Below are 56597 nucleotides of genomic sequence, written 5' to 3'. Positions count from 1 at the left end.
CCCTGGCAGTCGACATCGGCCAGCGGCTCGACCGTCGAGCTTGCCTGCCGCCAGTCATACACGATTCTGACCACCGACGGTTTCTGGAACGAAAGCACCAGCAACGTCGGCCTCTCTTCCGACCCTTACACGGCCAATGTCGACGGTACGCCGGGCACGTCGACGACCACGACATCAACCAGCACATACACGGCGACCCTGAGCTGTCCCACCGGCTACACGCCGCAGACCAGCGGCAGCCACAAGGGACAGTGCAAAAAGGGCAGCAGCTACTACAACAACGGCACGTACAGCTGCGACTCCGGCGGCACGCTGAGCGGATCGACCTGCACGGTCACCACGACCACCACGACATCCACGCCCTCCGTCACTCATACCGGCAGCAACGGACAGAGCTACGTTTATTCGGCGACGGCCCCCTATTCCGACGACAACAGCACGACGCTCGCCGACGTCGCCATGTATTACTGGCTGAGCGACCTGCGCACCAACCTCGACAACGAAGTGCCGACGAGCACCGAAGATCCGGCCTTCTGGCAGCACATGTCGACCTTCACGCTGGGTCTCGGCTTTTCTCCGACGGGCATCACGCCGAGCGGCACGACGGTCGACCAGATATTCAACTGGGCCAATGGTGGTGCTGCGATCTCCGGCTTCAGCTGGCCCCAGCCAAGTTCGGACAGCATCTACAACATCACCGACATGGCCCACGCCGCCGTCAACGGTCATGGCGGCTTCTACTCGGCAACCAGTCCGGACGCGTTTGCCAGCGCATTGACCGACGCACTGAAGCGGGTCAACGAACGCATTGGTTCGGGTGCGAGCCTTGCGGCCAACAGCACCAAGCTCGAAACCGGAACGGTGACGTATCAGGCAACCTACTACACCGGCAAATGGAAAGGTGATCTCAAGGCGTTCACGGTCAATCCGAGTACGGGCGCGATCTCTCCGACTCCGAGCTGGACGGCATCGACCGTGCTGCCGAGTGCCTCCAGCCGCGTGATCAAGACCTACAATCCAAGCGCGGCCTCCGGCTCCCAGTTCGTCGATTTCACCGCGGGCGCCACCACAACCACTGCGCCTCCCAATCTGTCGAGCACGCAGAAGACCGCTCTGGGCGCTTCGGCGGCTGAACAGAACGCCGTGATCGCCTATCTGCGCGGCGACGCCAGCAATGAAGAGAAAAACGGCGGCACCTACCGCAACCGCGATACCGCGCTCGGCGACATCGTCGATTCACAGCCGGTCTATGTCGGCGCGCCGGACGCCAACGCGTTCTTCGGAAAAACTTTCTCGGGGTCTTCGAGTTACACCACTTTTGCTGCGAACAAGCTCAATCGCAGCCCGCGCATCTACGTCGCAGCCAATGACGGCATGCTGCACTCGTTCAACGCCAGCACCGGTGCCGAGGTCTTCGCCTATCTGCCGAACGCCGTGATCCTGGCCGGCATCAAGGACCTCAGCGATACGAACTACGGCGGCACCAGCCTTCCGCACAAGTACTTCAACGACGGCGAACTGACTGTCGCCGACGTCTATTACTCGTCGGCCTGGCATACCGTGCTGGTCGGCACCAGCGGTCGCGGAACAGCGAAGGCCATATATGCGTTCGACATCACCGATCCGGCAACACCGGCTTTTCTGTGGGAGCGCTCGGCAGGTGACGGCCTGACCAACAGCAACTACATCGGCCAGATTGTCGGCAAGCCGGTCATCGCACAAACCGCCGATGGTAGCTGGTCGGTACTGCTCGGCAACGGCTACAACAGCACGTCCGACACAGCGGCGCTGCTGCAGTTTGCCATCACGACCGGCTCCCTTACGGTGCGCACGACCAGCGCCACCACCGGCAATGGCCTAGCCGGTCCCGCGGTGTGGATGAACGACGCCACGAACGGCATCAGCACCAATGCCTACGCCGGCGATCTGACCGGAACGGTCTGGTCATTCGCACTCAGCGGCACGACCGGATCGACGCTGTTCAATGCGGTCGACAGCACCGGCGCCGCGCAGCCGATCACAGCCGGCATCCTTGCCGGCAAGGATCCGGACACCGGCGCACTGTGGCTGTTCTTCGGCACCGGCAAGTACCTTACCCAGACCAATCTCGCCGATCTGAGCGTGCAGACCTGGTACGGGATCATTGCGCAGGCGGGTCCGAGTCAACCAACCAATCTCGTGACACATCTCAGCAGCGGACGCAGCTATCTACGGCAACGTTCCGTGGTCGCCGAAGTCGCATCCAGTGACACATCGTTGGGAGCTCGCGCGATTTCCGCTGCCACGGCCGGCGACATGGCGAACAAGTCCGGCTGGTATGTCGATCTGGTGCCGCCGAGCGGGACCGGCAAGGGTGAACGCATGGTGACGCCAAACCAGTTCCAGGGCAGCCTGCTGATCGGCACTTCGCGCGTTCCTGAATCCTCCGATCCGTGCAATCCGTCGGGCAGCGGCTGGATCATGGCGGTCAATCCGTTTACCGGCACGGCGAACTCGACGTTTTTCGACATCAACGGCGACGGTCTCTTCGACAAGGACAGCGACGGCAATTCCAACAACAGCGACAAGATCACCGACTCCAGCGGCAACGTCTATGTCGTTGCGGGTGTCGGCTTCAGCTCCGTACCGAACAACCCGATCTTCGTTGGCAACACCATGCTGATCAGCTTCGACAATGCGTCGACTGGCGACGTCGGCACCAAAGGCAGCGTCGGCACACTGGAACGCCTGTCGTGGCGCGAATTGCTGGGACAGTGAAGTGACGGAAAAGCAAAACATGAACAGGCCAAAGAGGCATCGGGCACGCAGCAAATCGCGGGCGGGATTCACCCTGATCGAACTGGTCGTTGTCGTGGCGATCGTCGGCATTCTGGCCGCGATCGCCTATCCCTCATACGTCAAGTCGATCACGCGCACCCAGCGTCGCGCGGGAGAAGCCTGTCTGTCCAACTACGCCACCTACATGGAACGGCTCTACACGACCACCTTGCGCTACGACAAGGACGCGAGCGGCAACAATTTCAACAGTGCGGCGCTGCAGGCCCTCAACATGGACTGTGCCTCGGCGCAGAACACCGGAAAGAACTACAGCTACGTGTTCGAGTCGGTGACCCAATCCACCTACATGCTGAAAGCTGCGCCGATCGATGCGCAGCAGACGCGCGACGCCGAGTGTGGAACGCTGAAACTGGATCAGACCGGCCAACGCTACGTCACCGGAACCGGAACGGTCAGCGACTGCTGGTAGACGCAGCCGAGGGGCGCTTCAGATCGCCCGACAACCATCAGGAAAATCACGTGACTCCGGTTCGATTCGGCCACTGCCGATCAGCACGAGATCCGTCGCTTCGTCCTGCATCGGCTTGCTCGCGCAGATTCGCAATCGGCCGGCCGCAAAAGCACCTGACGGCGTCTGCGCCGCGCCGCTGGGCTCGAAGATCACCGCGTGCCGGAACGGGCCGTTGCCGCTGATCCCGACCCGCACCGATGACGACAGACTGTCGACCGTTTTCACGAATTCTCCGGCGTCGACCTGACCGTCGTGATCGGCGTCGACGAAGACCATCCATTCGTGCAAGCGCCAGTCGCCATGGCAGCCTTCGCTCGGATTGCCCGCACAGAACGTGACAGGTGTGTTGCGGCTGATCGCCGTCTCACGCGCAGTAACGAGCGCCGCCAGCAGGCGATTCGCCGTCACGGCCCGGCGGTTCTGCGCCATGACATGATCAAACGTCGGCACCGCGATGCTCAAGGTGATCGACGCGATCACGACACCGATGACCAGTTCGATCAGCGTCAATCCGCGCTGTGCGGATCTTTGCTGTCGCAGGCGTCCATTGCACATGGCAGGTTCTCCGGTCGACGACGGCGATCGGCCGATGAGCGAATGCAACCCCCGATTCCGGCCATCACCGTCATGCCGCGAACACCGCGGCACTCGCAATGGCAACGATGCTAGTCAGTGACCAGCACGCAAAACGTCGACTGGTTCGCATTTCGTCGCCGCTCTTGCGATGAGAACGGAATTGGCCGGCTCAGAATGTGAGGTAGTCGACGATTCGAGCCGCACTGGCCGGTGCCAGCGTGATGCCGATACGGAAGTGGCCCGTTGCAACAAAGAGGCCGCGGCAGTCGGCCGATGGTCCCAGAATCGGCTTTTCGTCCTTGCAGTGCGGTCGCAAGCCGGCCCAGTGCGCCAGCAGCGGCAGCGCTTCAAGCGCCGGCCAGAGACGCAGTGCGCGCTCGCGCAGCAGCACCCTGACCTCGGGTGTCGGCACACAATCGAAGCCACAATCTTCCAGCGTGCTGCCGACAAGGATGCAGCCATCGCGCCGCGGAATCAGATAGACGTCATCGCCGATGCGCGGGCGTGGCAGCGTGCCCGGTTCGGCCGCCAGCAACAGCATCTGGCCCTTGATCGGCGAGATGCCGCTGACTCCCAATCGTGACGACCATGCCCCCGCCGCCAGCACCGCACGTTCGCAGCCGATGTTGCCGCGTGCGGTACGAACACCGCGCAGAACGTTGTCGCTGATCAGCCAGCCGGCGACCGCGGTTTGCTCCAGCACGGTTACACGCCGCCGACGCAGCGTCTCCGCCAGGGCTTTCATCAGGCGCGGATTGCGCACTTGCGCCATCTGCGGGTATTCGATGTGCGTGCCGTCGGCCTTGTGGTAGTCGCCGCCGCAGACCCAGTATTCCGGATCGATGCCGGACTCGCGCTGCAGGCGCTCGCACCATTCGGGATACAGCGCGAGACTTTCTTCGAGCAGCGGACGGATGGCATCCGGACACTGATCGGGGGGCAGAGGACTGAGCAGGCCACCACCGGCCCAGGAGGCGCCACGGCCGAGATCGCCCTTCTCGACAATGCAGACCCGAAGGCCGGGCTCGCGCGTCAAGGCTTCGGCGCAGGCCATGCCGATGACGCCCCCGCCGACGATGACGACGTCGAAGCGTTCGCCGCCGACCGCCTTGCCCGGACTCACGAAGCCTGCGGCGTCGGTCCGGTCGCGCGGCGCAGCGCGGGCGGCAGTGAGAACACCACGTGCTCTTCGCGACCGGCCAGTTCCTGCACGTCGAGACCACCGTGCAGCTTGAGCTTGGTGATCACCTCGCGAACCAGCACTTCAGGCGCGGAGGCGCCGGCGGTCACGCCGACGCGATGCTTGCCATCCAGCCACTCGGGCTGGATGTCCTGCGCGCCGTCGATCAGATGCGCCGGCGTGCCGCGGCTCTGCGCCAATTCGCGCAGGCGATTGGAGTTGGAACTGTTGCGCGAGCCGACGACCAGCAGCACATCGCAGCGCGACGCCAGGTCCTTGACCGCGTCCTGGCGGTTCTGGGTGGCGTAGCAGATGTCGTCCTTGCGCGGGCCATGCACCTGCGGAAAGCGCGCGCGCAAGGCGTCGATGATCTTCGAGGTGTCGTCCATCGACAGCGTCGTCTGCGTGACGAAGGCGATGCGCTCGGGCTGGCGGATCGGCAGGCGCGCAACATCATCCGGCGTCTCGACCAGATGGATGGCACCGCCGTATGTCGCATCGAACTGCCCCATCGTGCCTTCGACTTCCGGATGTCCGGCATGGCCGATCAGCACCACCTCACGCCCCTCGCGCGAATAGCGTTTGACCTCGATGTGCACTTTGGTCACCAGCGGACAGGTGGCATCGAAGATCGTCAGATTGCGCTGCTTGGCCGCCTCGCGCACCGCCTGCGAGACACCGTGCGCCGAGAAAATGCAGGTCGCTCCCTGCGGCACTTCGTCGACTTCCTCGACGAACACGGCACCCTTGGCGCGCAGGTTCTCGACGACGAAGCGATTGTGGACGACCTCGTGACGCACATAGATCGGCGCGCCGAGCACTTCGAGCGCCCGTTCGACGATCTCGATCGCACGATCGACGCCGGCACAGAAACCGCGCGGATTGGCGAGCAGGATATCCATCACCCGGCGGCCTTCACCGAACGACGGCTGCGCAGGGTGTCGATCAGCATGTCGAGAATCAGCAGCGCCGCGCCGCAGCTGATCGCCGAATCGGCAATGTTGAAGGCTGCAAAGTGCCAGCTGCCGACGTAGAAGTCGACGAAGTCGACGACATAGCCGCGCGTCACGCGATCGATCACATTGCCGAGCGCGCCACCCATGATCAGCGACAGCGCGACGGCAACCAGATGCTGATCGCGCGGATGACGACGCAGCCACAGCAGGATGCCGATGCTGACGCCGACACCGAGCAGCACGAACAGCACCGGCGAGGCGTCCGACATCATCGAGAACGCCGCCCCGGTGTTCTTCATGTAGACGATGTTCAGGTGCGGAATCACCGGCACCACGTCGTACCAGTTGAGGTTGCGCACGATCAGCTGCTTGGCGATCTGATCGACCAGAATGACCAGAGCGCTCGCCCACAGCCAGTAAACGTTCTTGTACTGAAAAGACATCGCTAAACCTAGAGTCCTGTCGCTCGCGACCAGAGTACCGCAGTCCAGCCCCAGAGGAGATTGCCGGCCCAGATCACGACCGGCGTCAGCAGGCCAAGTTCCATGCCCAGCCAGCCCTGCCCGGCACGGAACGGAAAAATCCACAACAGCAGGAACAGCGTCGGCGCCAGACTGATGACGATGCCGCGCAGCAAGGGCTGACGTGTGGTCGGCAACAGCAGTTGCAAGCCCCAGAGTCCGCCGACGACCAGCCTCGGACACAGCCAGTACAGCGACAACACCGGAGCGATCGCGACATGCAGTTGCGCCAGCACACCGAAGCGCGCGGCCGCCCACAAGGCCACGGACGAGATCAGTGCCGCAACCAGACCGGCCATGTACGCCAGCGACAGCGCCCGCAGGTTCATACGTACCGCCGCAGCTCGCCGTCGCCGTCGAGGTTGCTGATGCAGCGATCGCAGAGCGTTGGATGCGCGGCGTGCTGACCGACATCGGCGCGCTGGTGCCAGCAACGCTCGCACTTCGGATCGCCGGACGCGGACGCCAGGCTGTAAATGCGCTCGCCGCCGTCCAGTGCGGTCTCGACTGCCTGCGCCGGCTTCTCTGCCAACGGCAGCACGGCAGCGCCGGAGGTGATGAACCAGAAACGCAATTCGCCGCCCAGATCGGCAAACATGTTCGCGACCGGACCGTCGGCATACAGCGTCACTTTCGCGTTCAGTCCGGAGCCGATCTGCGCTGCCACACGCAATTCCTCCAGCTGCTTCTTGACCTGCTCGCGCACCGCCTTCAGTGCCTGCCAATCGATCGTGGTCGCCGGCACGGCCGGAAACGCGTACCAGGGCTGCGCGAACACCGTGACGCTGCGATCGCCGGGCAACATCCGCCAGATCTCGTCGGCGGTGTACGACAGGATCGGTGCGATCCAGCGTACCAGCGCCTCGGCAATGTGCAGCAACGCGGTCTGCGCTGAGCGCCGCGCCAGCGACGCTTTCGGCAGCGTGTAAAGACGATCCTTGAGGATGTCGAGATACAGGCCGCCGAGATCGGTGACGCAGTAGTTGTGCAGCTTGTGATAGACCAGATGGAACTCGCGACGACCGTAGGCAGCCTTCAGTTCGTCCTGCAGGGCAACCGCCTGCGCAATCGCCCAGGCGTCCACGGCGACCAACTGATCCGGTGCAACCAGATCCGTTGACGGATCGAAGTCCTTGAAACTGCCGAGCAGGTAGCGCGCGGTATTGCGGATGCGGCGATACGCGTCGGCCATGCGCGCCAGCAGCTTGTCCGAGATCGCGATCTCGCCCGAGTAATCGCTGGCGGCGACCCACAGGCGCAGCACATCGGCGCCCAAAGTCCTGGTGACCTGCTGCGGCGCGACGACATTGCCGAGCGACTTCGACATCTTGCGGCCCTGCTCGTCGACCGTGAAGCCGTGCGTCAGCACCTGCTTGTACGGCGAACGGCCACGCATCGCCACCGAGGTCAGCAGCGACGACTGGAACCAGCCGCGATGCTGATCCGAGCCTTCCAGATAGATGTCAGCCTGCGGTGCCAGCCCGTTCGCATCGAGTTGCTCCGGCAGCATCGACTTGAACACGCACTGGTGCGCCACGCCGGAGTCGAACCAGACGTCGAGCGTGTCCGTGCCCTTCTCGTAGATCGTGTCGTCGATGCCCCAGTCGCCTGGCGTCGACCCGAACCAGGCTTCCAGGCCATCGGCCTCGACCCGGTCGGCGACACGCCTCAGCAAGGACGCGGTATCCGGGTGCAGTTCCTGTTTCTCGCGATCGGTGAACACCGCGAGCGGCACGCCCCAGTAGCGCTGCCGAGAGATGCACCAGTCCGGGCGGCCTGCCACCATTTCACGGATGCGGTTCTCGCCCCAGTCCGGAATCCAGTCGGTCGCCGCGATCGCCTGCAAGGCATCGCTGCGCAGGCCCTGCTTGTCCATGGCAACGAACCACTGCGGCGTGGCGCGGAAGATCAGCGGTGTCTTGTGGCGCCAGCAATGCGGATAGCTGTGCGTGATCGTCGCCAGATGCACGAGCGCACCGGAGGCCTGCAGCGCTTCGATGATCGGGCCTTCCGCCTTGCGCACATGCTGACCGGCGACCAGCGGCGCACCGGCAAGGAAGACGCCGTTCGACGCGACCGGGTTGTCGACCGCGAGCTGGTAGCGCTTGCCGACCGCATAGTCCTCGACGCCGTGCGCCGGTGCGGTGTGAACCAGACCGGTGCCGGCCTCCAGCGTGACGTGCTCGCCGAGGATCAGCGGCACGACGCGCTCGGCGAACGGATGCCGGGCCTTTGCACCTTCCAGCGCCTCGCCCTTGTTGGTCGCCAGCACCGTTGCCTGATCCTGCCAGCGCTTCGCCGTCGCTTCGACCAGTTCGGCGGCAATGACGACACGGCCGGCCTTCACGAAGTCGACGAGCGCGTAGTCGAGCTCCATGTTGGCGGCAATCGCCTGATTCGCCGGCAGCGTCCACGGCGTCGTCGTCCAGATCACGAAAGCGGCGCCGCTCGCGTCGGCGATGCCGAAGCGGCGCGCCAGATCGGCCGGATCGGCCGCAGCGAACTTCACGTCGACCGCACTCGACTGCTTGTCCTGATATTCGACTTCGGCCTCGGCCAGCGAGGAGCCGCAATCCAGGCACCAGTGCACCGGCTTGAAGCCGCGCACGACGTGGCCGTTGTCGATGATCTGCGCGAGCACGCGCAGCTGCTCGGCCTCATAGGCCGGGCGCATCGTCAGATACGGGCGGTCCCAGTCGGCCAGCACGCCGAGCCGCTTGAAGTCGTCGCGCTGACGTTCGACCTGCTCGCCGGCATATTCGCGGCACTTCTCGCGGAAGGTCTTAGCGTCGATCCTGCCTTCTTCCCCGGAACCGACCTTGCCGACCTTCTTCTCGACCTGCAGCTCGATCGGCAGGCCATGGCAATCCCAGCCCGGCACGAAGCCGGCGTCGAAACCGTCGAGGCGCGCGGCCTTGACGATCATGTCCTTCAGCACCTTGTTGACGGCATGGCCGATATGGATGTCGCCGTTGGCATACGGCGGTCCGTCGACGAACCAGAACTTCGGGCGACCCGCGGTCGCCTGCTGAATCTGTCCGTACAGGTCTTCGGCCAGCCAGCGGGCGAGCGTTTCCGGCTCGCGCTTGGCGAGATTGGCCTGCATCGGAAATGCGGTTTCCGGCAGGTTGATCGTCTGCTTGTAATCGTGCTTTTCGGTCACGGTCGGGGGCGCATGGCGCAGTCGGCGGCCGGCACACGGCGCCGGCAAGGAAGCGGAGGGAGTTCAGGGTTTCGGCAAGCTTTCAATTATCGGCCGCGACGCCCAAAAAGGCCATTGCGTCGGCCTTGTCACGCTGCATCTGCAGCTTCAGCGCGTCCAGCGAATCGAAGCGTTCCTCGGCTCTGAGGTAGTGCCGGAATTCGATGCCGAGGTTCCTGCCGTAGAGATCGCCGGGCGGATCGAAGAAATGCGTTTCCAGCAGACAGCGCGTAATGCCCAGCGTCGGTCGCACGCCGATCGCGGCAACCGCCGGCCACTCGCGCGGATTGCCTTCGATGCGGGCCGTCACCGCATAGACGCCAAGACGCAAGGCCGGCGGCCGACGCAGATTGATGTTGGCCGTCGGCATGTCGAGCGTGCGGCCAAGCTGCAGGCCACGGCGCACTCCGCCCAGCAGACGATACGGCCGCCCCAGCAACTGCGCGGCATGTTTCAGATCCGGCACGGCCAGGGCCTCGCGCAGCGCCGTCGAGCTGCAACGCAGTTCGCCGAGGCGGACGCTGGCGACCGTGTCGGCGACAAAACCGAAACGCTCGGCCTGGGCACGCAACAGCGCCATGTCGCCGCTGCGCCGCGCTCCGAAACTGAAATCGTCGCCGACCACGATGGCCCTGGCCTGCAGTCGCGCGTGCACCACCGATTCGATGAACTCCAGGCCACCGAGCCGACAGAACGGCGGCCCGAAACGCTGGATCACCACCGCGTCGACACCGGCGTCGGCGAAGTCCTGCAGCTTGGTGCGCAGGTTGCTGATCCGCGGCGGCGCCACGTCCGGCGTGAAGTATTCGCGCGGCGTCGGCTCGAAACACATGACCACCAGCGGCACGCGCAGCTGGCCTGCCCATTCACGCGTGCGGGCGATCAAGGCCTGATGTCCGCGATGCATGCCGTCGAAATTGCCGATCGTCAGCGCACAACCGCGCCAGTCCGACGGCAGGTTGCGCAGGCCGCGGATGAATCGCATGGCTCAGGACCGCCGAAAATGCCGGGGGCGCAGGCCGCAAGCGCCCAGCACGGCGAAGTACACGACGATGCCGGCGGCGATCACCAGCAGCGCGCGCAGCGCACGTGAGATCGAGCCGATCGCCATCCAGTCGGCGAGCGGACCGGTGCCGATCACGACCACCGCGCCGAGCGCAAGATTGGCAAGCAACAACTGCAGAGCGAACCGGCCCCAGCCCTCGCGAGGCGCGTAGACGCCCTCGCGCTTGAGCTGGCGCAGCAGCAGCGAGGCATTTACCCACGCGGTCAGCGACGTCGACGCGGCGAGCCCGACATGCGCCGCGGCGATGTGGAAATGCAGGGCGAGCGCGAACAACACCAGGCTCGCAGCCATGCCGACGCACAGGCCGGTGATCGCGAAGCGCATGGGCAGCCGCGTTTCCTGACGCGCGTAGAAACCAGGCGTCAGTACCTTGATCAGCGAAAAGCCGATGAAGCCGAGGCCGTAGGCCCACAGCGCATAGGTCGTCATCCAGACATCGTCGCCGCCAAAGCGACCATGACCATACACCGTGGCGACCAGCGGACCCGCGAACAGGATCATGCCAACCGCCGCGGGCAGGCCCATGACCAGCATCAGGCGCAGCGCCCAGTCCAGGGTCGCCGAGAAATTCGCGGTCGATCTGGTCGCGTGCTGCGCAGACAAGGTTGGCAGGATCGCGGTGCCGATCGCGATGCTGAAGATGCCGAGCGGGAACTCCATCAGGCGATTCGCATAGTAGAGCCAGCTGACCGGGCCGTTGCCGAGGTGGGTCGAAAGGTTCGAGTTCAGCAGCAGGCTGACCTGCGCGATCGACGAGCCCAGCATCACCGGCAGCATCAGGCCCACAATGCGCCGCACGCGCGTGTCGTGCCAACCCCAGCGCGGCAGCGGCAGCAGGCGAAGTTTCATCATCGACGGCAGCTGAAACAGGAACTGCAGGATGCCGGCTGCGAACACCGCCCAGGCAAGCGCATGCACGGAGCCGGAATCGACGAAAGCCGAGGCGATCAGGCAGACATTGAGGATGACCGGCGTGAACGCGGGAATCGCGAAATTGCCGTAGGCATTGAGCACGCCGCCGGCCATCGAGGTCAGCGAGATGAACATCAGGTACGGAAAGGTCCAGCGCAGCAGGCCGGCGCTGAGCGCCGCCTTCTCCGGATCGGCATGGAAGCCGGACGCGAACGCCCAGACCAGCAGCGGCGCACAGACGCAGCCGATCACGGTGATGACCGACAGCACGCCGCCGAGCGTGCCCATCGTCACCGCGACCAGGTCGCGGGCCGAATCATGAGTCTCGGTGGTCTTGGTTTCGGTAAAGACCGGCACGAAGGCCTGCGAGAACGCGCCTTCGGCGAACATGCGCCGTCCGAAATTCGGGATCATCAGCGCGACCAGAAACGCGTCCATGCCGGCGCCGGCGCCGAAAGCCGCGGCCAGCATGATCTCGCGCACGAAGCCGAGCAGGCGCGACAGCAGGGTCATCACGGCGACCACGCCGGAGGCACGAAACAGGGATTTCGACATAGCCGCGAAGTTTAGCGGCTAAAGCCCCGTTCCGGCGCGCGAAACGTGTGGTTTTTCAGGCGCTTCTCGGCAAAAGACAATGCGCGATTCTATTGACAGCAACAGGCCGCTTGCCCATACTCCGCGACCTTTCGAATCAGCCTCACGTTTTTCAGGAGTTTCACCTTGGCCAACATTGCCAGCGCGAAGAAGCGCGCCCGTCAGTCCGAGAAGCGCCGCGTCCGCAACGTCGCGCAGCGCTCGATGATCCGTACCTTCATCAAGAAGGTCGTCAAGGCCATCGATGCCAAGGACAAGAGCGCCGCACAGACGGCGTACGCGGAAATGGTGCCGGTCGTCGATCGTTACGCGACCAAGGGCCAGATCCACAAGAACAAGGCCGCGCGCCACAAGTCGCGCCTCGCCGCCAAGATCCAGGCCCTGGCCTGATCGGTTCTCCGGTTTGACGAAAAGCCCCTGCCTGCAGGGGCTTTTTTGTTGGCCGTCGTCCGGGTGGCGCGAACGCCGCCTCAGTTCCAGTAGCAACGCAGGGCTGGCGGGGCCTGCCCGGCGCTGGCGCGCGAGACATCGGGCGGCAAGGCACTCGCGCTGAAGGTGTGCCAATAGAGCATGGGTGCTCGCCGGCCAGGCCGCAGCAGATCGGCGTACAAGCAGGCCAAGGCCTTGCCGCTGTACGCGCTGTCGGCGCGGGCACCACTCGCCGTGACGAAACGATCGATCGCGTCATCGACCGCCGGCGTGGCCCGCGCGTACTCGCCGCCGAAGAACTCGCTGCGGATCGTCACGCCTGCGAGCAGACGTTCCGGCTCGGCGACGACCACGCCGTACCGCTTCAGCAGCGTGACGAGGCGGGACAGCAGGCGCAGCAGCGCGGTGCGTCCGGCATGACGGTCGCCAACCACCTGCACCGCCATGATCGGTACCGGCAGGCCGGCAAGCGCCAATCCGACGCAAAGACCGGCCACCGTCCCCATACTGCTGAACGGCACGTACAGCGCCGCCGGACGAGGCATCAGGTCGGCATCGATCTGGGCACGCAACTCGAACGCGGCGTCGACGAAACCCAGTGCGCCCAGCGCATTCGAACCGCCCGGCGGAATCCAGTACGGCAGGCGGCCCGCCACCAGCGAACGCAGCGTGCGTGCCAGGGCTTCGGCGGCAAGTGCCGCGTCGCGGTCGCGCACGAACAGCGTGCTGCCGCAATGCAGGGAAATCGACAGATTGTCGACCACGTAATCGGCAGCGCGCTGCGGCAGCAGCCCGGCGATGGTGTGGAGACCCAGCTTGCGCGCATGCCAGGACGTGGCCGCGACGAAGTTGGAGCCGGCATAGCCGAACACCGTGAGTTCGCGACGCCGCCGCGCGACGGCGTCGGCCAGCAGAAAATCGAGTTTGCGGATCTTGTTGCCGCCGTAGTCGGCTGCCGACAGGTCGTCACGCTTGACGTGGACGCCGTCCACCGCCGCCAGCGGCTCGATCGGCGTCGCCCGTGCGATCAGGCCGGCGCGCGGCAAGGCCGCCAGTCGGGGAAAGGCATCCGCCAGCCGATTCATGGAAAAATGTCCGGACAGCGCGCGGCACGCGCGCTTGATCGCCGGCGGCGGCCGGCATTCCAGCGACCGGACACGGGTGATGTTCCGCACATGACGACCGCGACACTGCTGTGGGGGGTATTGTTCAGCTCGATCGGCCTCGGCTTTTCGCTGTACGGCAAGAAACAGCAACGCATCGTGCCTCTGCTTTGCGGGCTCGTCCTGATGATCTATCCGTACTTCGTGCCCAACGTCTACCTGCTGGTCGCGATCGGCGCTGCGCTGGTGGCGACGCCCTACTTCGTCCGCAGCTGAGCGCCGGCGTCGACGCGCATCGACGCCGGCGACATCCGGCTCAGCGATTCATCGTCCGTTCCCAGACTTCGAGATAGACCTCGGCCGAGTTGTAGAGATCGCGCAAGGCCGGCTCACCGCCTTCGATGCGCACCGCCTCGATCCAGTCGGCGATCATGCCGTACTGCGCCAGACCTTCGGTGTTGATGTCGAAAGCGCGATGACCCTCCGGCACCGCCGACTGATCGAAGGTGATCGGCTGGACCCTCGAAAACTCCTGCGGCCAGTCCTTGCCGCGGAACAGCGTGAACGGATAGGTCACCGGCACGGCGTCGGCCCCGCGCGGCCCGGACTGCGTCGCCAGGCCATTGGTATCGGCGCCATAACCCATCGCGAACAGATAGCGATCGTCCGCCAGCGGCCGCAGCTTGTTCAGTTCATCGACGAACTGGCGACCATTGCCCTTGGACGGGTACAGGTAACCGCCGCTGGCGAGCAGACGCCGCGCCTGCGTCATGCTGATGCCGCCGTGGCCGCCATGCGAAGACACCAGCGGATAGACCGGTGTCTGCTGTTCGGCGATATCGAGCAACTCGCTCTTCATCTTCAGTTCGAGATGATCGACTTCGATGATGATCTTCTTCTTCATCATTTCGCCGATCGCGTAGCGGCCAAGATCAGTGAGCGTGCGCCGATTGCACTGCAGCCCGGACGGATAGATCGGCAGGATGCCGGCCGTGCTCTGGATCAACAGATCGGTCAGCGGATTGCTCGGTCCGGGAATGGCCGTCGTCATTTCGGCGCCCGGCGAGAAGAAGTAATCGTCCTGCGGGCACGGATAGGTCTGCCAGAACTTGCCGGTGTCGACGAAGTTGCCGATGTTCAGCACCAGACCGTCGAAGATGCCATTACCGCCGAAACCGTTGTCGAATTCGTGGACCGGGAACATCTGCCGCACACCCAGATCGTAGAGGCGGTTGAGCTGGGTATCGATTTCCTTTTCGTCGCAGCCCACCACTTCCACCAGACCGCCGGGCTGCTTGAGGCTGCAATTGAACAGGTGCGAAATCTCGATGCCGAGCACCACGGCCATCTTGCCGTCGTTGATCACCTTGCGCGCCTCGGCCGGCGTCTCGACGATGCGGAACCAGCCTTTGCCGGGGCCGCCTTCCTGGGCATCGATGTAGTCCTGCATGTCGCGCATGAACTGGATCTGCTTGACCGCGCTTTCCATCTCGTTGCAGGCCGCCGGGTTCGGCAACTTGCTCAGATCCGAAATCACCGAACTCGGATCGTGGCCGAGATCGTTGGCGGCGATCGCCGCCGATTCGAGCCGGCACAGCACTTCGTTCTCGACCACGTTGTTGACCATCAGGCGCAGGCCGGCGAGCCAGGCGCGTTCGATCCAGCGGTAGTAGGTTGCCTCATGCGTCAGCGCATCGCGGCGCGGCCAGTCGACGAACGTCGGCCAGCCCTGCGTGTCATGCGTGCCGAGCGGCGACCCGGTCGGACCGAGCAGATTGCCGACCAGATCGAGCGAACCGTCCGGGCCGTGCTGCACCGAGCAGTTGCCGAGCGCATCGGTGACGCCGAAGCGGCTGAACGGAGCGCCGTAGTGCGCGCCGCCGAGAAAGGTGGTGGCGCTGACATGACCATGCACATCGGCAAAGCCGAGCACCGGCTTGTCGACACCCTGCCCCTTGTAGGCCGTGCCGTGCGCATCGAGCGCGATTTCCGGAAACGCCTTGCAGCCCGAAGCGGGCGCGAAGCGAAACTGGCCGGCCAGCCCTTCGTCACTCACCAGCGTCAGGCTCGCGCTCTGCGGATCGGTCGCCAGATAACGGTCGGCCGCGGCCGAATAAAGCGTGAAGATGCCGCTGGCCGTGCTGTCGACCGTCCAGTCGGCCGTGTCGGCCGGCTTGCTGACGCTGGTCACGCCGTAGTCGCCGCCGGACTCGCTCTTCACCGCCAGCAGCGACGCGTCATCGCCATACAGCAGGTATTTGCCGAGCGCGCTCGGCTTCATGAAAAACGGATCGGCCGAAGCCGGGGTCTTTTCCGACAGCACGTAATTGCCGTCGTCGGCGCGCACCGCGTAGGACTTGTCGGCCACCGATTGCAGCGCGTAACAGGCGTTGGCCATGTCATAGCGCGTGACCGGTTCGGATCGCGCCGTTGCGCCCGACCCGTTCGACGACGTCGGACTGCTGCTGCCACAGGCGACCAGCACCAGCGCCTGCAACAGCAGCACGCCCCCCCACAAACCTTGCCGCATCCCTGAACTCCCCATTTTCTTTGCGATCCCCCCGGATCGTCGCGGTCCAATGTTGTCACGCTGCGGACCGGCTGCTGCATGCTATAGGCACGCCGCCATCCTGACATGTAGTAAATATCGCCCGCAGAGAACGCCTCGATCCGATGCCGCACCGAAACGGCGGCGCGAAATCGTTAAGCTCCGTCACCATGAACAAACCTGCCCTGCTGTTTGCCGCCGTCGGCGGCGCAATTCTCGTCGCCCTGTTCGTCGCCCTGCGGCCGGCACCGCCAGCCGCACCGGTCGCAGCCGGCGGCGACGGCAGCCCTGCCCCGTCCACGCCGGTGGCCGGCAGCACCGCGCTCGACACGGTGCCGACGACGCACGAAATCAACTGGATCGTGCGGGACGGCCACCGTCTGGCCGGCCCCGAGCGGGTGACCATCCATGCCGGCGACATCGTCGAGATCAGCATCGACAGCGACCGCGACGACGAGCTGCATGTGCATGGCTATGACCTGCATCTGCAGGTGCTGGCCAATCAGCCCGCGAGCCTGAAGTTCACCGCCGACCGCGCCGGACGCTTCGACTGTGAACTGCACCATGCCGATCTGGCGCTCGGCGCGCTCGAAGTCGAACCACGCTGAGCGACGCCGGCATGCGGCCGTCAGGTTTCCGACTGCATGGTCGAGCCCTGTTCGCGATCGCCGCGCTGAGCGGCGGGGCGCCCGCGGCCGCACATTCGTTCGGCGTCGTCTACAACCTGCCGGTCCCGCTGTGGCTGTATCTGTACGGCGCCGCCGCGGCGCTGATCAGCTCGTTTGTCGTCGTCGCCTACTTCGTCAGCGTCCCTGCGGCCGCCACCGCGACCGCGTCACGCGAGCTGTCCGGGCAGCCCTGGGTCAGAGCCCTGCGCCGCGCGAAACCGGCATTGCGCGTTGCCGGCGTGGCCTTGCTGATGCTCTGCATCGTCAGCGGACTGTTCGGCACGCGCAGCGCCTACGGCAATTTCAACATGAGCTTTTTCTGGATCGTGTTCCTGCTCGGCTTCGCCTACCTGACCGCGCTGCTCGGCGACTTCTATGCCGCCCTGAATCCCTGGTGCGCCATTGCCGACGGCATCGCCAGGTGCTGGCCAGGCTACACGCGCGGCCGCTACGCCTGGCCAGCGCAGCTGGCTTACTGGCCGGCGCTGGCGCTGTACGCGGCCTTGATCTGGCTCGAACTGTTCGGCCACATCAAGCCCGATTCCCTGGCCATCATGCTGCTGGCTTATACCGTGTTGAACCTCGTCGCGGTGCCGCTGTTCGGTCGCGAATCCTGGTTTCGCTACGGCGAATTCTTCGGCGTGTTCTTCAGCCTGATCGCGCGCTGCGCACCGCTGGACTACCGACCGGCATCCGGCCAGCGCCGCGGCGAACTGCATCTGCGCAAACCGTTTTCCGGTCTGCTCGATCTGCGCATCGAACATTTGAGCCTGCTGCTGTTCGTGCTGTTCATGCTCTCGTCGACCGCGTTCGACGGCCTGCATGAAACGGTGGCGTGGACGCAGCTGTTCTGGATCGATCTCTACCACCGGCTGACGCCCTGGCTCGGCGCCAATCCGTTCCAGGCCTATCCGCTGCTGCGGCGCTGGTATCTGGTCTGGCAAACGCTTGCGCTGCTGCTGTCGCCTTTCCTGTATCTGGCCGTGTACTGGCTGTTCGTCGCCACTGCACGCGCCCTCACCCGCTCGACGCACTCGGTCCGCGAACTGGCACTGCGCTTCACCGGCACGCTGCTGCCGATCGCGCTTGTCTATCACGTCACGCACTACTACACGCTGCTGCTGGTACAGGGCCCTCGGGTGCTGAGCCTGGCGTCCGATCCGCTCGGTCGCAACTGGAATCTGTTCGGCACGGCCGGCTGGTTCCGCGCGCCCTACATTCCGGACATCGGTCGCGTCTGGCACGTACAGGTGGCTCTGATCGTTGCCGGCCACATTCTCAGCGTCTACCTTGCCCACGTCGAAGCGCTACGCACGTTTGCCGACGCGCGGCGAGCGACGCTGAGTCAGCTGCCGATGCTGGTGCTGATGGTGATGTTCACGGTCGCGGGATTGTGGATTCTGTCGCAGCCGATACAGCCGGGCGGTTGAAGCTCGCAGCCTTTCAGGTCGAGGGCCGCAGCAAGCGAAGGTTCGGCGAGCGACGTGCAAGCACCCAGCCCAGCAATGGCGCGAAAGCCTTGAGCAGGTGACGCATCGGCCCCAGTGAGCGCCGCAACTCGTCGAGAATGTCGTCGAGGCTGTGCCGCTGGAACTGCAGCAGGTGCTGGCTTTCGTCGGTATCGAGCCAGTCGCCGAAGAATCGCGGCGGACCCGGCCGCAGGAGCCTGGGATCGAGCGGCTGCAGCCCCATTGTCGCGAACATGCGATTGTAGAAATCGAGCACCTGGGTGCGGCAGGTGTCACCGCCACCGATGAACAGGATGCGGCCGATCGCCGCATCGCAGGACACCGCATTGGCAAAAGCCAAACCCGCATCATCGGTATGCACGAGTTCGATGCGGCCGTCAGCGCTGGTATCGAAGATGTTGTCGAAGCCTTCCGCATCCTTTTTCGACAAGGCGGCCGGCGGGCAGACTGCGAGCCGCAGGATGCTCCAGTCCAGGGGGCTGGACTGAATGTGCCGTTCACACGCCAGCTTGCCGTGGCCATAGATGTCCGCAGGCTGCGGGACGTCCTCGACGCGCAGCGGTGGCGAGCGCAGATGCTGCTCGTGTCCGGCAACGGTCATGCTTGAAGCAAACACCAGGCGCTTCGCTGTCGGCGATGCCGCCATTTGCCGGATCAGCTCCAGCGTCGCGCCCACGTTGACGGCCTGTGCAAGCTCAGGCGCGCGCTCGGTTGCCGGCGGGATCATCGCGGCCAGATGGATGACGGCGTCGACGCCGTCGAGTGCCTGTGCCCACAGCGACGCATCACAAATGTTGCCCCAGACCACGCGCACGCGGTCATCGAATCGGGCGGCGACCGCCACGGTATGCGGCGACTTCAGATCGACGGCGACGACGCGATGGCCGGAGGCGAGCAAATGGCGGACGGTGCTGCTGCCGACATTGCCGAAGGCGCCGGTGACCAGTACGGAAGTCGACATGCCGCTTCGGCGTTGTGATCAGTTCTGCGGAGGCTGCGGCGCCGCCACAGGCCGGGCCGGCGCGGGCGCAGGCTGCTCAGCCCGCTCCCCCGCGCCGGCAGCGGCTGCGGCCGCCAGCCGCGCAAGTCGTGCATCTCGCCGATGAATCAGGCCGCGAAATTCGACACGCTGATACAGCGGTCGCGGCTGTATGCCCCATGTATCCTGCGCCGTGGTCTGCCCGGCGCCTTCCGCCGGTGCGAACAGCGGGTACGGATATTTGCATTCGCGCGACTCGTCGTTGAAGCGGATCTTCTCGAACTCGCTGCAGATCTGCTGCAGGGAGAGTGTCGGCCATCCGTACCAGATGGCCAGCAGCGGAAACGTCAGTGCTCCTTCGAGGACCAGCGCCACGAGGCAGACGATCAGGCCGCGCTGCAGCCACTGGTGCATGCCGGCAAATGCGGCGGTCGTACCTGGTTGCAGTTCCTTCGCTGAGTCTTTCATCTCGTATTCCTCTCGGACATGGGCAGCAGACGCGGTCGTCAGTCGGAGAAGATCTCGCGATTGACGGTATGCAGGTACGGGATGGCGAGAAACGGCGTGATGTAGAAGATGTCGTACAGCCACCAGCCAACGACCGGAAACACGACGCCGGCATAGCGCACGTCGGCGAAGATCGTCATGTTGGTGACATAGCCAGCCCAGGCGATGACGCCGAACCAGCAGGTCACGACCAGCCATTGCTGGCCCCAGCGCTTCATCTGCAGAAACGCGATGGCCGCAGCAATGCGCATCGAGAACATCAGCGGCAACAGCGCGACCACCCAGGCTTTCTCGCCGGGCGCACTGGCGCCGCCGATCCACAGTTCGTTGTAGTGCCAGAAATAGCCGCCATCGAACATGTTGCCCCAGGCCATCAGGAACACGCGCGCGAGCAGCGTGTGATTGCCGATCAGATCGAGCGCCCAGCCCAGGCTGTTCAGCGCCGAATCGACCGCAACCAGATAACCGATCAGCGTGACCATGATCGGCCTGACGGTGAAACCGGCCTTCTGTGCGCGCATCTGCAGCGACAGGCCGCGCAGGAAGAACGGCAGACCGATCAGACCGAGCACGGCCGTGCCCATGAAGAAGACGCCGACCATCATCCATTTGTCGGCGCGCCACTGCGCGGCGCGGCTGCGCTGCTGATGCGTATCGTAGGCCCCGGCGCCGGCCGCCATCGTGTTCGTTGTCATGCGCGCCTCCTACCAGTTGCGGACCGATGCCATGTGCAGCTGGATCAGGAACATGGTCAGCAGGAAGCCGTACGCGACAATCTGGAAGACGATCATCGATCGTCTGCGACGGCGATCCTGCTCACTGATCACGGGATTCTTCACGCGCAGTCCTCCCCTATTTTCCTGCCGTCCGATCGTCGTATCGATCCGGCGAAGCCTCAGAACGTCCCGGCGTTGTCCATCAGCCAGTACCAGAACGCAACGATCAGCACGACCGATCCGAACGTGACGACCAGTCGCAAGATATCCAGCAGCATCGCTCGCCTCCTTGTCCATGCCGGGAACGGGCGATCATGTCGCCGTCTTTCGTTATGAGACATTGTGTCTCATAGTAATGACGGACCGCAAGCGCTTCGCGGCCGCTATGATCGACACTCGGGACACGAGGTCCCGGCACATCTGACGCCCGGCCGGAGCGCATGAAAGTCCGCACCAACAAGAAATTCAGGCAGCACCTGTCCACGGCCGACGACGCAAGGTCCCTGCGCACGCGCGAGGCCATGCGGGGCGCCCTGCTGTCGCTGCTGGAGACGCGCTCACTGGACGAGATCGGCATTCGCGAAATCGCCGCCACCGCCGGGATCGGCCATGCCACGTTCTATCGGCACCATCCGAGCAAGGAAGCGCTGCTTCACGATCTTGCCGCCGAGGAAGTGCAGCGCCTGATCGCACTGGCACTGCCGCTGATGGACACCCGGGGGTCGCAGGCAGCCTGCAAGGCGTTGTTCACATACGCCGATGACAACCGCGCCTTGTGGTCGACGCTGCTCACCGGTGGTGCCGCCGGCGATGTGCGAGAAGAATTGCTGCGGATTGCGATGGAACTGGTTGCGGACCGCCTGCCGGCCGACGGCCGGGCGATCGGCGAGCTCGGCGTGCGCCTGCTGGTGGGCGGCACGATCGAAATGCTGACCTGGTGGCTGAAACATCCGGCGCCGCCGTCGATCGATGTCATCGCCAGGGCACTGTCGCGAGGGGTCGTCATGCCGGTGATCAACAAGGTCACGACCATCGGCAATGCCGCCGTCACGCCTGCACGCAGTCGGGCAAGACGCCGCTCGCCGCCGTCCGGGCGCTAACCCGCGTTACGGCCTCCGCGGAGGTCAGTGCCTCTGACCACGGTAGTCATACTGTCTAAAGCGGCTGATTCGGCACGCCCTGGAACAGCGGGGTCGTCGGCCCGACCGTCACCAGGCCCATCAGCTTGGTCGCCAGATGCGGCGCGAACACCGAAAGATAGACGCCGTGCCCGATCACGATGATCGCTGCGATCGACAGCAGCGATGCGCGCACGCGGCTCTTCGTTCTGGCATCGGCCCAGGCTTCGACCGGGTTGCGCCCCTGTCCGTCGGTGCGGCCGAGCAGATAGGTGAACACCATCATCTGTACCCCCATCGCCAGCGCGTCATAGAGTGGGTACTGATGCTTCGTGCCTGCCCAGAGCGCCAGCCCGGGAATCACGCGCCCGTAATGAAACACGCCGAGCTGCGCGCCCAGTACGGCGTTGAACAGCAGCGCCCAGAGACAGCCGACAATGAGACCGACGCTCAGGAACGTGGTTGGTGGGCGCCAGCCGTAACGCGAAATCAGCCGGCGCCCGAGCGCGACACCGATCACCGCAGGCAGCACGAAATAAGCGATGTAGCCCGGCGGCACCGACGCCGGCAAGCCGCCCCAGGTCATGTTCAGCGGCCACCATGCCGGCATGCGCGGAATCGCCGGCGGAAACTGCGCGTACATCGCCCAATCGTAGGGCGCCTCGATCCACGAGAACGAAATCGCCGAGATGCAGACCAGCAGCAAGGCGTGCGGACGACCACGGCGATAGCTCAGCAGCAGGCCGATGGCAACGAACACCACCGCACCGACGTAGGCGAAGTTGATCGAAGCGCGCAGCAGTGGCGTCAGTTCGTTCATGAGGCCTTGCGTCCGCCCTGCACACTCGTCCGGCGCGCCTGCGGGTCGTAGCGCAGCACCAGCGCAAAGATCAGGACGATCAGTCCGAACAGCGTGCCCAGCATGATGAAAGCGCCCACGATTTCGAATCTCCACGAGGGACCGACGGCAGGCATCGACGCGCGATGCCGCCGGCCGGCCGATATGCGCCTATTGGCCCCAGCGATAGCCCATCTGCACGCCGATGATGCGCGGCTCGGAATAGACCGAGCTGCGGAAGAACGTCAGATGCCAGATGCTGCTGTTCGACAGCCGGTATTTCTCGTTGGTCAGATTGGTGCCGTAGAGCTGCACATCGAAAGCCGAACCGAAGATCTTGTCCCAGTGGATGCTGCCATTGAGCAGGCCGTAGGCCGGCAACCAGGAGCCGGGTTCGTCTTCGGGCAGTGTCGTCTGCGCGCCGTAGCGTCGATCGGTCCAGGCATAGGTCAGCGAGCTCTCGATGTCGCCGTACGACGGATCGAACGGCCACAGATAGCGCGCCGAGACACTGAACTGGTTACGCGGCGTGTTCTGCACCGGCACGCAATGCAGATCGGCGACGTTGCCTTTCTGGACATGGGTCCCGGTGCAATCGAGGTGCGGCAGGATGTCGCCGATCAGCAGATCGAATTTCTTGTATTCGGCCTTCGTGTAGCCGTAGGTGGCGATCAGCGTCAGCGAGTCGGTCGGCTTGAGCGTGCCTTCCAGCTCGAAACCGGCGATCGACGCCTTGCCGACGTTGTAGACCGTCACGCCGACCGTTGGCGTCAGGTTCACGGCGTTCGGGCGCAGATAGGTGTCGGTGGCGCTCTTCTGCAAGTCACTGTAGTCGGTGTAGTAGGCGCTGGTGTTCAGGCGCGCCGGCATGCCGAACATCTCGAAATCGGACTTCTGGCCGATTTCGTAGTTGGTGACGTATTCCGGCTTGTAGACGCGATGATCCGGATTGACGGAATCCGGCGCCTCGCCGCCGGTCTTGTAGCCGCGGCTGACCTTGCCGTAGACGAGGTTCGCGCCGAACTTGTAGTCGAGGCCGACCGTGTAGGTCGGCGCGGAATCCTTGATGTCATTCGAGAACGCGTCGTCGACCAGCTTCAGTGTGCCAAGCGCGGTCTGCACGAAGGTCGCGTCGATGTGGGTCTTGTCGGTCGTGTAGCGCGCGCCGGCGGTCAGACTCAAACCGCTGAGCGCGTCCGCCAGATAGCCGAGATCGAGCGTGCCCTGCGCATAAGGTGCGTAGGACTCCTTCGTCATCTGGTACTGCGCGAGCACGCTCTGGATGAACAGCGCGGTTGCCTGCGAGTAACCATCGATGTTCGCGTGCTCGTAGTAGCCCCCGAGCGCGAAGCGCAGCAGCCCGTTCAGCGACGTTCCCTGCAATTGCAGCTCTTCGGTGTAGTTGTCGAGATCGGCCTCGAAATGATCGTCGTCGGGGTTGTAGTCGGTGAACGCCGCGCGCGAGCCGTCGATGTCCCAGCGATAGTGGTGCTTGAACGTCGAGTAGCTGGCGATGTTGCGGATTCTCATTTCGTCGGTGATGTCGACATTGAGCTGATCGATCACGCCACCGGTCTTGAGAATGTCGTCGGGATCGGCGCTGAGCTGCACATGCCGGTCCCCTCGCGCATGCTGTTCGTCGAGAATGTCCTGGCCGCAATTCTTTGACGGCCCGAACGTATCGAGCACCAGGCAGCCGAGATTGGCCGTCTGGCTCAGATCCAGCCCGGGAATCTGCGACAGCACGCCGAGCCCGATCGACGCCGCGATGCCCTGATTGAGTTCCTCGCGATTGATGTCCTCGATCACCGCACCGGTACCGTTGTCCTGACTGTCGGTGTAGTAGCCGACGAGGTAGTTCTCGACCGGATCGAACGGCCGCCAGGTCAGACCCAGGCGCCCGGTCCAGAAGTGCTTGTTGTCGTAGTCCTTGCCGGTGACGACGTCGTGCGTGAAGCCGTCGCGATCGAAGTACTTGGCCGCTGCGCGCAGCAGCAGGCGGTCGCTGAACAAGGGGGTGTTGAAGACGCCTTCATAACCCTGCCCGGAATAGCTCGTGTATTCGGCGCGCAGCGAGCCCTCGATCGCGTCCTTGGGCCGGGTCGGTTCCAGCAGCATCGCGCCACCGGTGGTATTGCGGCCGAACAAGGTGCCTTGCGAACCCTTGAGGATCTGGATGTCGGACAGGTCGAGAAATTTGCCGGGGCCACCCTGATTGCTGGCGATCGGATCGCCCGGCAGCGGCACTTCGGCGAAATAGATGATGACGCCGGGGCTGGTGCCGAAGTCCTGGCCCTGCCCGCGGATCGCCGGCGATTCGGTATTGCGCATCTGCGAACTGGTGCTGACCACCAGTGACGGCACACGGCCCTGCAGATCCTGCGGCGAATTGATCGCCTCGCGCTGCAGGTCGGCGGCGCTCATGGTCGTGATCGCGATCGGAACCTCCTGCTGGCTTTCGGCGACGCGCCGGGCGGTGACCAGGATCTCCGCGATCCTGCCGGGCTTCTCGTTCTGCACCGGCAGCGCGCCCCTAGCATCGGCACCGTCGAGCGGCGCCACCGCAAGGGTCGGCAACGGACCGGCGTCGGCGCCCGCGGCCGGCGACGCGGCTGCGTCGTCGGCTACCGGCGCCTGTTCGCCACGACCTGATGTTGCCGCCGGCAGGGTCGCCGCGTCCTGCGCGTGCACACGGCCGATTGCCCCCAGCAGCAGCCCCGCACCCGCGATCACCGCTGTGGTCTTCACCACAATCCTCATTGCCATCTCGCCTCCCCTCCCTGATTTCGCTCGGCATGCCCGCTCGCGGATGCTGCCGTCCTCGTCTCGCACGCTGATGCGATGCCACCAACCACCGTCAGGTCTTCGCCCGATCGGCTTCGTTTGCTTCGAGCCGCTCCCTGTCGCCTTGATCCACGCGCCCTGCGCCGTCGATGGATCGATTCAGGAACGCGATCCGCACACGGCACGCACGCCGCGAAGCGCCCATCACGGCGCCGGCGCGGCTACCGGCGCTTGCGTTCCATCGTCCGGCGCTTCGGTCTGCTTTTTCTTTTCCGCGGCCTGTCGCGCGAGTCGTTCGTCGCGGAACCGGACGAGATCGCGAAAGCCGATGCGGCGGTACAAGGGTTTGGGCTGGATGCCCCAGACATCCTTGGCGGTCGTCTGCCCGGCCCCTTCCGAAGGCCCGAACAGCGGGTACGGGTAGATGCATTCGCGGCTGTCGTCGGAGTAGCGGACCTTCTCGAGTTCGCTGCAGATCTGCTGCAGCGACAGCGTCGGCCAGCCCATCCAGATGGCGATACCCGGCAGCGTGAACGCGCCTTCGATCACCAGGCAGGTCAGACAGACGAACAGGGCGCGCTGCAGCCACTTGTGCATCGTCGAATAGGTCTCGGTCGTGCCGAGCGGCAGATCCTTCTTGGCTTTGGTATTCATCGAATGTTTCCTGTCGGGTTTCGTCTTGCCTGCGCTCAGTCGGAGAAGATTTCGCGATTGACCGTGTGCAGATACGGCAGCGACAGGAACGGCGTGATGTACCAGATGTCGTAGAGCCACCAGCCCCAGACCGGGAACGTGATGTGCGAATAGCGCACGTCGGCGAAGATCGTCATGTTGGTGTTGTAGCCAAACCAGACGATCATCCCCATCCAGCAGGTGACGATCAGCCACTGCTGGCCCCAGCGCTTCATCTGCAGCAGTCCGATTGCCGCCGCCATGCGCGCGCAGAACAGCACGGGGATCAGCGAGATTTCCCAGGCTTTCTCGCCCGGCGCGCCGGCACCGCCGAGCCACAGCTCGTTGTAGTGCCAGAAGTAGCCGCCATCGAACATCGCACCCCAGCCGGTGGTCAGCACGCGGTTGATCAGGGTGTGGTGCGCAAACAGATCCAGCGTCCAGCCGATGCTGTTCAGCGCCGAATCGATGATGACCAGGTAACCGATCAGTGTGACGATGGTCGGCCGCATCGTCAGGCCGGCTTTCGCCGCCTGGCTCTGCAGCCAGATGCCGCGGAAGAACAGCGGCAGGCCGATGAGGCCGAGCACGGCGCAGCCCATCAGCAGCGTGCCGGAGATCATCCAGTAGTCGGCGCGGCGTTGCGCCGCCTGACTTGCGATCTGATGGGCGTCGTAGCCGCCGAAGCCTGCGGATTTCGTGAGGGTCGTCATGATCGGTCTACCAGTCGCTGATGGATTTCAGATAAAGCTGGACGAGGAAGGTGCCGAGGATCCAGCTGTAGATCACGATCTGGAAAACGATCATGGCGCGCTTGCGCTTGCGGTCCTGATCAGATGTCGAACTGCCACTCATGACTTCACTCCTCCCGCGATGACGCGCCGGTCGGGCGCTGTGGTGTTCGCGCCGAGAAGGCTGGCCGCGGCCAGCTCGCGCAGACCTTCGGTGATCGCGCCGTCGTTGCTGAGCGGCGCGAGGATGCTCACTTCGGCAGCTTCGAGTTCGCTGGCCCCGGCGGCGACCAGCTTCGCGGCGGTCACCAGCACGCGTGTCGACGGCGGTTCGAAATGGAGGACGTCGTCGGCGTTGCGGATGCTGCTCGCGCATTTGACCAGCCGCTGTGCCGCGGCCCGATCGACGCCCGATTCGGAGACGAGCACCTGCACTTCGAGCTCGGCCGGCAGATACGTCATCGCCACGGTGACGAAGCGCTGGCGGAATGAAGGCTTCAGTTCCTTCAGCGAGCTGCGGTAGGCCGGGTTGTACGAACACACGAGCATGAAGGCATCGGGCGCTTCGACGACTGCGCCGGCACGATCGAGAAACAGCGTGCGGCGATGGTCGGTCAGCGAGTGCAGCACGGCCAGCGAGTCGTGGCGTGCCTCGACGACCTCGTCCATGTAGCAGATCGCGCCTTCCTTGACGGCGCGCGTCAGCGGCCCGTCGTGCCAGACGACGTCGCCGCCTGAAACCGTATAGCGGCCGACCAGGTCGGAACTGGTCAGATCGTCGTGGCAGCTGATCGTCACCACCGGGCGATTCAGCACGCCGCCCATGTACTCCACGAGGCGTGTCTTGCCGCAACCGGTCGGCCCGGTGAGCATCACCGGAACCCGCTGCGCGTAGGCCTGCCGGAACAGGTCGACTTCCCTGCCGCTGACCTGATAGAAATCTCTCCTCATCTTCACCTCTTGCTGGCTGGGTTCATGCGTCGACAAGCTCGCGGTGGACGCGGGCCAGCACGCGCGGCAGATCCTCGACGCGCGTGATGCGCGTCGAGCGGCGCGCACCGAACACGTCCGGCAGCGGATCGACCCGCACCTGACCGACGCCGATGTAGTAGATCGATACGCCGGCGTCCTCGGCCTCTTCGACGGCGTGTGCGGAGTCGGCCCACGCGTAGCGGCCTTCGTAGCCTTCGTCGGAAATCAGACCGTCGCCGATGACGATCAGCAGCCGGCGCTCCGCCGGCTGTTCGAGCAGGCGGCTGGTCAGGTGGCGCAGCGGGGCGCCCAGCCGGGTGTAGCCGCCCGCCGACAGGCCGAGATCGCCCGGCAGCACGAGGCGCGGATCGGCGAAGTCCTTCAGGCAGGTGACGTCGACCCGATGCCGGGTATTGCCGTTGAACAGGAACAGGCCGTGCCGCTCGCGCGCCAGCGTCATGGCATGGCAAAGCGCGTCGGCGCAGGCGAGTTCGAGCTGGAAGACGCCGCCGCGGCCGGCGCCGAGCGAAGCGCTGCCGTCGAGCAGCAGCGCCGTCGTCACGTCGCGAAATGCCGGCAGCAGATCGCGGAACACGCGCGCCTCGGAGTGCCGGCCACATGCCGTATCGATGTAGTGCTCGATGTAGCGATCGATGTCGAGATCGGATCCATCTTCGAGGCCGTTCTTCATCACGCGACGCGTGTGCTCCTCGAACCACTTGCGAAGGTCCGCCGACACCGGCCGTGAGCGGTCCGCGACGCGTACATGCTTGCGTTCGAGCACGGCGACGTGGTCGCGAAGAAAGCTTTCGTTCCAGAAGTTCCACTCCGGATACGGGATGCCGGCACGTTGATCGGCACGAATCTCGACGTCCTCTTCTTCGGGCCGGCTCGGTGGCGGCAGGTTCGGATTGCGGACATTGCCTTCGCCGCCAACCGGAATGCTGTCGAACTTCGGCGAGATGAGCTGATTCGGTTTCGACCACGGCATGCGCCCGTACATCCGGCGGATCGCCGCGAGCAGACCGGCCTGTCCCGGCGTGCCGAACGGCAGGTGGCCGAGCAGCGGCGGACAGACCAGGTCCTGCTGCGAATGCGCCAGCGCCTGCGCCCGCGCGAAGATCGCCGGACCGCTCAGCTCCGGATCGGCAGCCTGCAGGTCCGGCAGGTGGCGACGCATCTCGGACATGAGCCCCGGCCACTGCGCGGCCACCCAGCCCATTGCCACTTCGCCCTCGGCGAGCACCACCGCCATTCGCTCGCGCAGCGACAGGTCCTGCAGCGGGTAATGGGCAATGCGGTCCTTGGATGGCGCGCATTGCAGCGCGACGCCGCAGGTCCAGGTCCGCAGGTTCCAGTCCGGCGCCAGCGCCGGGTACGGGATATGGACCACGCTGCGGCTCGCGTTCAGACCGAATCCGCGCGCCTCGCCGGAGATGATGCGGGCGCTGCCGCGATGGCCCTGCGAAAAGGCCGCGGCGACCAGCGCGCAGCCACGCTCGACCCGCAGCGCCTGCGCGGCACCGACCGCAAGCGGCGCGATCGGCATGGCAGCGCCACCTTCCGGCCGCTCCATCGGCGGCTCCGAATAGAGACCCGAGTCCGGCATCAGTCGCGCCGTGGCAGGCCCATGAGAAGGACGACGGGGAGGCGCAAGGCAGTCGCTCTCAGAACGTGCCAACGGCCTGCATGAACCAGTACCAGAACCAGACGATCAGGCCGGCCGAGCCGAAGCCGACGGCGAGTCGAAGCATGTCGAGGAGCATGAGGGCCTCCGTTTCCGTTCTTTATGTGTGATGCCGGAGCGGACGGCATCGCATCGCGACGCCCCGCAAACCCGCATCCACACGCTATCGGTAATTGACTTTCGAGTCAATTGATTTTTTACATGAGAGTCAAATATAAAGAAGACGGCCCGGCGACGGCCGCCGCCGCCGCCCGACATGGCCGCCGCAACGCGGCGCGGCGCTCCCCACAGCGCGAGGGCATCGCTTCAGACACGGGCACGAATCGAAGGCGTCGGGGTCATTTCTGCGACGTCATGTATTCTTCCGCCAGGGAATCACCAAGGTGCATCAGCAGAATCAAGTGAGCAGCACGAAACCCCCCAAAGCCCTGAAGCCCGCCGAGCGCTCACGCGCCGCGATCCTCGCCGCCGCGGAAGATCTGTTTGCACGACGCGGATACGCCGTCACGCGCCTGGAAGATGTCGCCGACGCCGTCGGCCTGACCCGGCCGGCGCTCTTCTACCACTTTCGCGACAAGCAGACGCTTTACGATGCCGTGCTCGAGACCGCCTTCGGCTCGCTCGCCAAGCGCCTGGAAGAAGCCATGTCGCCGCCCGGCTCGATCACGCAGCGGATCGAGCGCGCCGCCGAAGCCTGGGTCGACGGACTGCAGGAGCGCCCGACCCTCGCGCGACTCATCCTGCGTCATGTCGCCGACGCCGAGGAACACCCGAACCAGTTGATCTATCGCTCGTCCGATCGCGTGCTCGGCATGGCCTGGGCGATGTTCGAGGAAGGCCGCAAGAGCGGCGAACTCAAGCCGCTGCACAACGATCCGTTCCACGCCGCGAGCGCGGCGATCGGTACCAGCGTGTTCTACGTGTCGGCGCTGGCCTCGCTGATTCCGGCCGGCTCGTTCAAGCCGCTCGCACCGGAACAACTGGCCGCCCACAAGAGTGATGTCGTGTTCACCGTGCGGCGCGTCCTCGGCATGTCCAGCAGTCGCCGAAAGATGGCGAGCAAGGCCCGGCCCGCTGGCAAGGCCGGCAGCCCCCCCGCCACGAAGCGGCGCGCATCCGGCGGCGACTAGCCGCCGAGATAGACGTCGATCATCTTGTTCAGGCCGTCGCTGACTCGCGCGTCGTCGCTCAGGGGTCCGGCGACCGCAGCGCGCGCGGCCTGCGTGAGTGTCAAGCCCTCGGCCACCAGGCGCCCGGCGGCAATCAGCACACGCGTCGACGCGACTTCGCGCAGACCGCCGTTTTCGAGACGGCGTATCGCCTGCCCGAGACGCACCAGTTTCTCCGCCTGCGCCGGCGCGATACCGGCCTCGGTTGCGACGATGCCCTCCTCGACCTGCGGCGACGGAAAGCCGAACTCCAGCGCCACCATGCGTTGCCGCGTCGAATCCTTGAGATCCTTGAGCACGCTCTGATAGCCGGGGTTGTACGAGACGACGAGGCAGAAGCCGGGCGCCGCTTCCAGCGTCACGCCGAGCCGCTCGAGCGGCAGCTGCCGGCGATGGTCGGCCAGCGGATGGAGAACGACCGTCGTGTCCTGTCGCGCTTCGACGATTTCGTCGAGATAGCAGATGGCGCCTTCACGCACGGCGCGGGTCAGCGGGCCATCGACCCATTGCGTCTGGTTGCCGTTGAGAAGATAGCGCCCGACCAGATCGGCCGTCGTCAGATCGTCGTGACAGGACACCGTGATCAGCGGCCGTCCGAGATCGTGCGCCATGGCTTCGACGAAGCGGGTCTTGCCGCAGCCCGTCGGCCCCTTGAGAAGAATCGACAGGCCCTGACGGAATGCCGCCTTGAAGATCTTTTCCTCGTCGCCGGTGGCGACGTAGTAGGGCCGCGTGTCGCTGTTCGCTCGGGGAGTGCGCATGTCCATGATCATGATCCGAAGTTGTATCGCAAGCGCGCACCCATCATCCGCGGCAACCCGACCGCGCGCGATTCGAATCCCAGTGTGCGATAGGTGCCGCTCGTGTAGGTGACATATTGCTCGTCGGTGACGTTGGTCATGAACAGGCTGAAATCGCAGGAGGTCGCCAGCAGCCCGGTCCAGTCCAGATTGAGATTCAGCACGCCGAAGTCGTCGAGCACCGCGTACGGCGACGAGCTGCTGGCGGCAACACGCTGCTTGCCCGTGTAGGCATAGGTCACGCCGAATGACAGGCCGCCGAACCCGGTCGGCACCGGCAGCGCCCAGGTGAGATTGGCGACATAGCTCGACTTCGGGGCAAACGGCAGATCGTCGCCGACGTCCGCGATCGGCGTGCAGCTCAGACCTTCGATCAAACCGACCTGCTGGACGCGGCCGCAGAAATCCGCGGACTTGACCAGTTTGGTGTCCAGCAGCGAGTACGACAGGTTGATCGTCAAGAGGTCGAACGGCTGCAGGGAGCTCTCGATCTCGAAGCCCCGCGACCACGCCTTGCCGGCATTGAAGATCGCCGTGGTCGGACCGCCGGATCGCGAGATGTAGCCGCCCTGCAGCTGCATGTCGGTCAATTCGTTGTAGAACACCGCGGTATCGAAGGTGCCGCGGATCGGCCAATCGAAACCGCCCTTGAACCCGACCTCATACGTGTTCACGTATTCGGGCTTGTGCGTGTCGAGACCGGGATCGGCCAGCATGTTGACGTTGCCCTGCCGATAGCCGCGCGTGTATTTCGCGTAGGTCATCAAGCGATCCCACGGGTAGTAGCTCAACTCGAGCATGCCGGTCGGCGCGGAACTCTTGATCTTCGGTGTCTGCACTTCCGTCGCCGGCGCCTGCGGTACGGATAGCAGATATCGATAGAGGGTCTTGATGCCGTGCCCTTCGGTTTCGTCCCAGGTATAACGCAAGCCCATGGTCACGCTGAGCGAATCGAGGAGGCTGTAAGTCCCTTGCGCATAAACCGCGCGATTCAGGTATTTCGTCTTGACCTGGTAATGCAGCACGCCGCCGAGGACACCGAGATACGGATCGACACAGTCGAACTTCGACGGGTCGCCCTGCAGGGACGCCAGGTCACAGTAGATGAACGAGGCCGAATTGCTGCCGGAGTAGCCGTCCGGTGTGCTGCTCTCGTAGTACAGGCCGCCCTGCCACTGCAGACGGTGCCCGAATGATTCGCCCTGAAGCTGCATTTCCTCGACCCAGGTTTCCTGACTGGTCAGCGGAATGTCCGGGCGACGCATGGTCTGGCCGATGGAGAACTCGCGATTGCCGGTGGTATCGGTGGGGCCGGGAAAGTGGGTGCCGAAAATGCTCGAATCGTTGCGCGTGAAAAGGTGGGCGTAGGCGACGATGTTCTTGAAGTCGATCTGGTCCGCGATCTTCCAGGTCGTGGTGTTGATGAAGCGCCGCTCCTTGAGGTCCGTGGCCGGATCCTTGACGGTACTGGCGACATCGTAGAAGCCGCCTTGCCCCGCCGCCTGCTGTCGGGCGAGCTGGTTCATGCAGGGCATGAAGGTCAGCAGCGCGAAGGGACTGCCGACCGGAACGCCGGGAACCGGGTCGGCGAGATTGATGCTGCCGGTAGCCAGGCTGTTGACCAGACCGTTGATCAGGGTCTGCACGTCGTATTCGCTGGGCGTCGACAGATTGCGGATCGGGTTGTCGCAGGCGTACAGCCCGGCGGTATAGCCTTTCGTGGCCGAATTCACCATCGACAGGATGCTGTAGTTCTCGACCGTGTCGGTGATATTCCAGACCGCGCTGAGACGGCCGGCGGTGTAGTCGACGTCGCCAAGCTTGTCGGCGCCGACGCCGGTGACATTGGTCAGGTGTCCGTCGCGCTGCTTGTGATCGACGCCGAGACGAACGCGAAATGCATCGCCGAACGGGACATTGACGACCGCTTGCTCCTGCCGCAGGTCGAAGTCGCCGATCGACATTTCCGCGTAGCCGCCGAATGCGTCCGTCGGTTTCTGCGGCACGATCAGGATGGCACCGCCGGTGGTGTTGCGCCCGAACAAGGTGCCTTGCGGACCTTTCAGGACCTGCACGTTCTGCAGGTCGAACAAGGCGCCCGGTCCCGCGCCGTCACCCGAACCCTGGGTGCTCTGGCCACGCGGGGCGATCACTTCGGCGAAGTAGGTGCCGACCGACGCGGTTGTGCGCAAGTCCTGGGTGAATCCGCGGATCGTGAACGTCGCGTTCTCCGCGCCGAAGCGGGTGTTGGCCGAGAGCGCCGGCGTGTACAGCGCAAGATCGGCGGAGTTGGTCATGTTCGCCTTGGTGATCTGCTCCTGATTGAACACCGTGATCGAGATCGGCACGTCCTGGATGTTTTCCTCGCGCCGCTGCGCGGTCACTACCACCGTCGCGATATTCGAGGGTGCCGGTGCATCGGGCGACACGGCGGGCGTCGCCGGCGCATCGTCCGGCAAGGGAATCACGTCGAGCGCCGCGTCGTCCGCCTGCCCGGCCGCCGTCGGCGCTGGAGCGCCGGCGTCCGGCGACACCATGGGCGCGGCTGCCGCATCGCTTTGCGATGGTGCGTCCTGCGCCCAGCTCGTTCCTTCGAGCACCGCCAAGGCCGTCAGCACGCTGACCCGGACCACGATGCGCTTCGAATTCAAATTCACGACTCCTCCCACAGGGTTCGGGCCTCTTCATTCGCGGGCCCTTGTCTTGATTCCGACATCCGCTTCCGATCCGCTCTCGCGGACCACGAAGCGCCAACAGACCGCCGCTTGGTCGACGCGCGCCAAACTCAGGCTGCGCGCCGGCGACCCTCCGCCCCGCGCAATGCCGAACGGAACAAAGGCCCGACCACGCGGTGCAATTGCCCGGGGCTCGGGACCGTGGCGTGCGCCGCGCTGCCGAAGACACGTCGCAAAGTCTCGACATCGGTCCCGGCCCCGACACTCAGGCACAGACAGGCCACGCCATCGCGTCGCGCCTCGCCAAGGGCCTGGCGCGCATCGGCTGCGCCGTAAACGGGTTCGTAACCGTGGTCGTAGGCCAGCCCGTCGGACAGCACGACGAGCAGCTTCCGCGGCGTCCCCGCGCGCGTCAGCAGGAGATGAGTGCCATGACGAATCGCGGCACCCAGTCGTGAGTACGCGCCGGGCACGAGACTGCGGAGCCGGCTCATGACGCGGCTGTCCAGCGCGTCGTCGAAGCGCTTCACGGGCACCAATTCGACGGCCGATCGGCCCCGCGAGCTGAAGGCATAAAGAGACACGCGATCGCCGATCTCGTGCAGCACCGTGAGCAGTGCGGCGGCGACGCTGCGCTGCTGATCGTGAACCGCCGTACCGGCCGGTCCGATTTGCGAAACGGACCCCGAGATGTCGAGCAGGACGAGTACGGACAGGTCGCGCCGATGGCGCTGACTTTCAACGTAGACGGCCTCCTGCGGCGATGAGCCCGCCAGGCGCTCGAGCTGCATCTCGATGGCGGCATCGATGTCGATGTCATCGCCCTGCGGCTGGCGATGAAAGCGATCCAGGCCCATCCCCAAGCGCGCGAGCGGCCGCCGCAGTTCATGCCCGTCCAGCCAGGCGACGGTCGCATGCGTGGCGATCGGCGGTTCGGCCTCCTGCACCGTGCACCAGTCCGGCCGGTAGCCTCCGCGATGCGTGTCCCACTCCGGATACGCGATGCCCGTGCCCTTGCCGAACGCGTCGTCGACGCTTTCCGCGGTCCGGCTGGATCGCACTGCGACGACGCCGGCGCGCGAACCCGAACGCGTCAGGTGCGTGGCGGCATCGGCGCCCGGCGCCCCCCCGCCTTTCAGTTGGCGGACCCTTTCCAGCAGGTTCTGCAGCAGACGGCCGATGCCACCGCCACCGCCGACAGGGCTGGAGGCAACATCGTCGACCGCGTCTTCGCTTTCGACCTCCGGCCACTCGCCGCGCGCGTCCCTCTGCCGCCGCGGCACATGTTCCGACCCGGCCGATGCGCCGGCGCCGCCTTCGCGGCGCTCGCCGGCAAGCCACTCGCGCGCGCGAATCTCGCCGAACGCAAGCGGCGCGTCTTCGATCTCGACCTTGCTCAGCGCGACCGCCAGCGACTCGTCCGGTGAGCGCGAGTGCGTCGCCCGAGACGCGTCGATCAAGGTCCGCATCGAGGGCGGCAGAACGTCGGCGAGCGCCGCAAGTGCGCGATGCCCTTCGACCGCCAGATAACGCCTGGCGAGTGCCGGGCGCCGTCGCAGTCGGCGCACGATGTCACCGTTCAGACTGGCCGAAGCCAGCAGGGCACTCTGCACGCAGAGTTGCCGCAGTTGAAGGTCTTTCGATGCCGCCGCATCGACATGGATGGCGCGCCCGTCGGTCCAGGCAAGGCCGCCACCGTCGACGCGATCGACGCGCACGTCGCGACCCGAGAGCGCAGCCGCGAGGAACGCCATCCGCGCCAGGTCCGCATCGTGGGAAGCGTCTTTCACCGGCGTACGTCGAGTGCTTGCCGTGGCGCGGGCTAGGCGCGCAGCGCGCCTTGCGGCGGGATGCGCATCGCCATGCGTACGATGTGGTGCACAAACCGGCCTGGCACCCAGCGCGCCATGAACGCAAGCGCCCCGGCGTCGGCACCGACCGTGCGACGCACGATCGGTCGTGTGTCGACCACCGCCCGACCGAGCGCGAGCGCGAACTTCTCCGGCGGACTGGCCTTGGCGACTGCCGCCTTGCCGGCGCTGTGAATGCCGTCGTAGAGCGCGCCGTAGGCACCGTGATGATCGCCGTAGTCCGGAGTCTGCTCGGTGAGGATGTCGGTGTTGAACGTGCCCGTGACGAGTATCGTCACGCCCAGCCCGAACGGCGCGATCTCCTGCGACAAGGCTTCGGCCCAACGCTCGAGCGCGCCCTTGGATGCCGAGTACGCACTGATCACCGGCATGCCGCGCAGCGCACCCATGCTCGAAACCGCGACGATGCGACCGCGACCGGCCGCGCGCATCGTCGGCAGCAAGGCCCGGGTCAGGGCCACGGGGCCGAAGACATTGGTGGCGAACAACTGCTGCCAGGCGTCGTCCGGCGTTTCCTCGGCCGCACCCGCGGCGGCCACGCCGGCGTTGTGCACGATGGCGTCCGGCGCACCGACGGCCTGCTCGATGGCCTGCGCGGTCGCCGGGATGGAGGCGAGATCGCTGAGGTCGAGCTTCACGCCGAGCAGGCGCGGATCATCGGCGCTCGCGCCGGTCGCGGTGCGCAGGCGTTGCAGGCCGGCTTCGACCGAGCGCATCGCGGCCACCACACGCCAGCCCTGCTGGTAAAGGTGGGTCGCCGACGCGAGACCGAGCCCGCGCGACGCACCGGTAATGACGACGGTACGCATCAACCGTTCTCCTTCGGCAGGCAGCTGGCGTTGTCCTTGAGCGGATTGACCGCCGGCCGCCCGTCCGGCTGTCCGATCGTCAGACGGTTCCAGTAGCCTTCGAAATACGGGCCCGGCTGTCCTTCCCGCTCGTAATAGCCCTGCGGGTCATAGACCTTGGCCTCCGGGAACGGATACGGGCAGGCGACCGAGGTCGCGAGGCCGGACGCGCGGATCGCGGCGAATGCGCCGCCATAGGTAAAGTAGGCGACATTCAGAATGCCGAACATGACGAGGAACGTCGCCAGCGTCGGACGCGACTGCAGGAAGCGCAGGCGCTGCGCCAGCTTCTCGGCAACCGTGCGGCCGGTATCGTCGCGGTAGCACAGCACGCCGGCGGGAATCATCACGAAGGTGACGAAGGTCGATTCCCAGAGCAGCGGAAACTGGAACGTCGTGCCGGCGAAGATCGTGCCGAACGGGATCGCCTGCGAGTAGATGTACATGCCGGTGCGGACCAGCGACACCTCCAGCATCATGTCGATGACGAAGCCGATCACCAGGATCAGGCCGGCCAGCGTCCATAACGGCCGCCGCCAGACAAACGAATCCGTCGGCCGCTTCGCCTGCAGTTTTCGCAGCACCCAGACGGCCGGAAAGTAAGGCCCGAAATAGAACAGCGCGTAGCCGATCACGACGAAGGGCTCGACGGTCGGCGACAGCATGATGAGCGGCCAGTCTTCCGGCCAATGGCGCAGCAAGGGGTTGTACACCGCGTACGGGGCCCAGTTCATGATCGGGTCCTGCCAGACGATCGCCGTCGAGGCGATCGCCATCAGCACGTACGGATGCCCCGGCTGCCGGCGCCAGGCCAGGATGCAGGCGCTCACGAGCACCACCATGGCGACGACCGTGAAGAACTGCTGCAACCCCACCCAGTGCGCGAAGTTGAACAGGAATTCGACCGGCGGCGGCGCACCGACCCCGTCCGGGTTGGCGATGCGCGGCGAGACCGCGCCGGATCGCGAGAAATAGCCGATGACGCCGATCAGCGCGATCGCGATGGCGCTCCATGCCCACGTTGCAAACCCAGCGGGCGCCGACGCCCGGACCCCGTGTCCCTTTTGCATCCCCCATCTCCTCCGCGTTCGTCTTGTTTTGATGTCGTCAGTCGTTAGGGGCCGCGATGCCGAGCAGATGCCGTGTCGCACGCAGCGCCTCGCGCTTGTGTGAGGCGATGCGTCCGGGGTCCAGCGGCTCGAACTCGTCGTGCGGAACCAGCGTCGCCAGCGCCGCAACGTAGAACACCGTCGTGCCGATCACGGCGCTGGCGGTCTGGAACGGATCGCTATCGACCGGCTTGAGCTCGCCGGTCCGCCGGCCCTGCTCGAACAGCCCCCAGAACATCAGCGGCAGCCGGTTGTTGTCGGAAAAAATGCCCTGCGCAAGCACCGAGCCGTCGGCCACCAGCCGCAGGATCAGGCGCGCGAGATTCGGGCGCGCGACGATCACGTCGATCCAGGTACCGACCGCCCGCTCGATACGCTCGGCGACGCCGACGGTGGCCGGCGCCAGCACCGCCTCGAGCCGCGTCGCCAGTTCGCTGAAGGCGTCGACCAGCATGGCGTCGAACAACACCTGCTTGTCGCGGTAGTAATAGAACAGGCCGGCGCGTGTCAGCCCGACGACGCTGGCGATCTCGTCGAGCCGTGTCGCGGCAAAGCCCTGACGGGCGAACAAATCCTGCGCCGCAGCGAGAATCGCCGCCCGCGTGCGATCGGACTTGGCCCCCGAGGGCTCGATGGCGATGCGCTGATTCACCTTGCTTCCGAGGTCACGTCCCGCTCCTTGCACAGATCAGGTGCGGGGCATCCTTCCATAAATTCTACCTTCACGCAAGTTGAATTTTTACCAACGCGTCGGTAGACTTTTTTGCAATCGGCGGGGTCGCAGGCGCGATCGCGTGCCCGCTCCGCGCTCAAGAAAGGCCGTCGTCGCTGCGGCCAAACACGCCGCCTCGTCGGCAGGGGAGAGTCAATGAGTAGCGCCGGCATGGCCCACCAGATGAAGAAGCCCGAGCACGTCCCCGAAGCGCTGGTCTACGCGTTCGACTACAACACCGACGCCGACTACTGCCGGGACCCGCACGCCCGCGCTGCCGATCTGGCGAAAAATGCGCCGCCGATTTTCTGGACGCCGTTCAATGGCGGACACTGGATGGTGCAGGGACACGCGGCCGTCCACGAAGCCTTGCGCGACTTCGCGACCTTCTCGAGCGAGCATTTCTCGCCGGCCGCGTTCGACGCCATGATGGCCGAGCTGCCCGAAGAAGAACGCGTGCCGGCGCCGATTCCGATCTGCATCGACCCGCCGCAGCACGCACGCCTGCGACAGCCGCTCTACTCGACCTTTTCACCGAAATCGGTGTTGGCGCGGGAGCGGGAAATCCGCGCGCTCGCCGAGCGACTGGTCGATGGCATCGCCGCGCAGGGTCGCTGCGAGTTCCAGCACGCGATCGCCGACGTCTATCCGGTGGAAATCTTCCTCGGCATGTTTGGCCTGCCGGTGGAGAAAGAGCGCGAATACCGCGAACTGGCGAAGAAGCACCTGTCGGTCATCACGCCCGACCTGTCGGAAAACATGCTGATGATGCAGGCGATCGGCGCCGTCATGCGCGACACGATCAGCGAGCGCCGCGAGCACCCGCGCAACGACATCATCAGCATGCTGTGGTCACTGGAACTCGAAGGCGAGCCGATGACGCTCGACCTGATGCTCAGCTATTGCGTGATCCTGTTCATCGCCGGCCTCGACACCGTGGTCAACGCGCTGGGCTTCGGCGTCCGCCACCTGGCGGTGGACCATGTGCTGCAGCGGAAGCTGCGCGCCGACCCTTCGCTGATTCCGGCGGCAACCGAGGAAATCCTGCGACGCTACGCATTCGTTGCCCCGATCCGGCTGGTGAAGAAGGATCACGACTTCCATGGTGCCCCGATGAAGGAAGGCGAGCGCGTGATGATGTTCATCCCGAGCGCCAGCGTCGACGGCAGCGTTTACCACAAGCCGACCGAGTTCGACATGCATCGCGAGAACAACACGCATATGGCGTTCGGCGCGGGACCGCATTATTGCCTGGGCGTGCATCTCGCACGCCTCGAACTCAAGGTGATGTACGAAACCCTGCTGAACAGGCTGCCCGAATTCCGGCTCGATCCGGAGCAACCGCCGACCTTTCATGGCAGCATCATTGCCGGGCCGTCGACCATCCACCTGCTCTGGGACGTGTAGCTCGCCGCCGGCATCACGGCGATCATCGGTCACATCACTTCAACGCACACGCATACAGATCAGGAGAGAAAGATGACGGCGAATTCCGGCGGCGCTGCCGCGACGATCGACGGAAAGTGGTCGGTGACGATCCATGGCCCGACCGGCCCGCAGGAAACCACCCTGCGGCTCGAAACCGTCGACGGCGTGCTCGGTGGCGACCAGTCCGCGATGGGTCAGGTCGAAACCCTGCAGGAGGTCAGCTTCGACGGCCGGACCGGCGAGATCGCCTGGATCAACAAGATCAAGAAGCCGCTGCCGATCACGCTGAAGTTCCGCGGCACCATCGAAGGAAACACGATGAGCGGCAAGGTGAACGCCGCCATCATGGGCTCGTTCCCGTTCACCGCCGTAAAACTCTGATCGCACGGCACGGCCGGGATCATCTCGACGCGTCAGGCTTTGCCGGGGCACCTTCCCTCGCCTCGGCAGCTGCCGTGCTGGCGCGTAGCGACCCTGCGCCGGATACCTGCAGGGCGCGAAGCTCGCCGCGGCGAGCGCCCGGAAGCGCAACGACAGCGATGTGGCGACTCAGCTTTCCATGCTGAGCAGGCTCGCGTTGCCGCCCGCAGACGTCGTGTCGACCGACAGCGTACGCTCGGTCGCGAAACGCAGCAGATAGTGCGGACCGCCGGCCTTCGGACCGGTGCCGGACAGGCCTTCGCCGCCGAACGGCTGGCTGCCGACGACGGCCCCGATCATCGACCGATTGACGTACAGGTTGCCAACCCTCGCCAGCGCGCGCACGCGCTGCATCGTTTCCTCGCTGCGACTGTGCAGCCCCATCGTCAGGCCGTAACCGCTGGCGTTGACCCGCGCGACGGCTGCTTCCAGTTCACCGGAGCGGAAGGTCGCGACGTGCAGGATCGGCCCGAACACTTCGCGCTGCAGGTCTTCGATCGCCTTCAGGCGAATCAGCGTCGGTGGCACGAAGTAGCCGCGTTCACCGCCGGCCGACAGCGTGCACTGCGCGACAACGGCGTCGCGGTGCGCGTCGATGTGCGCGAGCAGTCGGGCGCGCGCTTCGGCATCGATGACCGGCCCCAGATCGCTGTCGAACTGCGCCGGGTCACCGATCTTGAGTTCCGCCATCGCGCCTTTGAGCATGTCCAGTACGCGCTCGGCGATGTCGTCCTGCAGACACAGCAGACGCAAGGCCGAGCAACGCTGGCCGGCACTCTGGAACGCGGACACGATGACATCGGCGACGACCTGCTCCGGCAACGCGGTCGAGTCGACGAACATCGCATTGAGACCACCGGTCTCGGCGATCAGCGTCGCGATCGGCCGCGCGTCGTCGTCGAGCAGGCTGCGCGCGATGCGCCGCGCCGTCGCCGTCGAGCCGGTGAACGCGACACCGGCGATGCGCGCATCGGCGACCAGCGTCCGCCCGACATCGGGACCGCCCGGCAGGAATTGCAGGACATCGGCGGGGACACCGGCGGCGAGCAGCAGTCCGGTCGCCCGCGCTGCGATCAGCGGCGTCTGCGGCGCCGGTTTGGCGATCACCGCGTTGCCGGACACCAGCGCGGCCGCAACCTGACCGATGAAGATGGCCAGCGGAAAATTCCAGGGGCTGATGCAGGCGAACACGCCGCGGCCCGCCAGCTGCAGTTCGTTGCGTTCGCCGGTCGGCCCCGGCAGCCCCAGCGGCACGAACTGCGTTCTCGCCTGCTGCGCGTAGTAGCGACAGAAGTCGACCGCTTCACGCAGCTCGGCCAGGGCATCGGCGACGCTCTTGCCGGCTTCGCGCACGGCAAGCGCCATGAAGGCATCGCGATCGGCCTCCAGTGCGTCCGCCGCACGTTCGAGACAGGCCGCACGCTCGGCAACCGGTCGTGCATTCCATGCCGGCTGCGCAGCGACGGCGCGCGCCACGGCATCGCCGACATCGGCGGGCGTGGCCTCGATCACCTCGCCGACGATTCGTTCACTGTCTGCCGGATCACGCACCTGGCGCGCCACGCCGGCGGGGGATTTGCCGGCGGGCATCGGCGCAGCACGGTGCCGCGTCGCCCAGGTCTTTTCCATCGCACTGCGCAGCGCGACGAGCGTGGCCGCATCGGACAGATCGAGGCCACTGGAATTGCGGCGCGCCGCGCCGAAGATTGCGGAGGGCATGAGGATTCCCGGGTTGGCAGTCAGGCCGACCGCTTCGGTCTGCGCGACCGGATCGGCCAGCAGTTCGTCGTCGCTGACGCTGCGGTCGGCGATCTGGTGAACGAAGCTGGTGTTGGCACCGTTTTCGAGCAGTCGGCGGACGAGATACGCAAGCAGATCGCGATGACCGCCGACCGGCGCATAGACACGCACGGCGATGCCACGTTCGGCCATCAGCTTTTCGTACAGTCCGACCCCCATGCCGTGCAGGCGCTGGAACTCGAATTCTCGTGAGGCGCCGGCCCATTCGATGATGGTCGACACCGAAAGGGCGTTGTGCGTCGCGAACGCGGGGTACAGGTGCGGCGCCGCGAGCATCGCTTTCGCGCAGGCCAGATAGCTGACGTCGGTTGCCGCCTTGCGCGTGAACACCGGATAGTCGGCCAGGCCGCGCTCCTGCGCGCGCTTGATCTCGGTATCCCAGTACGCGCCCTTGACGAGGCGCACGGTCAGCCGTCGCCCGGTCGCGGCGCCGAGGGCATCGGCCCAGGCGATCACCGCCGACGCGCGCCGCTGATACGCCTGGACCGCCATGCCCAGACCGTCCCACCCGGCGAGCGCCGGGTCGGCGGCAGCACCGGCGATGATGTCGAGCGACATCTCAAGGCGCTCGCTTTCCTCGGCATCGATGGTCAGGCCGATGCCCTGCCCGCGCGCAAGCCTGGCGAGCTCGACGATGCGCGCGATCAGGGCCGGCACCGCGGTCGCGGCGTGGAACACTTCATAGCGACTGTGCAGCGCCGACAGTTTCACGGACACGCTGTCGCGTGCGACCAGATCGCGATCGGCATGCGCGGCCTTGCCGACTTCACGTATCGCGGCGCGATAGGCTTCGAAATAGCGGTCGGCATCGGCCTGCGTGCGCGCAGCCTCGCCGAGCATGTCGAACGAGTAGCGGAACCTGGCGTTGTCCACGCTGCGCGCCCGCTTCAGTGCCTCGTCGATATCGCGACCGAGCACAAACTGCTCGCCCATGATCTTCATCGCGATGCCGACGCCGGTACGGATGGCCGGCTCACCCAGGCGTGCCGCCATGCGGCGCAAGGTCGGCGCGTGTTCGCCGCCTTCGATCAGGGCGCTGGTCATTGCCAGTCCGAAGGTCGCGCGATTGACGAGAAAGGATTCCGACGCGCCCCGGTGTGCGGCCCAGTCGCCGTCGGCGAGCTTGTCGCGAATCAGCGCGTCGGCCGTGCGCGCATCGGGCACGCGCAGATAGGCCTCGGCCAGCGCCAGCAGCGCGACACCTTCGTCGGTGTTGAGCGGGTATTGCTGCAGGAAGCGGTCGATCCAGCCGCCCAGCTTCGGATCGCGCAATTCGGCCAGCAGCATCGTCGCGGTCGCGCGCACCTGCCGGCGCGTTTCTTCACCGAGTCGCGCCGTCTCCACCAGCGGCGCCAGGGCTTCGGCTTCTGGGCGCCGATACAGCGCCGGCAATCGGCTGCGGGCAGCGGCAAGTTCGGGCGTGATCACGGCTGAAAGCTCCTTGAAGGAACTCCATCGTAGGCAAGAGATCACCGAATGTGCTTGGCATTTATTATCTAATGTCCGAACCAATTGATGTCAATCAATTCGATTGCCGAAGGATTTTCCGACATGATCGACGCCATCGACCGCCGCATCCTGCGCGCGCTGCAGGACGACGGGCGCATCACCAACCAGGACCTCGCGCAGCGTTGTCAGCTCTCGCCCGCCGCCTGCCACGAGCGCTTCCGCCGCCTGCGCGAGCGCGGCTACATCACCGGCTTCACCGCGCTGCTCGATCCGGAAAAACTCGACCGCGCCCTGCTGATCTTTGTCGAGATCCTGCTCGACCGCACGACCGGCGATGTCTTCGATCAGTTCGCGGCGACGGTCCGCAACACGCCGGAAATTCTCGAATGCCACATGGTGGCCGGCGGCTTCGACTATCTGATCAAGGCACGCGTGCAGGACATGGCGGCCTATCGCACCTTTCTCGGCGCCACGCTGGTCAACATGCCGGGCGTGCGCGAGACCCGCACCTATGCGGTGCTCGAAGAAGTGAAGTCGACGATCGCCCTGCCGATCTGAGAGCGACCGCCATGGTTCCTGCTCGGGCAGTTCAGCCGCACTTCATGCAGGCGCCCTACGGTGAGCGGACTCGAACCAGAGTTCAATCGCTCACGGGAGCATGGAGGAGACCAAATGAGAACACGTGCCTTGGCAGGAAATCTCGCACTGGCGCTGACCGCTTTTGCGCTGGCCGGTTGTCAGCATTACGTGAAGCAGGAAGATTACGACGCGACCATTGCCCAGTTGCGTGCCAATGACGCGTCGCTGCGCAGTGACCTCGACAGCCTGAAGAGCCAACTCGACAGCCGCTTCAGCGCCTACGACGCGAAGATCTCGCAGCTGCAGGGCCGCGTACGCGTCGACCTCGCCGCACACTTCGACTACGGCAAGGCCGCGCTGCGCGATCAGGACAAGCCGGCGCTCGACGACTTCGCATCGGTCATCCATCAGCATCCGGACACGATCGTGACCGTTGAAGGTTTCACCGATCCGGCCGGCACGGTCGCCTACAACAAGAAGCTCGGCCAGGAGCGCGCCGACGCGGTGCGTGCCTATCTGATCCAGAACGGTGGACTTGCCGCCAATCAGATTCGCGCCGTGAGCTACGGCGAAGCGAAGAATCGCCAGATCGAACCGGGCGCCTACGGCGATGCAGGTCAGGACAACCGGCGCGTGGCGCTGGTGATCGATCACGTCCCGGCGGCGTCGACGGCCGGCGCCGGCTGAACATCGCTGGCGTGAAAACGGGAACGGATCGGTCGGCCAGCCGATCCGTTTTCCGTTGTGCGGCCGAATCCGCTACCTGCGAGCAGCGAGCCGGCCGCCGCGGTGTCAGGCGCCGATCGCGACGCGGCGCCGGTAGGCCAGCGGGCTCGCTCCGCTCCAGCGGCGAAAGGCGCGGCTGAACGCGCTGGGTTCGGAATACCCGAGCTGATAGCCGATTTCGGTCAGCGGCAGTTCGCCCTGCTGAAGATGCCGACGCGCGACCTCGAAACGCAGCTGTTCGACCAGCTGCTGGAAGTTCAGGCGCGCGCCCTGCAGACGGCGCTGCAGCGTGCGTTCGCTGAAACCGAGTCGGGCGGCGATCGCGTCGAGCGTCGCCCCACCCTCCGGCAGGGCCTCGAGAATGCGGCGCTGCAATTCCCCGAGCAGATCGGCCTCGGCGCGCGACGCGCACACCGGCGATTCCCGCGACCATGTCTCCGGCATGCCTGCCATGAGCGTCTCTCCCGTCGACGTCCCCCGTCGATCACCGTTGCCTGAGCGTTGATCCAAGCATTTACTGTGCCGACTGGACGGTACAGTAATTCGCCTCCGGAAGTCCATAAAACGGCGGCGCTGTCGCCTTCTGTCAAGCATTGCGGTGCACCGCGCACTAGCGTTGCGCACATGACCCAATCCGCCACACCTGCCGCTGCGCGCGGGCGCCCCAGTTCACGCGAAGCGATGCTCGATGCCGCCGAAGCCGTGGTGGTGACGCAGGGTGCCGTGCGGCTGACGCTCGATGCGGTCGCCCGCCAGGCGAAGCTCAGCAAGGGCGGCGTCATGTATCACTTCCCGAGCAAGGAAGCGCTGCTGCAGGCACTGGTCACGCGCGCGATCGAACGCTCGCACGCCGCGCGCGAAACCCTGCTGCCGGCCGCTCCGCAACCCGGCCAGGTGCTGCAGGCATATGTGCGCGCATCGGTCGGCGATCCGCTCGGCAACGACCGTGTCAGCGGTGCGCTGTTGTCGGTGGTCGCCAGTGATCCGAAACTGATGGCGCCGGTACGCGAGTTCTTCCGCAAGCGTCTGCCGGCGATCGGCAAGGACGTGCCGTTCGAACGTGCGGCCTTGATACATCTGGCGACCGAGGGCCTGTGGCTGATGGATCTGTTCAAACTCAGCCCGTTCACCAAGGCGCAGCGCGCGAAGATCGTGCGCCTGCTCGGCGAGCTCGCCGCCGCCGGCGGTGCCGTGCCATGAACCGCCTGCCGAATCCGGACTACGCGAGTCTGTCGGCGGCGCTTGCCGATCAGTCCCTGCCTGCCGCGGTGCTCGATCTCGATCGTCTGGAAGCCAATGCCCGCGCGATGCTGACGCGCGCCGGCCGCCTGCCGATCCGTCTCGGCAGCAAGTCGATCCGTTGCGTGGAGGTCATGAAGCGCGTGCTGGCACTCGATCCGCGCTTCCGCGGCCTGCTGTGCTATTCGGCGCGCGAAGCGGCATGGCTGGCCAGCCAGGGCTTCGACGATCTGCTGGTCGCCTACCCGACCGTGGTCCGCGACGATCTCGAAGCCGCGGCGCTGGCAACACGCGCCGGCACGACGCTCACCCTGATGATCGACGACGCACGGCAGATCGATGCCGCCGAGCAGGTCGCCCGCGAGCACGGTGTCTGTCTGTCGCTGGCGATCGACATCGACATGTCGTCGGCTTTTCCCGGCCTGTATTTCGGCGTGCGCCGCTCGCCGGTCAACAAGCCCGCACAGGCAGTGCTGCTGGCGCGCCGCATTGCCGCCAGCGGCAACGCGCTGCGTCTGCGTGGCGTGATGGGTTACGAGGGACAGATCGCCGGGCTGCAGGATGATCTGCCGAAGCAGTCGCTGAAGAACCGTATCGTCCGCTGGCTGAAGAAGCGCTCGGTACGCGAATTGAGCCGCCGCCGGCAAGCCGTGGTCGACGCGCTGTACGTTGCCGGCTTCACGCTCGAATTCGTCAATGGTGGCGGCACCGGCAGCCTCGAAACGACGGCCGACGATCGCTCGGTCACCGAGGCAGCGGCCGGTTCCGGCCTGTATTCGCCGACCCTGTTCGACCACTTCAGTCATTTCCGCCATGCGCCGGCGCTGTATTTCGCACTTGCGGTCGCGCGCCAGCCCCTGCCGAACGTCGTCACCTGTTCCGGCGGCGGCTACATCGCATCCGGCCCGGCCGGCAACGACCGCGTACCGCAGCCGTTCCTGCCGGACGGCCTGAAGCTGTTGCCGCTGGAAGGCGCCGGCGAAGTCCAGACGCCGCTGCGCCTGCCGAAAGGCGTGACGCTGGCGCCGGGCGCGCCGGTGTTTTTCAGGCACGCCAAGGCCGGCGAGTTGTGCGAGCGCTTCGACCGGATCCTGCTGCTGCGCGACGGCAAGCCGGTCGGCGAAGTGCCGACCTATCGCGGTCAGGGTCAGTGCTTCTTCTGACGCCGCTGCGGCACCGCATTCACGGCAGAACGCACACATCGTGATCTCAATTCCCTGCAAGGATTTTCCGCCATGACGAACTCGACCTCTGCACTCGCCACGCGCGGCCCGGGCTGGCGCAACTGGTCCGGTTCGGTGCAATGCCAGCCGCAGCAGACGCTGGCACCGCGCAGCGTCGATGAACTGCAACGAACGGTGGCCGGGATTTCCGCGGCGGGCGGCAAGCTGCGCGTCGCCGGCAGTGGTCATTCGTTCGCGCCTCTGGTCGAGACCGATGCAAACCTGCTGACGCTGGACGCGATCGCCGGCGTCGAAGACATCCGCGACAACGTCGCCACCATACTCGCCGGCACCTCGCTCAAGCCGCTCGGCCATACGCTCCGCGATCGCGGCTACGGCATGATGAATCTCGGCGACATCAACAAGCAGGCGCTCGCCGGCGCCGTCTCGACCGGCACGCACGGCACCGGCCTCGGTCTGGGATCGATCTCGACGCAGGTCGAAGGCATGACACTGGTGATGCCGGACGGCAGCCTGCGCGAGTGTTCGGCCGGCAAGGAGCCGGACCTGTTCGCAGCGGCGCGCGTGGCGATGGGCGCGCTCGGCGTGATCGCCAGGCTCGATGTCCGCCTGCAGCCGGCCTACAAGCTCAAGCTCACCAAGCAGCCGATGGACCTCGACGAGTGCCTCGCGCGTGCCCAGGATCTGGCACGCAGTTACCGGCATTTCGAGTTCTACTGGGTGCCGCATACGCGCGGCACGCTGGTCAAGCTGATGGAACCGACGCAGGAGCCGGAATCGAACATGGCGCTGACCAGCCTGCTCGAACTGATCCTCGAAAACGGCGCGCTCGGCCTGCTGTCGCGCATCGTCCGCGCCCGCCCGCAGTGGGCGCCGCGCGTGGCAAAGATCATCGCCGGCTCGATGGGCGGCGACGCCAGCACCATGGTCGCCGATTGCCACCGCGCGTTCTCGTCGGTGCGGCTGGTGCGCTTCAACGAGATGGAATACGAAATGCCGGCGGAAAACGGCCCGGACGCCCTGCGCGAACTCGCCGCATTCGTGGAGGCGAAAAACATCCGCGTGCACTTTCCCGTCGAATACCGCTACGTCAAGGCCGACGATATCTGGCTGTCGCCGTTCTACGGACGCGACAGCGCGGCAATTTCCGTGCATCAATACCAGGGCATGGACTATCGCGAATACTTCGCTGGCGCCGAAGCGATCTTCCGCAACCACGGCGGCCGTCCGCACTGGGGCAAGATCCATACGCTGACGGCACGCGAGCTGGAACCGCTGTACCCGCGCTGGAACGACTTCCTCGAGCTGCGCGCGTCCATCGACCCGGCCGGTGTATTCATCAACCCCTGGCTGCAGAAGATCTTCGGCCTGTGAAAGGCACTGCGCTGCGCGTCCTGCTGATCTACAGCGCCTTCAATGCGCTGATGCAGTTCGAGTGGCTGCGTTTTGCACCGATCACCAACGCGGTCGCCGAGCAATACGGCGTCAGCGTCGGCGCGGTCGGCTGGCTGTCGCTGGTATTCCCGCTGCTGTTCCTGCCGCTCGCGCTGCCGGCCGGCGCACTGCTCGATCGCTGGTCGGCACAGCGCAGCCTGCGCATCGTCATGCTGCTGATGCTCGCCGGCGTGGCGCTGCGCGTCGTGCTGCCGGGCTTCGCCGGCCTGTTGATCGGTCAGCTCGTGATCGCGCTCGCGCAGCCGATGGTGATGGCACTGATCGCGCGCCTGGTGCGCATCTGGTTCGTACCGGAGCAGCAGCTGCAGGCCACCAGCATCGGAACGCTCGCGCTGTTCGTCGGTCTGGCACTGGCCTTTCTGCTGTTGCCGCCGACGGCACGGACATCGATCGCGGCGACACAGCGCATCGATGTGCTGGTGCTGCTGCTGTTCACCGTTCTCGGTTTTCTGCTGGTACCCGCCGACCCCGACACGGCGAGCCCGCCCGAAGATCAATCGGGCTCGTGGCAAACGTCCGCGCACGCGCTGCTGCAGCGCTCGCTGCTGGTGCTGTTCGCGCTGGTGTTTCTCGGCAACGGCTACTTCAACGCGATCTTCACGTGGCTGGAGCCGATGCTCGCCGCCAACGGTGTCGACGCCGACAGCGCAGGGCTGGTTGCGCTGGCCATGCTGGCAGGCGGCGTCGGTGGCATGGCCGTGGTGCCGGCGCTGCCGGCACTGCGCCGGCATTTGCGCTGGACGATCCCCGCCGCCGCCCTGCTCGGCGTACCGCTGACCTGGCTGCTGACCCATCTGAGCCAGCCGCATGCCCTGTACGCGGTCGGCATCGCGCTCGGCGTGCTGATGCTGGCGCCCTTGCCACTGCTCGTCGACAGTGCCGCCGAATGGGCCGGCGAAGCGCACGCCGGCCTCGCCGTCAGCACCTTCTGGCTGGCCGGCAACGCCGGTGCCGCGGCGGTGATCTACGGATTCTCGCAGCTCGCCGATCGCGCGCTGTGGGACTGGGCCGGATTCGCGCTTGCCGCGTTGCTGACCAGCGAAGCCTTGCTCGCGCCGCTGCTGAAGAAGGCGTAAGGATCGCTCCGCCTCGGGTTGAGACGGTCGGATGAGATGGGGCGCCGACGAGGCGCGGCGGGTCGCAAAGACACCCACCTCCCCCAGCCCCTCCCCCCGCAAGCGGGCGGAGGGGAGCGTTACCCGCCGTTGCCGGCTGCAGTCTCCAGCGCCGTCGCTGCCGGCCTTGCCTTCTGCCGCCGTCTGCCCTCTGTCGCTGCTTGCTTTGTTTTCCAGCGCCATCTGCCTTCTGTCGCCGCTTGCTCTGGGTTCCACTTCCATCGCGGCTTGCCGCATGCCCTGTACGCGGTCGGCATCGCGCTCGGCGTGCTGATGCTGGCGCCCTTGCCACTGCTCGTCGACAGTGCCGCCGAATGGGCCGGCGAAGCGCACGCCGGCCTCGCCGTCAGCACCTTCTGGCTGGCCGGCAACGCCGGTGCCGCGGCGGTGATCTACGGATTCTCGCAGCTCGCCGATCGCGCGCTGTGGGACTGGGCCGGATTCGCGCTTGCCGCGTTGCTGACCAGCGAAGCCTTGCTCGCGCCGCTGCTGAAGAAGGCGTAAGGATCGCTCCGCCTCGGGTTGAGACGGTCGGATGAGATGGGGCGCCGACGAGGCGCGGCGGGTCGCAAAGACACCCACCTCCCCCAGCCCCTCCCCCCGCAAGCGGGCGGAGGGGAGCGTTACCCGCCGTTGCCGGCTGCAGTCTCCAGCGCCGTCGCTGCCGGCCTTGCCTTCTGCCGCCGTCTGCCCTCTGTCGCTGCTTGCTTTGTTTTCCAGCGCCATCTGCCTTCTGTCGCCGCTTGCTCTGGGTTCCACTTCCATCGCGGCTTGCCGCGATCCGCGAAGCCGTTCTCGCGCGGCAACCGAAGAAGGCCTAAAGCCCTCTCCGCCTCGGGGCGGAGAGGGTTGGGTGAGGTGGGGCGCCGACGAGGCGCGGCGGGCTGCAAATGCACCCACCTCCCCCAGCCCCCGCGAGCGGGAGGGGAGCGTTTCCTGCCTTGACGCCGTTGTCGCTCTCAGATCACCGACTGCCGACGCGTGAACATCATGACCAGACGCTGATAGCCGGACGGGAACAGACGCACGATCAGGTCCAGCAGCTTCGCGTCAGGACCGACCAGCACGCGACGCTTGTTGCCTTCGACGGCCTTGATGATGACGCGCGCGGCGCGATTGGCGGTGGTGATGAACAATTTCTCGAAGTCGCGCTTGGCGCTCTGCTCGTCCTTGCCGAGAAACTTGTTGAGGTCGTCGGTCATGCGCGCCGACCTGGCGATGCCGGTCTTGATGCCGCCCGGATGCACGCTCGTCACGCTGACCGGCTCGCCCTTCATTTCCAGTTCCTGGCGCAGGCATTCGTTGAAGCCGCGCACCGCGAACTTGCTGGCGTTGTAGCAGCCGTTGCCGGGCACTGCGAACAGGCCGAACACGCTCGAGGTATTGATGATGTGGCCCTCGCCCGAGGCACGCAGATGCGGCAGGAACGCCTTGCTGCCGTAGACCACGCCCCAGAAGTTGATGTTCATGATCCACTCGAAGTCGCCGTAGTCGGCGCCGTCGAGCGTGGTGCCGAGCGCGACGCCGGCATTGTTGAAGATCAGATTGACCTTGCCGTGTTCGGCGACAACGGTGTCCGCCCAGGCGTAGACCGCATCGCGATCCGCAACGTCGAGCTTCTGCGAGGTGACGCGCACGCCGCAGCCCTGCAGCAGCTCGACGGTCTGCGCGAGGCCGGCTTCGTTGACGTCGCTGATCGCGACGTGGCAGCCGCGCCCGGCCAGCTCGATCGCCAGCTCGCGGCCCATGCCCGAGCCTGCGCCGGTGATTGCGGCAACCTTGTCCTTGAACGATTTCATGCTTCCCCCCGTTGTCGATTGATGTGAAAACGATCAGGCGCGCGCGGCGCTCGTTGTCTTTTCCAGCGCGTAGTCGGCGAGCCTGAAGCGACGCGTCTTGCCGCGGAACACGAATGTGAAGCCGGGCCAGATCGTCGTGTTGCGGCCGCGTGCGTCGAGATACCAGCTCTTGCAACCGCCCTGATTCCAGATCGCGGCGTTGACGCTGTTCTGCAGCTTGTCGTTGAACTGCTGCTGGACCTCGGCGCGAACATCGACGGCGCGCAGCTGCTTCGCCCGCATCTGGCGTATGCAGTCCATGACATACGCGATATGCGATTCGATCATGAACACCTGTGAAGTGTGACCCAAACCGGTGTTCGGACCCATCAGCATGAAGAAGTTGGGGAAGCCGTGCACGCTGGCGCCGAGGTAAGCCTCGACGCCCTTCTCGTTCCAGCGGTCCCAGAGATCGCGGGCGCCGCGACCGAAGATCGCGCCGCGCGGAATCGGATCCTGCACGGTGAATCCGGTGCCGAGAATGATAGCGTCCACCTCGCGCGCGGTGCCGTCGGCCGTCACCACCGCATCGGCGCGCACTTCCGTGACCTGATCGCTGATGACATCGACGTGCTTTTGCGTCAGCGCTGGGAAATAGTCATCGGAGATCAGCACGCGCTTGCAGCCGATCGTGTAGCTGGGCGTCAGCCGGGCGCGCAGCGCCGGATCCGGCACCTGGCGCCTGAGATGCCGCTCGGCGGTGCGCTGCACCAGCCGCATGAGGGCCGGGTTCACGACAAAGCCGAGCACGCGCGTTTCGAGCATCGCGTACAGACCGGCGCGCATCAGCTTCTGCGTGAACGGCAGCACGCGGAACAGCCTGCGCTCGCCGTCCGAGATCGCGCGATCGGGCTTGGGCATGATCCACGGCGGCGTGCGCTGGTACAGATCCAGATGCGCAAGTTTCGGCACGATCTGCGGCACGAACTGGATGGCGCTCGCGCCGGTGCCGATGACGGCGACGCGCTTGCCGGCCAGCTCGTAGTCGTGGTCCCACTGCGCCGAATGGAACAGCTTGCCCTTGAAGTCGGCCAGACCCGGAATCTTCGGAATCGACGGATTGCTGAGCGCCCCCATGCCGGACACCAGCACGCGCCCCGAGAAACGGCGGCCATCGGCCGTTTCGACACGCCACAGCGCGTGGGTTTCGTCGTAGCGCGCAGCGACGACATTGGCGCCGAAGCGCGTGTGCCCGAGCAGGCCGTACTTGTCGGCCACGCCCTGCAGATAGCGTTCGATCTCGGGCTGCTGCGCGAACATCCGTGTCCATTCCGGATTCTGCTCGAACGAAAACGAGTACAGATGCGACTGCACGTCGCAGGCGCAGCCCGGATAGCGGTTGTCGCGCCAGGTGCCACCGACGCTGTCGGCGCGTTCGAGAATCTCGAAATCCTCGATGCCGGCCTGCTTGAGTCGCACCGCCAGCCCCAGTCCCGAGAAGCCGCTGCCGATGATCAGCACCGACATCGCCCCGCTCTCGCCACCGCCCGCATCGAATGCCATGTTCTCGCCCCTCGTTCTGACAATCAGTGTTGTCACTTTATATTTGACAACGGTTCATGTCAACATTGCCGGATGACGACTTCGAAAACCCCGGCGACCGGTCGGCGCTTCCGCGGGCTCGACGGCCAGCAACGCCAGCGGCAGCGTCGCGAACAGCTGATCGAGGCGGGCCTGCATGCCTTCGGCAGCAAGGGCTATCACAGCGCCGGCGTGCGCGAGATCTGCGGCGAAGCCAAGCTCACCGAGCGCTACTTCTACGAATCCTTCGCCAATCGCGAAGCCCTGTTCCTGGCGGTCTACGAGCACGCCATCGAAACCGTCCGCGCCGCCGTCGTACAGGCACTCGGCCGCTCCGATCGCGATGTCCGCAGCCTTGCCCGCAGCGCGATCCGCAGCTTTCTCGAAACCCTGCGCGACGATCCGCGCCTGTCGCGCATCCTGCTGATCGACGCCTTGACGGTCAGCGCCGATGTCGGTCGCCAGTCGCAGCTGGCCACGCAGAGCTTTGCCGATCTGGTCGGCTCGGTGATCGTGTCGCTGTATCCGCAACTGCCGAAGCAGGATCTCGACATCCAGCTGATCGCCAATGGCCTGGTCGGCTCGACCGTGTACCTGGTCATGCACTGGGCGTTCAAGGGCTTCGACGAGCCGCTGGAGAAAATGCTCGCGCACTGCGTGCTGTTCTACGACGCCGCCATCGCACAGGCCGAGCAGCTCACCGCGGCGAGCTGAACCGATCACAAAAGGGGGAATTTCATGAAGACCGTATTTCGCATCGTCGCTTTCATCTTCGCGCTGGCGATCGCCTACGTCGCCGCCGATCATCTGTTCCCGGCACCGATGTCGAAGGGCGCACTCGCGGTGCAGCACTGGCTTGGAGGCGTCGAGCGCAAGACCCTGCAGATCCCCGGCTTCCAGATCGCCTATCTCGATGGCGGCCAGGGCGAACCGCTGGTGATGGTGCACGGCATCGGCGCGGACAAGGACAACTGGGCGCAGATCGCGCCGTTCCTGCGCGGCAGCGGCCGTCTGATCGCCCCGGACCTGCCCGGTTTCGGCGAAAGCAGCAAGCCGATGGACGCCGACTATTCGATCGGTGCACAGGCCGAACGGCTGGGCCAGTTTCTCGATGCGCTGAAGCTGCCGCGCGCGCATCTGGCCGGCAATTCGATGGGTGGCGCGATCGTGCTCGAATTCGCGCACCTGCACCCGGAACGCGTGCAGAGCCTCTGGTTGCTCGATCCGGCCGGCGTCGGCTCGGCAAAGGAGTCGGAAATGTTCCGCGCCTATCGCGAGAGCGGGCAGTTCCTGCTGTTCGCGAGGACACCCGACGATTTCGCGCACGTGATGAGTCTCGTGATGAGCCGCCAGCCGCCGGTGCCGTACAGCGTCAAGCACGAACTCGCGCTCGCCGCCGCCGGAAACTATGAGCTTCACACGCGGATCTTCCGCGATCTCACCGCCGAAACCCCGCACCTCGAACAGGAGGTCGCCGGCCTGGCCACACCAACCCTGATCGTCTGGGGCCTGCAGGACCGGGTGCTCGATCCGTCCGGCGCCGAAATCCTGCATCAGGCGCTGCCGAACTCGCAGCTCGTGATGATGCCCGGCGTCGGGCATTTGCCGATGCTCGAAGCCCCGCACCAGGCGGCTGCCGATTACAGGAAGTTCCGTGCCGGCCTGCCGCTCGCGAACCTGCGCTGAGTCGGCGTCCGCGATGGATCGGATCGCAACCCGCAGCGTCGAAGCCAACGGCCTGCGTTTCAATGTCGCGGTCGCCGGTGACGGCCCGACCGTCCTGCTGTTGCACGGCTTTCCGGACACGCTGCGCGTCTGGCACCGCCAGATCGGCGTGCTCGCTGCCGCCGGTTATCGTGTCATCGCACCGGACCAGCGTGGCTGCGGCAACAGCGAGATGCCGACCAGCGTGCGCGCCTACCGCCTCGAAAATCTTGCGAACGACATCATTGCCCTGCTCGACGCGCTCGGCATCCACGAACCGGTCCATCTGGTCGGCCATGACTGGGGCGCGGTCGTCGGCTGGCAGCTGGCCATCGAACACGCCGCACGCTTCCGCAGTTTCGCGGTGATGTCGGTCGGTCATCCAGCCGAATATCGACGAGGCTTCGAACAGAAATGGCGCTCCTGGTACATCTACCTCTTCCTGCTGCGCGGACTCGCGGAGCGCCTGATCCGCGCCGGCAACTGGCGCGCGATGCGGACACTGGTCGATGACCCGGGCGAAAACGAGGCGAGGGTCGCGGCACTGTCACGCCCGGGCCGACTGACGGCCGGTCTGAGCTGGTATCGGGCCAACGTCTGGCAGGTGCTGACACGTCGTTTCGGTACAACGCCGCTACCCGTGTTCGGCATGTGGAGCGATGGTGACTTCGCGCTGGCCGAAAACCAGATGCGCAATTCGGGGCGACACGTCACCGGTCCCTGGCGCTACCAACGCATCGAAGGCGCGTCGCACTGGTTGCAGATCGACCGTGCCGACGACATCAATCGCCTGCTGCTGGCTTGGTTCGCGGCACCGTCGGACGGATTTCCCGCCTAGGGCTTTTGAGGGGCCGGTGGCGCCTGTCGCAGATCCTTGATCATCGCGACGCAGTCGTTGTCCTCGCCCAGACCGAGCTGAATCGTCGGAATCAGCGCGGCGAGCGGCGTCAGCAAGACGCCGAGCGCCGTCGCGACCCCGCCGCGCAGTGCCAGCGCCCCGGCTTCCGGCCGGATGCGCGGCGAGCGTAGCGGGCCGGTGATGCCGATCGGCGCCGCCAGCGAGCCGATATTCATCCGCTTGGGCTGCGTGCGAATCCTGTAGTCGATCGTTTCGTGCGTCAGGTCGATGCTGCCGGTGCCCAGCAGATTGGCTTCCGAGGTATCGAAGAGCGCGGTATTGGTCGTGATCTGGCCGTCGTCCAGACCCAGATCGACGACCATGCAGCGCAGCTTCGCGCGCCTCGGCAGGCCGAGCGCTGAAATCAGCGAGTTGCCGAGATCGAGACCGGCCAGATTGACGAGCAGCGCGCTGATATCACCGCCGCTCATGAACAGCTTCAGGCTGCCGTCACCGGCACCGAGCATTGCCGCGAGCGAATTGCCGTGGGTGTCGAGCGTCGCGCGACCGCCGATCGTGCCGGTGCCGCGAAAGATCGTG

The 56597-nt window shown here is 65.6% G+C and carries 53 protein-coding genes (2 of these 53 running past the window's edge); 20 read left to right on the top strand and 33 right to left on the bottom strand.

Annotation, left to right across the window (positions count from 1 at the left end):
- A protein-coding gene (locus G7Y85_RS20190; RefSeq protein ID WP_206675596.1) for a pilus assembly protein crosses the window boundary here: on the top strand, positions 1-2757 show its 3' portion. 1380 nt of this gene lie to the left of the window's left edge; 2757 of the gene's 4137 nt are visible here — the last part of the coding sequence; the start codon falls outside the window, past its left edge; it ends in the stop codon at positions 2755-2757.
- Between the two features lie 19 nt (positions 2758-2776).
- Entirely contained in the window at positions 2777-3247 is a 471-nt protein-coding gene (locus G7Y85_RS16010; protein WP_166259453.1) for a type IV pilin protein, read from the top strand.
- 18 nt (positions 3248-3265) lie between these two features.
- On the opposite strand, the gene G7Y85_RS16005 is transcribed toward G7Y85_RS16010, so the two are convergent.
- From G7Y85_RS16005 to murJ, 8 genes are all read right to left on the bottom strand, one after another.
- A complete protein-coding gene (locus G7Y85_RS16005; RefSeq protein ID WP_166259726.1) occupies positions 3266-3844 on the bottom strand; it encodes a GspH/FimT family pseudopilin in 579 nt (192 codons plus the stop codon).
- A gap of 190 nt (positions 3845-4034) precedes the next feature.
- Positions 4035-4988, bottom strand: a complete 954-nt coding sequence (locus tag G7Y85_RS16000; protein ID WP_166259450.1) for an FAD-dependent oxidoreductase — start codon at positions 4986-4988, stop codon at positions 4035-4037.
- Positions 4985-5947 (bottom strand): 4-hydroxy-3-methylbut-2-enyl diphosphate reductase, encoded by a 963-nt coding sequence (gene ispH / locus G7Y85_RS15995; protein WP_166259447.1) that lies wholly within the window; start codon positions 5945-5947, stop codon positions 4985-4987. The genes G7Y85_RS16000 and ispH overlap by 4 nt, the downstream gene beginning before the upstream one ends.
- Positions 5947-6444 (bottom strand): signal peptidase II, encoded by a 498-nt coding sequence (gene lspA, locus G7Y85_RS15990; RefSeq protein ID WP_166259444.1) that lies wholly within the window; start codon positions 6442-6444, stop codon positions 5947-5949. The genes ispH and lspA overlap by 1 nt, the downstream gene beginning before the upstream one ends.
- Before the next feature lie 8 nt (positions 6445-6452).
- A complete protein-coding gene (locus tag G7Y85_RS15985) occupies positions 6453-6851 on the bottom strand; it encodes a hypothetical protein (protein ID WP_166259441.1) in 399 nt (132 codons plus the stop codon).
- Positions 6848-9628: an isoleucine--tRNA ligase gene (ileS, locus tag G7Y85_RS15980; RefSeq protein ID WP_241696237.1), complete on the bottom strand. Its 2781-nt coding sequence runs from the start codon at positions 9626-9628 to the stop codon at positions 6848-6850. Before ileS ends, G7Y85_RS15985 begins: the two co-directional genes overlap by 4 nt.
- A 139-nt stretch (positions 9629-9767) precedes the next feature.
- Positions 9768-10709 (bottom strand): bifunctional riboflavin kinase/FAD synthetase, encoded by a 942-nt coding sequence (locus tag G7Y85_RS15975; protein WP_166259435.1) that lies wholly within the window; start codon positions 10707-10709, stop codon positions 9768-9770.
- A 3-nt stretch (positions 10710-10712) separates the two neighbouring features.
- Positions 10713-12257 (bottom strand): murein biosynthesis integral membrane protein MurJ, encoded by a 1545-nt coding sequence (gene murJ / locus G7Y85_RS15970; RefSeq protein ID WP_166259432.1) that lies wholly within the window; start codon positions 12255-12257, stop codon positions 10713-10715.
- Between the two features lie 165 nt (positions 12258-12422).
- Here murJ and rpsT point away from each other — a divergent pair, with 165 nt between their 5' ends.
- Positions 12423-12686 carry a 30S ribosomal protein S20 gene (rpsT, locus tag G7Y85_RS15965; protein WP_166259429.1) on the top strand — a complete coding sequence of 88 codons (264 nt, stop codon included), beginning with the start codon at positions 12423-12425 and terminating at the stop codon, positions 12684-12686.
- An 80-nt stretch (positions 12687-12766) separates the two neighbouring features.
- Here rpsT and G7Y85_RS15960 read toward each other — a convergent pair whose 3' ends face one another.
- Positions 12767-13810, bottom strand: a complete 1044-nt coding sequence (locus G7Y85_RS15960) for a 1-aminocyclopropane-1-carboxylate deaminase/D-cysteine desulfhydrase (protein WP_166259426.1) — start codon at positions 13808-13810, stop codon at positions 12767-12769.
- Positions 13811-13900: 90 nt separating this feature from the next.
- Here G7Y85_RS15960 and G7Y85_RS15955 point away from each other — a divergent pair, with 90 nt between their 5' ends.
- Positions 13901-14104 (top strand): hypothetical protein, encoded by a 204-nt coding sequence (locus G7Y85_RS15955; protein WP_166259423.1) that lies wholly within the window; start codon positions 13901-13903, stop codon positions 14102-14104.
- 40 nt (positions 14105-14144) lie between these two features.
- Here the strand turns inward: G7Y85_RS15955 and G7Y85_RS15950 are convergent, their stop codons facing one another.
- Positions 14145-16358 (bottom strand): peptidase M19, encoded by a 2214-nt coding sequence (locus G7Y85_RS15950; protein WP_166259420.1) that lies wholly within the window; start codon positions 16356-16358, stop codon positions 14145-14147.
- 188 nt (positions 16359-16546) lie between these two features.
- Here G7Y85_RS15950 and G7Y85_RS15945 point away from each other — a divergent pair, with 188 nt between their 5' ends.
- Together G7Y85_RS15945 and G7Y85_RS15940 are read left to right on the top strand one after the other, a co-directional pair.
- Positions 16547-16984 (top strand): cupredoxin domain-containing protein, encoded by a 438-nt coding sequence (locus G7Y85_RS15945; protein ID WP_166259417.1) that lies wholly within the window; start codon positions 16547-16549, stop codon positions 16982-16984.
- An 11-nt stretch (positions 16985-16995) separates the two neighbouring features.
- Complete coding sequence (locus G7Y85_RS15940; protein ID WP_166259414.1) at positions 16996-18474, top strand: hypothetical protein; 1479 nt, start codon at positions 16996-16998, stop codon at positions 18472-18474.
- Positions 18475-18487: 13 nt separating this feature from the next.
- Here the strand turns inward: G7Y85_RS15940 and G7Y85_RS15935 are convergent, their stop codons facing one another.
- The 4 genes from G7Y85_RS15935 to G7Y85_RS20510 are packed head-to-tail and all read right to left on the bottom strand — an operon-like array spanning position 18488 to position 20838.
- Complete coding sequence (locus G7Y85_RS15935) at positions 18488-19474, bottom strand: NAD-dependent epimerase/dehydratase family protein (protein ID WP_166259411.1); 987 nt, start codon at positions 19472-19474, stop codon at positions 18488-18490.
- An 18-nt stretch (positions 19475-19492) separates the two neighbouring features.
- Complete coding sequence (locus tag G7Y85_RS15930) at positions 19493-19960, bottom strand: hypothetical protein (RefSeq protein ID WP_206675595.1); 468 nt, start codon at positions 19958-19960, stop codon at positions 19493-19495.
- Between the two features lie 38 nt (positions 19961-19998).
- Entirely contained in the window at positions 19999-20694 is a 696-nt protein-coding gene (locus G7Y85_RS15925; RefSeq protein ID WP_166259408.1) for a hypothetical protein, read from the bottom strand.
- 9 nt (positions 20695-20703) lie between these two features.
- Positions 20704-20838 (bottom strand): hypothetical protein, encoded by a 135-nt coding sequence (locus G7Y85_RS20510; RefSeq protein ID WP_277817185.1) that lies wholly within the window; start codon positions 20836-20838, stop codon positions 20704-20706.
- A gap of 317 nt (positions 20839-21155) precedes the next feature.
- On the opposite strand from G7Y85_RS20510, the gene G7Y85_RS15920 reads away from it, so the two are divergent.
- Positions 21156-21815 carry a TetR/AcrR family transcriptional regulator gene (locus G7Y85_RS15920; RefSeq protein ID WP_166259405.1) on the top strand — a complete coding sequence of 220 codons (660 nt, stop codon included), beginning with the start codon at positions 21156-21158 and terminating at the stop codon, positions 21813-21815.
- Between the two features lie 55 nt (positions 21816-21870).
- On the opposite strand, the gene G7Y85_RS15915 is transcribed toward G7Y85_RS15920, so the two are convergent.
- The 8 genes from G7Y85_RS15915 to G7Y85_RS15890 all read right to left on the bottom strand — a co-directional run bounded on the left by G7Y85_RS15915 (position 21871) and on the right by G7Y85_RS15890 (position 29379).
- A complete protein-coding gene (locus tag G7Y85_RS15915; protein ID WP_166259402.1) occupies positions 21871-22653 on the bottom strand; it encodes a spirocyclase AveC family protein in 783 nt (260 codons plus the stop codon).
- Positions 22650-22772, bottom strand: a complete 123-nt coding sequence (locus tag G7Y85_RS20505; protein ID WP_277817184.1) for a hypothetical protein — start codon at positions 22770-22772, stop codon at positions 22650-22652. Before G7Y85_RS20505 ends, G7Y85_RS15915 begins: the two co-directional genes overlap by 4 nt.
- 70 nt (positions 22773-22842) lie before the next feature.
- Positions 22843-25437, bottom strand: coding sequence for a TonB-dependent receptor (locus tag G7Y85_RS15910; protein WP_166259399.1), 2595 nt, complete (start codon positions 25435-25437; stop codon positions 22843-22845).
- Between the two features lie 222 nt (positions 25438-25659).
- Positions 25660-26109 (bottom strand): hypothetical protein, encoded by a 450-nt coding sequence (locus G7Y85_RS15905; protein ID WP_166259396.1) that lies wholly within the window; start codon positions 26107-26109, stop codon positions 25660-25662.
- Between the two features lie 35 nt (positions 26110-26144).
- The gene (locus tag G7Y85_RS15900; protein ID WP_166259393.1) at positions 26145-26840 is read right to left on the bottom strand and encodes a hypothetical protein; all 696 of its coding nucleotides are present in this window, start codon (positions 26838-26840) and stop codon (positions 26145-26147) included.
- A 7-nt stretch (positions 26841-26847) separates the two neighbouring features.
- Positions 26848-26982: a hypothetical protein gene (locus G7Y85_RS20500; protein WP_277817183.1), complete on the bottom strand. Its 135-nt coding sequence runs from the start codon at positions 26980-26982 to the stop codon at positions 26848-26850.
- Complete coding sequence (locus G7Y85_RS15895) at positions 26979-27809, bottom strand: CbbQ/NirQ/NorQ/GpvN family protein (RefSeq protein ID WP_166259390.1); 831 nt, start codon at positions 27807-27809, stop codon at positions 26979-26981. Before G7Y85_RS15895 ends, G7Y85_RS20500 begins: the two co-directional genes overlap by 4 nt.
- A gap of 22 nt (positions 27810-27831) precedes the next feature.
- Positions 27832-29379 (bottom strand): nitric oxide reductase activation protein NorD, encoded by a 1548-nt coding sequence (locus tag G7Y85_RS15890; protein WP_166259723.1) that lies wholly within the window; start codon positions 29377-29379, stop codon positions 27832-27834.
- Positions 29380-29918: 539 nt separating this feature from the next.
- Here G7Y85_RS15890 and G7Y85_RS15885 point away from each other — a divergent pair.
- Entirely contained in the window at positions 29919-30647 is a 729-nt protein-coding gene (locus G7Y85_RS15885) for a TetR/AcrR family transcriptional regulator (RefSeq protein WP_166259387.1), read from the top strand.
- On the opposite strand, the gene G7Y85_RS15880 is transcribed toward G7Y85_RS15885, so the two are convergent.
- From G7Y85_RS15880 to G7Y85_RS15855, 6 genes are all read right to left on the bottom strand, one after another.
- The gene (locus G7Y85_RS15880; RefSeq protein WP_241696210.1) at positions 30644-31447 is read right to left on the bottom strand and encodes a CbbQ/NirQ/NorQ/GpvN family protein; all 804 of its coding nucleotides are present in this window, start codon (positions 31445-31447) and stop codon (positions 30644-30646) included. The two genes, G7Y85_RS15885 and G7Y85_RS15880, sit on opposite strands and share 4 nt — an antisense overlap.
- 8 nt (positions 31448-31455) lie before the next feature.
- Complete coding sequence (locus tag G7Y85_RS15875) at positions 31456-34143, bottom strand: TonB-dependent receptor (RefSeq protein WP_166259381.1); 2688 nt, start codon at positions 34141-34143, stop codon at positions 31456-31458.
- A 128-nt stretch (positions 34144-34271) separates the two neighbouring features.
- Positions 34272-35915 carry a nitric oxide reductase activation protein NorD gene (locus tag G7Y85_RS15870; RefSeq protein ID WP_166259720.1) on the bottom strand — a complete coding sequence of 548 codons (1644 nt, stop codon included), beginning with the start codon at positions 35913-35915 and terminating at the stop codon, positions 34272-34274.
- A gap of 68 nt (positions 35916-35983) precedes the next feature.
- Positions 35984-36841: an SDR family NAD(P)-dependent oxidoreductase gene (locus G7Y85_RS15865; RefSeq protein WP_166259378.1), complete on the bottom strand. Its 858-nt coding sequence runs from the start codon at positions 36839-36841 to the stop codon at positions 35984-35986.
- Positions 36841-37950: a spirocyclase AveC family protein gene (locus tag G7Y85_RS15860; protein WP_166259375.1), complete on the bottom strand. Its 1110-nt coding sequence runs from the start codon at positions 37948-37950 to the stop codon at positions 36841-36843. The genes G7Y85_RS15865 and G7Y85_RS15860 overlap by 1 nt, the downstream gene beginning before the upstream one ends.
- A 37-nt stretch (positions 37951-37987) precedes the next feature.
- Positions 37988-38641 carry a TetR/AcrR family transcriptional regulator gene (locus G7Y85_RS15855; RefSeq protein WP_166259372.1) on the bottom strand — a complete coding sequence of 218 codons (654 nt, stop codon included), beginning with the start codon at positions 38639-38641 and terminating at the stop codon, positions 37988-37990.
- 216 nt (positions 38642-38857) lie between these two features.
- Between G7Y85_RS15855 and G7Y85_RS15850 the strand changes: the two genes are divergently transcribed.
- Both G7Y85_RS15850 and G7Y85_RS15845 read left to right on the top strand, forming a co-directional pair.
- Positions 38858-40108 carry a cytochrome P450 gene (locus G7Y85_RS15850; protein WP_166259369.1) on the top strand — a complete coding sequence of 417 codons (1251 nt, stop codon included), beginning with the start codon at positions 38858-38860 and terminating at the stop codon, positions 40106-40108.
- A gap of 72 nt (positions 40109-40180) precedes the next feature.
- Complete coding sequence (locus G7Y85_RS15845) at positions 40181-40510, top strand: hypothetical protein (protein WP_166259366.1); 330 nt, start codon at positions 40181-40183, stop codon at positions 40508-40510.
- 168 nt (positions 40511-40678) lie between these two features.
- Here G7Y85_RS15845 and putA read toward each other — a convergent pair whose 3' ends face one another.
- Entirely contained in the window at positions 40679-43774 is a 3096-nt protein-coding gene (putA, locus tag G7Y85_RS15840; RefSeq protein WP_166259717.1) for a bifunctional proline dehydrogenase/L-glutamate gamma-semialdehyde dehydrogenase PutA, read from the bottom strand.
- A gap of 126 nt (positions 43775-43900) precedes the next feature.
- Here putA and G7Y85_RS15835 point away from each other — a divergent pair, with 126 nt between their 5' ends.
- Together G7Y85_RS15835 and G7Y85_RS15830 are read left to right on the top strand one after the other, a co-directional pair.
- Positions 43901-44356 carry an Lrp/AsnC ligand binding domain-containing protein gene (locus G7Y85_RS15835; protein WP_166259363.1) on the top strand — a complete coding sequence of 152 codons (456 nt, stop codon included), beginning with the start codon at positions 43901-43903 and terminating at the stop codon, positions 44354-44356.
- Between the two features lie 114 nt (positions 44357-44470).
- Positions 44471-45064 (top strand): OmpA family protein, encoded by a 594-nt coding sequence (locus G7Y85_RS15830; RefSeq protein ID WP_166259360.1) that lies wholly within the window; start codon positions 44471-44473, stop codon positions 45062-45064.
- 105 nt (positions 45065-45169) lie between these two features.
- On the opposite strand, the gene G7Y85_RS15825 is transcribed toward G7Y85_RS15830, so the two are convergent.
- The gene (locus G7Y85_RS15825; protein ID WP_166259357.1) at positions 45170-45556 is read right to left on the bottom strand and encodes a helix-turn-helix transcriptional regulator; all 387 of its coding nucleotides are present in this window, start codon (positions 45554-45556) and stop codon (positions 45170-45172) included.
- 171 nt (positions 45557-45727) lie between these two features.
- Between G7Y85_RS15825 and G7Y85_RS15820 the strand changes: the two genes are divergently transcribed.
- The 5 genes from G7Y85_RS15820 (at position 45728) to G7Y85_RS15800 (ending at position 50600) form a co-directional block, all read left to right on the top strand.
- Positions 45728-46303 (top strand): TetR/AcrR family transcriptional regulator, encoded by a 576-nt coding sequence (locus G7Y85_RS15820; RefSeq protein ID WP_241696209.1) that lies wholly within the window; start codon positions 45728-45730, stop codon positions 46301-46303.
- Complete coding sequence (locus tag G7Y85_RS15815; RefSeq protein WP_166259354.1) at positions 46300-47505, top strand: amino acid deaminase/aldolase; 1206 nt, start codon at positions 46300-46302, stop codon at positions 47503-47505. The genes G7Y85_RS15820 and G7Y85_RS15815 overlap by 4 nt, the downstream gene beginning before the upstream one ends.
- Before the next feature lie 72 nt (positions 47506-47577).
- Positions 47578-48900, top strand: a complete 1323-nt coding sequence (locus G7Y85_RS15810; protein WP_166259351.1) for a D-arabinono-1,4-lactone oxidase — start codon at positions 47578-47580, stop codon at positions 48898-48900.
- Complete coding sequence (locus G7Y85_RS15805) at positions 48897-50057, top strand: MFS transporter (RefSeq protein ID WP_166259348.1); 1161 nt, start codon at positions 48897-48899, stop codon at positions 50055-50057. The genes G7Y85_RS15810 and G7Y85_RS15805 overlap by 4 nt, the downstream gene beginning before the upstream one ends.
- A gap of 267 nt (positions 50058-50324) precedes the next feature.
- Positions 50325-50600, top strand: a complete 276-nt coding sequence (locus G7Y85_RS15800; protein ID WP_166259345.1) for a hypothetical protein — start codon at positions 50325-50327, stop codon at positions 50598-50600.
- 455 nt (positions 50601-51055) lie between these two features.
- On the opposite strand, the gene G7Y85_RS15795 is transcribed toward G7Y85_RS15800, so the two are convergent.
- Both G7Y85_RS15795 and G7Y85_RS15790 read right to left on the bottom strand, forming a co-directional pair.
- Positions 51056-51895 (bottom strand): SDR family NAD(P)-dependent oxidoreductase, encoded by an 840-nt coding sequence (locus tag G7Y85_RS15795; protein WP_166259342.1) that lies wholly within the window; start codon positions 51893-51895, stop codon positions 51056-51058.
- Positions 51896-51928: 33 nt separating this feature from the next.
- Positions 51929-53437, bottom strand: a complete 1509-nt coding sequence (locus G7Y85_RS15790; RefSeq protein ID WP_166259339.1) for a flavin-containing monooxygenase — start codon at positions 53435-53437, stop codon at positions 51929-51931.
- Between the two features lie 72 nt (positions 53438-53509).
- On the opposite strand from G7Y85_RS15790, the gene G7Y85_RS15785 reads away from it, so the two are divergent.
- From G7Y85_RS15785 to G7Y85_RS15775, 3 genes are read left to right on the top strand one after another with little or no spacing between them, the layout of a single operon-like run.
- Complete coding sequence (locus G7Y85_RS15785) at positions 53510-54169, top strand: TetR/AcrR family transcriptional regulator (protein WP_166259336.1); 660 nt, start codon at positions 53510-53512, stop codon at positions 54167-54169.
- Between the two features lie 24 nt (positions 54170-54193).
- Positions 54194-55141, top strand: coding sequence for an alpha/beta fold hydrolase (locus G7Y85_RS15780; protein ID WP_166259333.1), 948 nt, complete (start codon positions 54194-54196; stop codon positions 55139-55141).
- 13 nt (positions 55142-55154) lie between these two features.
- On the top strand, positions 55155-55997 hold the full coding sequence (locus tag G7Y85_RS15775) for an alpha/beta fold hydrolase (RefSeq protein WP_166259330.1): 843 nt from the start codon (positions 55155-55157) through the stop codon (positions 55995-55997).
- Here G7Y85_RS15775 and G7Y85_RS15770 read toward each other — a convergent pair.
- Positions 55994-56597, bottom strand: the 3' portion of a protein-coding gene (locus tag G7Y85_RS15770) for an AsmA family protein (protein WP_166259327.1). It continues 1385 nt past the right edge of the window; the window shows 604 of its 1989 coding nt (coding positions 1386-1989); its start codon lies off the right edge, out of view — the gene reads right to left on this strand; the stop codon is at positions 55994-55996. The two genes, G7Y85_RS15775 and G7Y85_RS15770, sit on opposite strands and share 4 nt — an antisense overlap.

The organism is Solimonas terrae (assembly GCF_011067135.1).
GTDB classification, from domain to species: Bacteria; Pseudomonadota; Gammaproteobacteria; order Nevskiales; family Nevskiaceae; genus Solimonas; species Solimonas terrae.
This window is presented reverse-complemented; position numbering and strand designations above follow the sequence as displayed.

What these genes read in the sequence shown, in the direction of transcription:
- G7Y85_RS16010 (WP_166259453.1), top strand. Translation starts at nt 2,777, where the DNA reads ATGAACAGGCCAAAGAGGCATCGGGCACGCAGCAAATCGCGGGCGGGA.
- G7Y85_RS16005 (WP_166259726.1), bottom strand. Translation starts at nt 3,844, where the DNA reads ATGTGCAATGGACGCCTGCGACAGCAAAGATCCGCACAGCGCGGATTG.
- ispH (WP_166259447.1), bottom strand. Translation starts at nt 5,947, where the DNA reads ATGGATATCCTGCTCGCCAATCCGCGCGGTTTCTGTGCCGGCGTCGAT.
- lspA (WP_166259444.1), bottom strand. Translation starts at nt 6,444, where the DNA reads ATGTCTTTTCAGTACAAGAACGTTTACTGGCTGTGGGCGAGCGCTCTG.
- G7Y85_RS15985 (WP_166259441.1), bottom strand. Translation starts at nt 6,851, where the DNA reads ATGAACCTGCGGGCGCTGTCGCTGGCGTACATGGCCGGTCTGGTTGCG.
- ileS (WP_241696237.1), bottom strand. Translation starts at nt 9,628, where the DNA reads ATGCAGGCCAATCTCGCCAAGCGCGAGCCGGAAACGCTCGCCCGCTGG.
- G7Y85_RS15975 (WP_166259435.1), bottom strand. Translation starts at nt 10,709, where the DNA reads ATGCGATTCATCCGCGGCCTGCGCAACCTGCCGTCGGACTGGCGCGGT.
- murJ (WP_166259432.1), bottom strand. Translation starts at nt 12,257, where the DNA reads ATGTCGAAATCCCTGTTTCGTGCCTCCGGCGTGGTCGCCGTGATGACC.
- G7Y85_RS15960 (WP_166259426.1), bottom strand. Translation starts at nt 13,810, where the DNA reads ATGAATCGGCTGGCGGATGCCTTTCCCCGACTGGCGGCCTTGCCGCGC.
- G7Y85_RS15955 (WP_166259423.1), top strand. Translation starts at nt 13,901, where the DNA reads ATGACGACCGCGACACTGCTGTGGGGGGTATTGTTCAGCTCGATCGGC.
- G7Y85_RS15950 (WP_166259420.1), bottom strand. Translation starts at nt 16,358, where the DNA reads ATGCGGCAAGGTTTGTGGGGGGGCGTGCTGCTGTTGCAGGCGCTGGTG.
- G7Y85_RS15945 (WP_166259417.1), top strand. Translation starts at nt 16,547, where the DNA reads ATGAACAAACCTGCCCTGCTGTTTGCCGCCGTCGGCGGCGCAATTCTC.
- G7Y85_RS15940 (WP_166259414.1), top strand. Translation starts at nt 16,996, where the DNA reads ATGCGGCCGTCAGGTTTCCGACTGCATGGTCGAGCCCTGTTCGCGATC.
- G7Y85_RS15935 (WP_166259411.1), bottom strand. Translation starts at nt 19,474, where the DNA reads ATGTCGACTTCCGTACTGGTCACCGGCGCCTTCGGCAATGTCGGCAGC.
- G7Y85_RS15930 (WP_206675595.1), bottom strand. Translation starts at nt 19,960, where the DNA reads ATGAAAGACTCAGCGAAGGAACTGCAACCAGGTACGACCGCCGCATTT.
- G7Y85_RS15925 (WP_166259408.1), bottom strand. Translation starts at nt 20,694, where the DNA reads ATGACAACGAACACGATGGCGGCCGGCGCCGGGGCCTACGATACGCAT.
- G7Y85_RS15920 (WP_166259405.1), top strand. Translation starts at nt 21,156, where the DNA reads ATGAAAGTCCGCACCAACAAGAAATTCAGGCAGCACCTGTCCACGGCC.
- G7Y85_RS15915 (WP_166259402.1), bottom strand. Translation starts at nt 22,653, where the DNA reads ATGAACGAACTGACGCCACTGCTGCGCGCTTCGATCAACTTCGCCTAC.
- G7Y85_RS15910 (WP_166259399.1), bottom strand. Translation starts at nt 25,437, where the DNA reads ATGGCAATGAGGATTGTGGTGAAGACCACAGCGGTGATCGCGGGTGCG.
- G7Y85_RS15905 (WP_166259396.1), bottom strand. Translation starts at nt 26,109, where the DNA reads ATGAATACCAAAGCCAAGAAGGATCTGCCGCTCGGCACGACCGAGACC.
- G7Y85_RS15900 (WP_166259393.1), bottom strand. Translation starts at nt 26,840, where the DNA reads ATGACGACCCTCACGAAATCCGCAGGCTTCGGCGGCTACGACGCCCAT.
- G7Y85_RS20500 (WP_277817183.1), bottom strand. Translation starts at nt 26,982, where the DNA reads ATGAGTGGCAGTTCGACATCTGATCAGGACCGCAAGCGCAAGCGCGCC.
- G7Y85_RS15895 (WP_166259390.1), bottom strand. Translation starts at nt 27,809, where the DNA reads ATGAGGAGAGATTTCTATCAGGTCAGCGGCAGGGAAGTCGACCTGTTC.
- G7Y85_RS15890 (WP_166259723.1), bottom strand. Translation starts at nt 29,379, where the DNA reads ATGCCGATCGCGCCGCTTGCGGTCGGTGCCGCGCAGGCGCTGCGGGTC.
- G7Y85_RS15880 (WP_241696210.1), bottom strand. Translation starts at nt 31,447, where the DNA reads ATGCGCACTCCCCGAGCGAACAGCGACACGCGGCCCTACTACGTCGCC.
- G7Y85_RS15870 (WP_166259720.1), bottom strand. Translation starts at nt 35,915, where the DNA reads ATGGCGTTCCTCGCGGCTGCGCTCTCGGGTCGCGACGTGCGCGTCGAT.
- G7Y85_RS15865 (WP_166259378.1), bottom strand. Translation starts at nt 36,841, where the DNA reads ATGCGTACCGTCGTCATTACCGGTGCGTCGCGCGGGCTCGGTCTCGCG.
- G7Y85_RS15860 (WP_166259375.1), bottom strand. Translation starts at nt 37,950, where the DNA reads ATGCAAAAGGGACACGGGGTCCGGGCGTCGGCGCCCGCTGGGTTTGCA.
- G7Y85_RS15850 (WP_166259369.1), top strand. Translation starts at nt 38,858, where the DNA reads ATGAGTAGCGCCGGCATGGCCCACCAGATGAAGAAGCCCGAGCACGTC.
- G7Y85_RS15845 (WP_166259366.1), top strand. Translation starts at nt 40,181, where the DNA reads ATGACGGCGAATTCCGGCGGCGCTGCCGCGACGATCGACGGAAAGTGG.
- G7Y85_RS15835 (WP_166259363.1), top strand. Translation starts at nt 43,901, where the DNA reads ATGATCGACGCCATCGACCGCCGCATCCTGCGCGCGCTGCAGGACGAC.
- G7Y85_RS15830 (WP_166259360.1), top strand. Translation starts at nt 44,471, where the DNA reads ATGAGAACACGTGCCTTGGCAGGAAATCTCGCACTGGCGCTGACCGCT.
- G7Y85_RS15825 (WP_166259357.1), bottom strand. Translation starts at nt 45,556, where the DNA reads ATGGCAGGCATGCCGGAGACATGGTCGCGGGAATCGCCGGTGTGCGCG.
- G7Y85_RS15820 (WP_241696209.1), top strand. Translation starts at nt 45,728, where the DNA reads ATGACCCAATCCGCCACACCTGCCGCTGCGCGCGGGCGCCCCAGTTCA.
- G7Y85_RS15815 (WP_166259354.1), top strand. Translation starts at nt 46,300, where the DNA reads ATGAACCGCCTGCCGAATCCGGACTACGCGAGTCTGTCGGCGGCGCTT.
- G7Y85_RS15810 (WP_166259351.1), top strand. Translation starts at nt 47,578, where the DNA reads ATGACGAACTCGACCTCTGCACTCGCCACGCGCGGCCCGGGCTGGCGC.
- G7Y85_RS15795 (WP_166259342.1), bottom strand. Translation starts at nt 51,895, where the DNA reads ATGAAATCGTTCAAGGACAAGGTTGCCGCAATCACCGGCGCAGGCTCG.
- G7Y85_RS15790 (WP_166259339.1), bottom strand. Translation starts at nt 53,437, where the DNA reads ATGGCATTCGATGCGGGCGGTGGCGAGAGCGGGGCGATGTCGGTGCTG.
- G7Y85_RS15785 (WP_166259336.1), top strand. Translation starts at nt 53,510, where the DNA reads ATGACGACTTCGAAAACCCCGGCGACCGGTCGGCGCTTCCGCGGGCTC.
- G7Y85_RS15780 (WP_166259333.1), top strand. Translation starts at nt 54,194, where the DNA reads ATGAAGACCGTATTTCGCATCGTCGCTTTCATCTTCGCGCTGGCGATC.
- G7Y85_RS15775 (WP_166259330.1), top strand. Translation starts at nt 55,155, where the DNA reads ATGGATCGGATCGCAACCCGCAGCGTCGAAGCCAACGGCCTGCGTTTC.